The sequence below is a fragment of the Stenotrophomonas sp. AG209 genome, from assembly GCF_003550055.1.
Classification (GTDB): Bacteria; Pseudomonadota; Gammaproteobacteria; order Xanthomonadales; family Xanthomonadaceae; genus Stenotrophomonas.
In genome coordinates this window covers 340291-397120 of the sequence record NZ_QXDB01000002.1, presented here as the reverse complement: position 1 = coordinate 397120, position 56830 = coordinate 340291, and the positions used below count along the sequence as shown (strand labels likewise).

The 56830-nt window shown below is 65.9% G+C and carries 49 protein-coding genes (2 of these 49 running past the window's edge); 30 read left to right on the top strand and 19 right to left on the bottom strand.

Going from position 1 to position 56830, the window contains the following annotated elements; translation table 11 throughout:
* On the top strand, nt 1-355 hold the final stretch of the coding sequence (locus DFO63_RS13390; RefSeq protein ID WP_049443876.1) for a dienelactone hydrolase family protein. 437 nt of this gene lie to the left of the window's left edge; 355 of the gene's 792 nt are visible here — the last part of the coding sequence; its start codon lies beyond the left edge, outside the window; the stop codon is at nt 353-355.
* Between the two features lie 96 nt (nt 356-451).
* Here the strand turns inward: DFO63_RS13390 and DFO63_RS13385 are convergent, their stop codons facing one another.
* The gene (locus tag DFO63_RS13385; RefSeq protein WP_119007181.1) at nt 452-1450 is read right to left on the bottom strand and encodes a polyprenyl synthetase family protein; all 999 of its coding nucleotides are present in this window, start codon (nt 1448-1450) and stop codon (nt 452-454) included.
* Nucleotides 1451-1664: 214 nt separating this feature from the next.
* Here DFO63_RS13385 and DFO63_RS13380 point away from each other — a divergent pair, with 214 nt between their 5' ends.
* The gene (locus DFO63_RS13380) at nt 1665-3278 is read left to right on the top strand and encodes an alpha-glucosidase family protein (RefSeq protein WP_049443872.1); all 1614 of its coding nucleotides are present in this window, start codon (nt 1665-1667) and stop codon (nt 3276-3278) included.
* A 236-nt stretch (nt 3279-3514) separates the two neighbouring features.
* Here DFO63_RS13380 and DFO63_RS13375 read toward each other — a convergent pair whose 3' ends face one another.
* A complete protein-coding gene (locus DFO63_RS13375) occupies nt 3515-6271 on the bottom strand; it encodes a TonB-dependent receptor (protein ID WP_182474424.1) in 2757 nt (918 codons plus the stop codon).
* A 251-nt stretch (nt 6272-6522) separates the two neighbouring features.
* Entirely contained in the window at nt 6523-8574 is a 2052-nt protein-coding gene (locus DFO63_RS13370) for a glycoside hydrolase family 97 protein (RefSeq protein WP_182474430.1), read from the bottom strand.
* A 237-nt stretch (nt 8575-8811) separates the two neighbouring features.
* On the opposite strand from DFO63_RS13370, the gene DFO63_RS13365 reads away from it, so the two are divergent.
* The 7 genes from DFO63_RS13365 to DFO63_RS13335 all read left to right on the top strand — a co-directional run bounded on the left by DFO63_RS13365 (nt 8812) and on the right by DFO63_RS13335 (nt 16785).
* A complete protein-coding gene (locus tag DFO63_RS13365) occupies nt 8812-11004 on the top strand; it encodes a Six-hairpin glycosidase-like protein (RefSeq protein WP_119007179.1) in 2193 nt (730 codons plus the stop codon).
* Complete coding sequence (locus DFO63_RS13360) at nt 11001-12488, top strand: MFS transporter (protein ID WP_119007178.1); 1488 nt, start codon at nt 11001-11003, stop codon at nt 12486-12488. The genes DFO63_RS13365 and DFO63_RS13360 overlap by 4 nt, the downstream gene beginning before the upstream one ends.
* Nucleotides 12488-14203, top strand: a complete 1716-nt coding sequence (locus DFO63_RS13355; RefSeq protein WP_119007177.1) for an alpha-amylase family glycosyl hydrolase — start codon at nt 12488-12490, stop codon at nt 14201-14203. The genes DFO63_RS13360 and DFO63_RS13355 overlap by 1 nt, the downstream gene beginning before the upstream one ends.
* 122 nt (nt 14204-14325) lie before the next feature.
* Complete coding sequence (locus DFO63_RS13350; protein WP_119007176.1) at nt 14326-14712, top strand: SseB family protein; 387 nt, start codon at nt 14326-14328, stop codon at nt 14710-14712.
* Nucleotides 14713-15011: 299 nt separating this feature from the next.
* Complete coding sequence (locus DFO63_RS13345; RefSeq protein ID WP_119007175.1) at nt 15012-15974, top strand: transposase; 963 nt, start codon at nt 15012-15014, stop codon at nt 15972-15974.
* Between the two features lie 53 nt (nt 15975-16027).
* A complete protein-coding gene (locus tag DFO63_RS13340) occupies nt 16028-16492 on the top strand; it encodes a GNAT family N-acetyltransferase (protein ID WP_049443859.1) in 465 nt (154 codons plus the stop codon).
* Entirely contained in the window at nt 16489-16785 is a 297-nt protein-coding gene (locus DFO63_RS13335; RefSeq protein WP_049443857.1) for a hypothetical protein, read from the top strand. The genes DFO63_RS13340 and DFO63_RS13335 overlap by 4 nt, the downstream gene beginning before the upstream one ends.
* Nucleotides 16786-16900: 115 nt before the next feature.
* Here DFO63_RS13335 and DFO63_RS13330 read toward each other — a convergent pair whose 3' ends face one another.
* From DFO63_RS13330 to DFO63_RS13320, 3 genes are all read right to left on the bottom strand, one after another.
* Nucleotides 16901-20485, bottom strand: a complete 3585-nt coding sequence (locus DFO63_RS13330) for a M1 family aminopeptidase (protein ID WP_119007174.1) — start codon at nt 20483-20485, stop codon at nt 16901-16903.
* A gap of 12 nt (nt 20486-20497) precedes the next feature.
* Complete coding sequence (locus DFO63_RS13325) at nt 20498-21400, bottom strand: ABC transporter ATP-binding protein (protein ID WP_119007173.1); 903 nt, start codon at nt 21398-21400, stop codon at nt 20498-20500.
* 130 nt (nt 21401-21530) lie between these two features.
* The gene (locus tag DFO63_RS13320) at nt 21531-22562 is read right to left on the bottom strand and encodes a LacI family DNA-binding transcriptional regulator (RefSeq protein WP_049404959.1); all 1032 of its coding nucleotides are present in this window, start codon (nt 22560-22562) and stop codon (nt 21531-21533) included.
* 293 nt (nt 22563-22855) lie between these two features.
* Between DFO63_RS13320 and DFO63_RS13315 the strand changes: the two genes are divergently transcribed.
* From DFO63_RS13315 to DFO63_RS13300, 4 genes are all read left to right on the top strand, one after another.
* Complete coding sequence (locus DFO63_RS13315; RefSeq protein WP_119007172.1) at nt 22856-23428, top strand: single-stranded DNA-binding protein; 573 nt, start codon at nt 22856-22858, stop codon at nt 23426-23428.
* Between the two features lie 729 nt (nt 23429-24157).
* On the top strand, nt 24158-28465 hold the full coding sequence (locus DFO63_RS13310) for an RHS repeat-associated core domain-containing protein (RefSeq protein ID WP_147416451.1): 4308 nt from the start codon (nt 24158-24160) through the stop codon (nt 28463-28465).
* A gap of 15 nt (nt 28466-28480) precedes the next feature.
* Complete coding sequence (locus DFO63_RS22015; RefSeq protein ID WP_135966044.1) at nt 28481-28735, top strand: hypothetical protein; 255 nt, start codon at nt 28481-28483, stop codon at nt 28733-28735.
* An 834-nt stretch (nt 28736-29569) separates the two neighbouring features.
* Nucleotides 29570-30115 (top strand): Imm57 family immunity protein, encoded by a 546-nt coding sequence (locus DFO63_RS13300; protein ID WP_119007169.1) that lies wholly within the window; start codon nt 29570-29572, stop codon nt 30113-30115.
* A gap of 321 nt (nt 30116-30436) precedes the next feature.
* Here the strand turns inward: DFO63_RS13300 and DFO63_RS22145 are convergent, their stop codons facing one another.
* Nucleotides 30437-30613, bottom strand: a complete 177-nt coding sequence (locus tag DFO63_RS22145) for a hypothetical protein (RefSeq protein WP_180886858.1) — start codon at nt 30611-30613, stop codon at nt 30437-30439.
* On the opposite strand from DFO63_RS22145, the gene DFO63_RS13295 reads away from it, so the two are divergent.
* From DFO63_RS13295 to DFO63_RS13280, 4 genes are read left to right on the top strand one after another with little or no spacing between them, the layout of a single operon-like run.
* On the top strand, nt 30549-31445 hold the full coding sequence (locus DFO63_RS13295) for a TIM barrel protein (protein ID WP_119007168.1): 897 nt from the start codon (nt 30549-30551) through the stop codon (nt 31443-31445). The two genes, DFO63_RS22145 and DFO63_RS13295, sit on opposite strands and share 65 nt — an antisense overlap.
* 27 nt (nt 31446-31472) lie before the next feature.
* Nucleotides 31473-33158, top strand: a complete 1686-nt coding sequence (locus tag DFO63_RS13290; protein ID WP_119007167.1) for a GMC family oxidoreductase — start codon at nt 31473-31475, stop codon at nt 33156-33158.
* Nucleotides 33158-33739 carry a gluconate 2-dehydrogenase subunit 3 family protein gene (locus tag DFO63_RS13285; protein WP_119007166.1) on the top strand — a complete coding sequence of 194 codons (582 nt, stop codon included), beginning with the start codon at nt 33158-33160 and terminating at the stop codon, nt 33737-33739. The genes DFO63_RS13290 and DFO63_RS13285 overlap by 1 nt, the downstream gene beginning before the upstream one ends.
* Complete coding sequence (locus DFO63_RS13280; RefSeq protein ID WP_119007265.1) at nt 33739-34497, top strand: DUF1080 domain-containing protein; 759 nt, start codon at nt 33739-33741, stop codon at nt 34495-34497. The genes DFO63_RS13285 and DFO63_RS13280 overlap by 1 nt, the downstream gene beginning before the upstream one ends.
* 30 nt (nt 34498-34527) lie before the next feature.
* Here DFO63_RS13280 and DFO63_RS13275 read toward each other — a convergent pair whose 3' ends face one another.
* From DFO63_RS13275 to DFO63_RS13255, 5 genes are read right to left on the bottom strand one after another with little or no spacing between them, the layout of a single operon-like run.
* Complete coding sequence (locus tag DFO63_RS13275) at nt 34528-34824, bottom strand: cytochrome c (protein WP_049398853.1); 297 nt, start codon at nt 34822-34824, stop codon at nt 34528-34530.
* 18 nt (nt 34825-34842) lie between these two features.
* The gene (locus DFO63_RS13270; RefSeq protein ID WP_119007165.1) at nt 34843-35706 is read right to left on the bottom strand and encodes a sugar phosphate isomerase/epimerase; all 864 of its coding nucleotides are present in this window, start codon (nt 35704-35706) and stop codon (nt 34843-34845) included.
* Nucleotides 35707-35725: 19 nt separating this feature from the next.
* Nucleotides 35726-36850, bottom strand: coding sequence for a Gfo/Idh/MocA family oxidoreductase (locus DFO63_RS13265; RefSeq protein WP_101765081.1), 1125 nt, complete (start codon nt 36848-36850; stop codon nt 35726-35728).
* A 12-nt stretch (nt 36851-36862) separates the two neighbouring features.
* Entirely contained in the window at nt 36863-38080 is a 1218-nt protein-coding gene (locus tag DFO63_RS13260) for a nucleoside permease (protein ID WP_101765082.1), read from the bottom strand.
* Between the two features lie 27 nt (nt 38081-38107).
* Entirely contained in the window at nt 38108-39160 is a 1053-nt protein-coding gene (locus DFO63_RS13255; RefSeq protein WP_119007164.1) for a sugar phosphate isomerase/epimerase family protein, read from the bottom strand.
* A gap of 95 nt (nt 39161-39255) precedes the next feature.
* On the opposite strand from DFO63_RS13255, the gene DFO63_RS13250 reads away from it, so the two are divergent.
* From DFO63_RS13250 to DFO63_RS13225, 6 genes are all read left to right on the top strand, one after another.
* Nucleotides 39256-40263 carry a LacI family DNA-binding transcriptional regulator gene (locus tag DFO63_RS13250; RefSeq protein WP_049443824.1) on the top strand — a complete coding sequence of 336 codons (1008 nt, stop codon included), beginning with the start codon at nt 39256-39258 and terminating at the stop codon, nt 40261-40263.
* A gap of 116 nt (nt 40264-40379) precedes the next feature.
* Nucleotides 40380-41432, top strand: a complete 1053-nt coding sequence (locus DFO63_RS13245) for a sensor domain-containing diguanylate cyclase (protein ID WP_101765085.1) — start codon at nt 40380-40382, stop codon at nt 41430-41432.
* 116 nt (nt 41433-41548) lie between these two features.
* A complete protein-coding gene (locus DFO63_RS13240; protein WP_101765086.1) occupies nt 41549-42574 on the top strand; it encodes an AI-2E family transporter in 1026 nt (341 codons plus the stop codon).
* Nucleotides 42575-42736: 162 nt separating this feature from the next.
* Nucleotides 42737-44479 (top strand): GGDEF domain-containing protein, encoded by a 1743-nt coding sequence (locus tag DFO63_RS13235; RefSeq protein ID WP_101765087.1) that lies wholly within the window; start codon nt 42737-42739, stop codon nt 44477-44479.
* A gap of 70 nt (nt 44480-44549) precedes the next feature.
* Entirely contained in the window at nt 44550-44987 is a 438-nt protein-coding gene (locus DFO63_RS13230) for a hypothetical protein (RefSeq protein WP_049443817.1), read from the top strand.
* Nucleotides 44988-45000: 13 nt separating this feature from the next.
* The gene (locus DFO63_RS13225; RefSeq protein WP_101765088.1) at nt 45001-45501 is read left to right on the top strand and encodes a GNAT family N-acetyltransferase; all 501 of its coding nucleotides are present in this window, start codon (nt 45001-45003) and stop codon (nt 45499-45501) included.
* 3 nt (nt 45502-45504) lie between these two features.
* Here DFO63_RS13225 and DFO63_RS13220 read toward each other — a convergent pair whose 3' ends face one another.
* Entirely contained in the window at nt 45505-46479 is a 975-nt protein-coding gene (locus DFO63_RS13220; RefSeq protein WP_119007163.1) for a LysR family transcriptional regulator, read from the bottom strand.
* Nucleotides 46480-46652: 173 nt separating this feature from the next.
* Between DFO63_RS13220 and DFO63_RS13215 the strand changes: the two genes are divergently transcribed.
* Nucleotides 46653-47576 (top strand): alpha/beta hydrolase, encoded by a 924-nt coding sequence (locus DFO63_RS13215; RefSeq protein ID WP_032127632.1) that lies wholly within the window; start codon nt 46653-46655, stop codon nt 47574-47576.
* A gap of 36 nt (nt 47577-47612) precedes the next feature.
* Here DFO63_RS13215 and DFO63_RS13210 read toward each other — a convergent pair whose 3' ends face one another.
* Nucleotides 47613-49007, bottom strand: coding sequence for a DUF2867 domain-containing protein (locus tag DFO63_RS13210; protein WP_049443810.1), 1395 nt, complete (start codon nt 49005-49007; stop codon nt 47613-47615).
* A 24-nt stretch (nt 49008-49031) separates the two neighbouring features.
* Entirely contained in the window at nt 49032-49343 is a 312-nt protein-coding gene (locus DFO63_RS13205; RefSeq protein ID WP_006423919.1) for a metalloregulator ArsR/SmtB family transcription factor, read from the bottom strand.
* A 141-nt stretch (nt 49344-49484) separates the two neighbouring features.
* Between DFO63_RS13205 and DFO63_RS13200 the strand changes: the two genes are divergently transcribed.
* From DFO63_RS13200 to DFO63_RS13175, 6 genes are all read left to right on the top strand, one after another.
* Nucleotides 49485-50066, top strand: a complete 582-nt coding sequence (locus DFO63_RS13200) for a hypothetical protein (protein WP_049443807.1) — start codon at nt 49485-49487, stop codon at nt 50064-50066.
* Between the two features lie 207 nt (nt 50067-50273).
* Entirely contained in the window at nt 50274-50741 is a 468-nt protein-coding gene (locus DFO63_RS13195; protein WP_014036329.1) for a DUF2975 domain-containing protein, read from the top strand.
* 13 nt (nt 50742-50754) lie between these two features.
* Nucleotides 50755-50979, top strand: coding sequence for a helix-turn-helix transcriptional regulator (locus tag DFO63_RS13190; protein ID WP_101765090.1), 225 nt, complete (start codon nt 50755-50757; stop codon nt 50977-50979).
* Between the two features lie 43 nt (nt 50980-51022).
* Complete coding sequence (locus DFO63_RS13185; protein ID WP_101765091.1) at nt 51023-52561, top strand: TerC family protein; 1539 nt, start codon at nt 51023-51025, stop codon at nt 52559-52561.
* Nucleotides 52562-52695: 134 nt separating this feature from the next.
* Complete coding sequence (locus DFO63_RS13180; RefSeq protein WP_119007162.1) at nt 52696-53832, top strand: metallophosphoesterase; 1137 nt, start codon at nt 52696-52698, stop codon at nt 53830-53832.
* 73 nt (nt 53833-53905) lie between these two features.
* Nucleotides 53906-54310: a hypothetical protein gene (locus DFO63_RS13175; RefSeq protein ID WP_101765093.1), complete on the top strand. Its 405-nt coding sequence runs from the start codon at nt 53906-53908 to the stop codon at nt 54308-54310.
* Nucleotides 54311-54372: 62 nt separating this feature from the next.
* Here DFO63_RS13175 and DFO63_RS13170 read toward each other — a convergent pair whose 3' ends face one another.
* The 4 genes in view from DFO63_RS13170 to DFO63_RS13155 are tightly spaced (at most 56 nt apart) and all read right to left on the bottom strand, a layout consistent with a single transcriptional unit that may run on beyond the window.
* Nucleotides 54373-55011 (bottom strand): ferric reductase-like transmembrane domain-containing protein, encoded by a 639-nt coding sequence (locus DFO63_RS13170; protein ID WP_119007161.1) that lies wholly within the window; start codon nt 55009-55011, stop codon nt 54373-54375.
* Nucleotides 55012-55013: 2 nt separating this feature from the next.
* On the bottom strand, nt 55014-55799 hold the full coding sequence (locus DFO63_RS13165; RefSeq protein ID WP_049443797.1) for a putative DNA-binding domain-containing protein: 786 nt from the start codon (nt 55797-55799) through the stop codon (nt 55014-55016).
* Nucleotides 55792-56637 (bottom strand): DUF692 domain-containing protein, encoded by an 846-nt coding sequence (locus DFO63_RS13160; protein ID WP_049443794.1) that lies wholly within the window; start codon nt 56635-56637, stop codon nt 55792-55794. The genes DFO63_RS13165 and DFO63_RS13160 overlap by 8 nt, the downstream gene beginning before the upstream one ends.
* Nucleotides 56638-56693: 56 nt before the next feature.
* Nucleotides 56694-56830, bottom strand: partial view of an EF-hand domain-containing protein gene (locus DFO63_RS13155; protein WP_049443792.1) — the end only. It continues 340 nt past the right edge of the window; only the last 137 of its 477 coding nucleotides appear in the window; its start codon lies off the right edge, out of view; its stop codon occupies nt 56694-56696.

The window sequence follows — 56830 nt, the reverse complement described above, 5'->3', positions numbered from 1 at the left end:
CGGCACCACGGTGCTGGAGCTGGCCCGTGCCGGTGCGCCGCTGGCCGGTGTGGTCAGCCTGCACGGCGGGCTGGGTTCGCCGCTGCCGGCGCAGGCCGGTGGCAGCCACCCGTCGGTGCTGGTGCTCAACGGCGCCGACGACAAGAGCGTGACCGCCGAGGACATCGCCGGTTTCCAGAAGGAAATGAACTCCGCCAAGGTCGACTGGGAATTCACCAACTACAGCGGTGCGGTGCACTGCTTCGCCGAGCGCGATGCCAACAGCCCGCCGGGCTGCCAGTACAACGAGCGCGCGGCCAAGCGCGCGTGGAAGGCGCTGGATGAGTTCTTCGAGGAGCGTTTCGAGAAACGCTGATCCGTGCCGCGGTAGTGCCGGCCGCTGGCCGGCAACCTCATGGCGCTGCGGATGTCATCGGAAATGCCGGCCAGCGGCCGGCACTACCGGATGCGGTCAATGCGAGCGCTGCACCGCGTAACGGGCCAGGCCACGCAGGGCGGCAACCGCATCGTTGTCGGCCAGACCGTCCAACGCGCGCTCGGCGGCTTCGGCATATTCCTCGGCACGCGCGCGGCTGTACTCCAGGCCGCCCGTGGCGCGGATCGCGGCCAGTACTTCCGGCATCGCCGAGGCATCGCCGTCCTGCACGATGGTGCGCAGGCGCTCGTGGGTGGCGTCGTCGGAGTGGGCCATCGCGTGGATCAGCGGCAGCGTGGCCTTGCCCTCGGCGAGGTCGTCGCCCAGGTTCTTGCCCAGTTCCTCGGCGTTGGCCGAGTAGTCCAGCACGTCGTCGGCGATCTGGAACGCGTAGCCCAGGTGCATGCCGTAGTCGAACAGGGCCTGCTGGGTGGCTTCATCCACGCCGCTTGCCAGCGCGCCCAGGCGGGTACCGGCAGCGAACAGCACCGCGGTCTTGCGCTCGATCACGCGCAAGTAGGCGGCTTCGTCGGTATCCGGGTTGTGCACGTGCAGCAGCTGCAGCACTTCACCCTCGGCGATGCGGTTGGTGGCATCGGCCAGGATCTGCATCACCGACATGCGCTCCAGCTCGACCATCAGCTGGAAGCTGCGCGAGTACAGGAAGTCGCCGACCAGCACGCTGGGTGCGTTGCCCCACAGCGCGTTGGCGGTGCTGCGGCCGCGGCGCAGGCTGGATTCGTCCACCACGTCATCGTGCAGCAGGGTGGAGGTGTGGATGAATTCGATGATCGCCGCCAGCTGGTGGTGGTCCGGGCCGGCCTGGCCGACCGCGTGGCCGGCAAGCATCACCAGCATCGGGCGCAGGCGTTTGCCGCCAGCGGAAATGATGTGGTCGGCGATCTGGTTGATCAGCACGACGTCCGAGGACAGCCGGCGCCGGATCAGGGCGTCGACGGCGGCCATGTCGGCCGCGGCAAGCGACTGGATCTGGGGCAGGCCCAGGGCGGGACGGGTGTCTTCGGTGATGGTCATGCGATCAGGCTTTCAGGCTCACCGCCGATTATAGGCGCTGGCCGTGAATTCGGGCGCAAACCGGCCCGAGCGGCATTTCCAGCCTGGCCGGCGCGGCCGCCCGCGTGAATACGTATGCAGGTTGCGCCATGCCCGGGAGGCCCCCGCTAAGCTTGCCGGATCAGGATTTCGGCCCGCTGCCGGCGGGTCCCGCATGCCCGGAGGGGGGCTGTCGATGTCGCACTATCCATGGTGGCGCGGAGCCGTCATCTACCAGATCTACCCGCGCAGCTACCTCGACGCCAACGGCGATGGGGTGGGCGACCTGCCGGGCATCATCGAGCGGCTGGACCACATCGCCGCGCTGGGCGTGGATGCGATCTGGATCTCGCCGTTCTTCAAGTCGCCGATGGCCGACTTCGGCTATGACATCGCCGACTACCGCGATGTCGACCCGCTGTTCGGCAGCCTGGACGACTTCGACCGCCTGCTGGCCAAGGCCCACGGCCTGGGCCTGAAGGTGATGATCGACCAGGTGTTGAGCCATACCTCGATCGAGCACGCCTGGTTCCGCGAGAGCCGCCAGGACCGCAGCAACCCGAAGGCGGACTGGTACGTCTGGGCCGACCCGCGTGAGGACGGCACCCCGCCCAACAACTGGCTGTCGCTGTTCGGCGGCTGCGCCTGGCAGTGGGAGCCGCGCCGCGAGCAGTACTACCTGCACAACTTCCTGGTCGACCAGCCGGACCTGAACTTCCATCACCCGGACGTGCAGCAGGCGACCCTGGACAACGTGCGCTTCTGGCTGGACCGCGGCGTGGATGGTTTCCGCCTGGATGCGATCAACTTCTGCTTCCACGACGCGCAGCTGCGTGACAACCCGGCCAAGCCCGCCGACAAGCGGGTGGGGCGCGGCTTCAGCCCGGACAATCCGTACGCCTACCAGTACCACTACTACAACAACACCCAGCCGGAGAACCTGCCGTTCCTGGAGCGCCTGCGCGCGCTGCTGGACGAGTACCCGGGGGCGGTCAGCCTGGGCGAGATCTCTTCGGAGGACTCGCTGGCCACCACGGCCGAGTACACCCGCGATGGCCGCCTGCACATGGGCTACAGCTTCGAGCTGCTGGTGGACGACTACAGCGCGGCCTACATCCGCGATACGGTCTCGCGCCTGGAAGCGGCGATGACCGAAGGCTGGCCGTGCTGGGCAGTTTCGAATCACGACGTGGAGCGGGCGGTCAGCCGCTGGGGCGGCCACCCGGCCGACCCGCGCCTGGCGCGGATGCTGGTGGCGATGCTGTGCTCGCTGCGCGGCTCGGTCTGCCTGTACCAGGGTGAAGAGCTGGGCCTGGCCGAGGCGGAGGTACCGTTCGAGGCCCTGCAGGACCCGTATGGCATCACCTTCTGGCCGAACTTCAAGGGCCGTGACGGCTGCCGTACCCCGTTGCCGTGGACCGATGCGCCGCTGGCCGGCTTCACCACCGGCCAGCCGTGGCTGCCGATCCCGGCCGAGCACCGCGCCGCGGCGGTAGCCGTGCAGGAACGCGACCCAGGCTCGGTCCTGGCCGCGTTCCGGGCGTACCTGGCCTGGCGGCATACCCAGCCGGTGCTCCTGCATGGCAGCATCCGATTCATCGAAAGTGCCGAGCCAGTGCTGCTGTTCGAGCGTATGCTTGCAGATGAAACCCTCCTGCTGGCCTTCAACCTGTCGGCCGAGGCGGTGAGCCATCCGCTGCCGCCGGGCAACTGGCAGCAGGTGGCGGTGCCGGGCCCGGAAGCGGGCACGGTGCAGGGCAATGAACTCCAGCTGCCGCCGCGTGCGGTGTATTGCGCCCGACGCAGCTGACCGTTTTCTCCGGTGGCGGTACTTGCGGGGACGGGGCCGAAGCGCCCCGTCCCTTTTTTGTGGGTGGGCTTCCGGCGAAAGGCATCCACGCATGGCGTGGATCTACGGGTTGGGGCGGCGCTGGGTAGATCCACGCCATGCGTTGATGTGCATTCGTGCAAAAGAAAACCCGCTGCCTGCGCAGCGGGTTTCCGATGAGTTGTTGCCGGCCAGCGGCCGGCACTACCCGGTCATGGTCAGAACTTGTAGTTCACGCCCAGCATGTAGGTGCGGCCCCATTCGATGTACTCCAGCGGGCGGTCCTTGCTGCCGGCGTAGGTGCGGTACGGCTCGTTGGTCAGGTTGCTGCCCTGCAGCAGCAGGGTCAGGCCACGCAGGGTGCTGCTGTCGCTGAAGGTGTAGCTGACCTGCGCATCGGTCACGTTCTCGCCGACGACGTAGCGCAGGCTGCGGTTGCCGTTGAAGTTGCCGATCTCACCGATGAAGTCCGAACGGCGGCGCTGGCTCACGCGTGCCTCGAAGCCACTGCGCTCGTAATAGGCGGTGAAGTTGTACACGCGCTTGGACAGGCCCGGCAGGCTGATCGGGTCACTACCCACGCTTGAGGCACTCTCCGGATCCAGGATGGTGATGTCGCTCTTGTTGAAGGTCGCGCTGGCCTGCACGCCGAAGCCACGCAGGCTGTCGGTCAGCATCTCCAGCGGGAACGATGCGGTCAGTTCCAGGCCCTTCAACGTGCCGCCCTTGCCGTTTTGCGGCGCGGAGAAGGTGCCGGTGGTCAGCACCGGCGCCGTCATGCCCGGCGGCGGCACGTAGCTGCCCAGCAGTGAAGTGAAGTCGTAGTTGTCGACCGACTGGGTGTAGACGTAGCTCTTCAGGTCCTTGTAGAAGATCGCGGCGGCCACGTAGGCCTTCTCGCCGAAGTACTTCTCATAGGACAGGTCCAGCGCGGTGGCACGCCACGGGTCCAGCAGCGGATTGCCGCCACTGCCGCCCGGCCGGCCGGTACCGGTGTCCACGCCGAACTCCAGGCCGGCGCGCATCTGGTCCACGCGCGGGCGCGCGACCTGCTTGGCGGCGGCGAAGCGCAGCGTCTGCTGGTGCGGGAACATGAAGGCCAGGTTCAAGCTCGGCAGCCAGTCGTTGTAGGTACGGCCGTTCGAATACGGCTGCACGTTGTTGCCGGCCGACTGCGAGCTGTCCCAGTAGCGCGAATCCGAACTCTGGTCGGTGTGCTGCATCTGCACGCCGATGTTGCCGCGCACGCCCACTTCACCGATGTCGGTGTTGATGTTCAGGCGCGCCCAGGCGGTGGTGATCTTCTCTTCGACCGTCCACGACTTGGGGATCAGGTAGTCCAGGTTGTCGACCGGATTGAAGGTCATGTAGCGGCCCACTGCGGCCGGTACGTTCCAGGCCGGGATGGTGCCCAGGCCGGCAAAGCCCAGGTCGACCGGGCGGTACTGCAGGTCCGAGGCGATGTTGGCGTCGCCCTGTGCGCCGAGCAGGATGTTGCCTTCGGACTGGGTCTTTACCTTGCGGCGGTCGGCGTAGTTCACACCGATGTCGATATCCGGCGCCCACGAGGCGATGGCATCGGGCAGGGCGATGGTGGCGGCCAGCTTGCCACCCTTCAGGCGATCTTCCACCTTCGGCACCTTGCCGTAGCCGGAACCGTAGATGGTGTTGGTCAGGAACAGGGCGTCGGGGTTGGAATAGTTCAGCCCCGGGCTGATCTGCGAGAACCCATCCTGGCGGATCGTCACGCCGATCGTATCCAGCTGCGGCATCGGGGTCAGCTGCAGGTTGTTTTCCAGGTTCAGCTCATCGCGCGTGGCCTTGGAGTAGTTCAGGTCGGCGACCAGCTTGACGCCGCCGAAGTTGAACTCGTTGTTCCAGCCGAACGCATCGATCTTGTCCTTGCGCTTGTTGTACATGCCGCGCACCAGCGGATACACGCCGCTGGCGGTACCGCCGGTGAACGAGCCGTTGGCGTTGATCTGCGGGTTGCTGACCAGCAGGCCCGGGGTGTAGTTGCCGTTGTAGTTGCTGAGGTTCAGCTCGAACTGGTTGGCGGTGTCGATCTGCTCGGCTTCGGTGTGGAACGCATCGAAGGTGCTGGTCCAGCTGTTGTTCGGGCGGAACTGGATGGTGGCCATCACGCCGTCGCGCTTGTTGTTGCCGGTGCGGCGCAGCGCCTTGATGCCATCGGAGAAGTAGGTGCCGGCGGCAACGCCAGGACGGTTGCCCTTGTCGGTGTGCTCGGTGGTCCACGGCTCGTACAGGCCGACCTGGTTCTCCTGGATCGGCATGTCGCTGTGCGCGTAGCCGATGGCGATGCCCAGGGTCTTGTCCAGGAACTGGTCGATGTAGCTTGCACTGAAGCGGTTGCCATACGGATCGACGTTGGCAGCGCGGCCCAGCGAACTCTTCTGGTAACGGCCGCTGACGGCGATCACGCGCTCGCCGAAGCTGAGCGGGCGTGCGGTCTGCATGTCGATGGTACCGGACAGGCCCTGGCCGACCAGCGCGGCATCCGGGGTCTTGTACACGGTCACGCCGTTGACCAGCTCGGACGGGTACTGGTCGAACTCAACGCCGCGGTTGTCGCCGGTGCTGACCACTTCCCGGCCATTGAGCAGGGTGGTGGCGAAGTCCGGCGACAGGCCGCGCACGCTGATCACCTGCGCACGGCCCGCCACACGCTGGGCTGCCAGGCCGGGCAGGCGCGAGATGGATTCGGCGATGCTGACGTCTGGCAGCTTGCCGATGTCTTCGGCAGAAATCGCTTCGACCACCGAGGTGGCGTCCTGCTTGACCGCGATCGCGCTCTCGATGCCGCGGCGGATGCCGGTGACCTGCACCGTATCCAGGTTGGTGGCGGCGGTGCCGGCCGGCGTGGTGGTGCTCTGCGTGGACTGTGCCGACGCCAGCGTCGGCGCCAGGACAACGGCCAGCGCGATGCTCAGCGCGCTGCGCTTGTGGTTCAACATTTTCCCCTCCCAGGCAATGTTGCAGATCGATTCGTGGACGTCCCGGCGTGACCGTGGACGTGCGACGCGGTGGCCGCTGTCGTCGCCGCTATGGTAGGCAGCGCGTTCTTCGCGGGAATCACCCTGCATACGTATTCAATGGCGTTTGCAGGGTTGTAATCGCTTTCAAGTACCTCGTGCGGTAGTGCCGGCCGCCGGCCGGCAATCACGATCACCGGGTTGCCGGCCAGCGGCCGGCACTACCGGTGCATTCAAAGCGGCGTGAAACGAATGGCCTGCCCACCACCTGGTGCCAGCACCAGCGTCAGTGCATCGGCGCTGGTCACCTCGCGGGTTTCACGCAGGAACGCGAACGGATTGCTGCGGAAATCCGCGCCCTCGCCATCGCGGTAGATCTCGGCGCGATAGCGCACGCCTGGCTCCAGGAAGCCCAGCGACACCGGCAGCACGCGGCCGTGTTCATCCGTGATGCTGCCAAGGAACCAGTCGCGGCTGTTGCGGTCGCGGCGCACGATCGTCACGTAGTCGCCCACTTCGCCATCAAGCACCCGGCTCTGCTCCCAGTCCACCGCGACGTCCTCGATGAAGCGGAACGCCTCGCGATGCTGCAGGTAGTGCTCGGGCAGGTCGGCGGCCATCTGGATCGGGCTGTACAGCACCACGTACAGCGCCAGCTGGCGGGCCAGCGTGCTGGGAATGGCCTGGCCGTGGCGGCCCTTCAGGCTGAGGATGCCGGGGGTGTAATCCATCGGCCCGGCCAGCATGCGGGTGAACACCAGGTTGACCTCGTGCTCCGGTGGGTTGGGCGGCTGGCCCCAGGCGTTGTACTCCATGCCGCGCGCGCCTTCGCGCGAGATCCAGTTGGGGTAGGTGCGGCGCAGGCCGGTGTCCTTGATCGGCTCATGCGGGTTCACCGACAGGTGCCGGCGCGCGGCCTCCTGCACCACCTTCAGGTGGTGGCGGGCCATGAATTGGCCGTCGTGCCACTCGCGCCACAGCGGGCCACCGGCCGGATTGAGGCGGTCGACCTGGCCGTCGTCGCAGACGTAGCCGGTCTTGAACTGGTCCACGCCCAGCCGCGCATACAGGTCCAGTGCGGCACCCAGCTGGTCCTCGTAATGCTCGATGGCACAGCCGGTCTCGTGGTGGCCGATCAGATGCACGCCCTTCTTCAGGCCATACGCTGACAGCGCTTCGATATCGAAGTCCGGCGTGGCGCGCGTGAAGTCGAAGTCGTAGCCGTTGCCGACCCAGTTGCCATCCCAGCCCGGGTTCCAGCCTTCCACCAGTACGCCACGGAAGCCGTGTGCGGCGGCGAAGTCGATCACCTTCTTCGTCCTGGCAGTGGTGGCCGCGTGCTTCGGGCCGGTCGCCCAGCTCTCATTGTCCAGGTGCATCGACCACCACACGCCCAGGTACTTGGCCGGCTTCACCCAGCTCACATCGCCCAGCGCATTGGGCTCGTTGAGGTTGAGGATCAGGTCCGATTCGACCAGGCCTCCGGCGCGGTCGGCGATCTGCAGCGTGCGCCAGGGCGTGGCAAAGGGCAGGGCACGGCGCACCTTCCAGCCTTCGGCGGAGGGCGACAGCTGCGCGCGCAGGCGTTGTCCTTCCGTGCGGCGCAGCCACATCCCGGCATAGTCCACCAGCGCGGCCTCGTGGATCGCCACGTGCAGGCCATCGCGGCTGCGCAGGGTCATCGGCGTATGCACCAGCGGCACCTCGCGCAGTGGCGTGCGCTGGTACAGGTATTCGTAGTGGATCGGTTCGCCGGCGGGAATCCACCAGGCGGTGGAATCCTGCGCGATGGCGAACTCGGTCAGCTCGTCATCGATGATCGCTTCGTGCAGGTTCGGCTGCTCGGGGAACACATAGCGGAAGCCAACGCCATCGTCGTAGACGCGGAACACCACGTCCAGCCGCCGCTTGCTGCCGGTGGTTTCGGCCAGCTGTACGGTCAGCTCGTTGAAGTGGTTGCGGGTGAGCCGGCGCTCGCCCCACGGCTGCTCCCAGCGGTCATCGACGCTGCGCCGCTGCTGGCCAAGCAGGGCGAAATCGCGGTCCAGGCGGCCGTCACGCAGGGCGAAGCCGAGCTTCGAATCCTCCACCACGGGCTCGTCGAAACGCTCGACGCGATAGCGGGCTGTGCCGCCGTCCAGCACGAGACTGACCTTGAGTATCTTGCCCGGTGACTCGACGCTGGCCACCTGTGGCGTGGCCTGTGCCAGCGTGGCCCAGACCAGCAGGGCCAGACCGAGCAGGTGCGCGATTGCCGCGCGTACAGCAGTGGGTGACATCGGCAGTTCCCCTCCCAAGGCGTCGTTGGCAGACCCGGACCATAAGCCAGTGCGGCAGGCGCGCTACCGCGTGGCGCCATGAATACGTATGCAGATGGACGCAGCCGACAGCCCCGCGTCTACCATGGGGCCAAGGCACCTTGAGGGAGGGGCCGCGCCCGTCCACCGGCAATGGTGGTGCGGACCTACAACGCGTGCAGAGAGGGAGGGAGGCCGACGGGCGCAAGCCGGTCCGCCGCTTCGATGCTGAAGATCATTTGCCTGACCGCTGCCCTGGGGGCAGCGCTGGGATCGACCGCGCAGGCGGCCGACCTGCAATTCGACGGCCGCCATGCGCGTGCCGAAGCCGCTGCCAAGGGCAGCTTCGTGCTGCATGCGCCGAAGGGCACAGTGCAGATCGCAGCCGCACCGATGCGCAGCCAGACCGGCAGCGTGATGTTCGATGCGCTGTTCGCGCTGGCCCAGCAGGAGATGGACCAGGACCGCGTGGATGCGATCCGCGATCCTGCGTTCGACGAAGGCCGGCCGGTGCCGTGCGAGTGCTTCCAGACCGGCGCGCGCTGGCCCTACGTGTGGACCCGCGATGTCAGCTTCGCCGCCGACCTGGCGCTGGCGCGGCTGGATCCGCAGCGCACCCGGCAGTCGCTGCAGTTCAAGCTGTCGGCGGCCCGCGATGGCCATACGCCCGGCCTGTTCGTCGCTCAGGACACCGGTTCCGGCGGCAGCTGGCCGATCAGCAGCGACCGCGTGGTGTGGTTCCTCGCCGCACGCCACCTGCTGGACGACCGCGCATTCGCCGACCAGGTCTGGCAGGCACTGCAGGGTACGCTGGCGCAGGACCGCGCGATGGTGTTCGACGCGCAGATGGGCCTGTACCGTGGCGAGACCTCGTTCCTGGACTGGCGCGAGCAGACCTATCCGGACTGGACCCGTGAGGACGTGCGCTTCATCGGTGACTCCTACGCACTGTCCACCAACGTGCTGCACTACCAGGCGCTGCGCCTGGCCGAGCGGCTGGCCGGCCAGCACGGCGACGCCCGCGCGGCCGACTACGAGGCGTGGGCTGATGCGTTGGCGCAGCAGATCGATGCACGTTTCTGGCGCGAGGATATCGGCCAGTACATGAGCTATATCGGCGAAGCCGCGCACCCGGTGCCGTACGCCAAGGTCGATCTGCTCGGCCTATCGCTGGGCATCCTGGCCGAGGTGCTGCCACCCGAGCGCGCGCGCCGCGCACTGGCTGCCTATCCGATGGGGCCGGCCGGCAGCCCGGTGGTGTGGCCGCAGGAGGCGCAGCAGCCGATCTACCACAACCGCGCGATCTGGCCGTTCGTCAGCGCCTATTCGCTGCGTGCCGCGCGCCAGCTGGACGATGCGCCGCGCATCGCCGCCGAGATCCGTTCGCTGATGCAGGGCGCCGCGCTGGCCGGTTCCAACATGGAAAACTACGAGCTGGTCAGCCAGGCCGTGCATGTTGACGAGGGCGCGCTGAGCGGCCCGGTGGTCAACTCCGAACGCCAGCTGTGGTCGGTCGCCGGCTATCTGTCGATGGTGGTCGAGGGCGTGTTCGGCGTGCAGGACGATGGCCGTGTGCAGCCCAAGTTGCCGGCGGTGCTGGTACCGGAGCTGTTCGGCAGCCAGCGCAGCATCCGTCTGGACGCTGCGGGCAGACGCTACGTGCTGGAGCGCCCGAAGCAGCTGGGTGATGGATTGCTGGTAGCGGGCAAGGTGAAGACGCGCGGTGCCACCACCACCGTGCAGCTGGTCCCCGCCGCCGCGGCGCCACGCAGCGAGGTGATGACGGCCGACGCCAATGCACGCGCACCGGCCACGCCGGCCGCACCGCAGGCGCGACGCAAGGGCAGGGGCTGGAGCGTCGCGGTCGCTGCCGACCAGGTGCTGTGGCAGGACGGTCGGGCGCTCACCGCCCGCAATGGCGAGGCACGCATCAGCGACGACGGCCTGCAGCATTGCCTCAGCCTTACCCGGCGCGACGGCGCATTGGAATCGCTGCACAGCCCGACGGTCTGCGTCGGTCCGCAGCAGGCGCTGAAGGGCGCGCAGCGCTGGCAGTTCAGCTCGGCCAGGGCCGGGCAGGTGCGCCTGCGCCTGCAGTACCGCAATCCGAACGGGCCGATCAACACGGGCGTCACCGCCGCGGTGAAGCAGCTGGTGCTGCAGTGCCCGGGCATTCCCCAGCAGCGGCGGACGGTCACGCTGCCGCACAGCGTGGCCGTGCAGGACTCGACCTCGGCGACGTTCACCGTGGCCAAGGGCCGGTGTTCGGTCGTGCTTGAGGAAGGCTTCAACATGAGCGCGCTGCAACACTTCGCGCACTACACCGGGGGCAAGGGCGGCCGCGACGGCGTGCTCAACCAGGCCCAGGTGCAGGCGCTGACGGTGGCGCCGGTGGCTGCGGCAGAGGGCGCACGATGAATCGCACGGCCAAGCCGCAGCTGTCGTTCTGGCAGATCTGGAACATGTGTTTCGGCTTCCTCGGCATCCAGTTCGGCTTCGCCCTGCAGAACGCAAATGCCAGCCGCATCTTCGAGACCCTGGGCGCGGACATCGACGCGGTGCCAGGGTTGTGGATCGCGGCGCCGCTGACGGGCCTGCTGGTGCAGCCGGTGATCGGCTACCTGTCCGACCGCACTTGGACGCGCTGGGGGCGCCGCCGTCCGTTCTTCATGATCGGTGCGGTGCTGACCACGCTGGCGCTGCTGGTGATGCCGAACTCGCCGACGCTGTGGATCGCGGCTGGCACGTTGTGGGTGCTGGATGCCTCGATCAACGTGTCGATGGAACCGTTCCGCGCCTTCGTCGGCGACCAGCTGGCGCCACGCCAGCGTCCAGCCGGCTACGCGATGCAGAGTTTCTTCATCGGCGTGGGCGCCATCGTTGCCAGCTTCCTGCCGTTCATCCTGGCCCACTTCGGGGTCGCCAATACGGCCGCCGCCGGTGAGGTGCCGGACACCGTGCGCTATGCGTTCTACTTCGGCGCGGTGGTGCTGCTGGCGGCGATCACCTGGACGGTGGTCAGCACCCGCGAGTACTCACCGGCAGAGCTGGCCGGGTTCGATGATGCCGAGCCGCCGGCACATCACGCGGCGGCGACGATCAGCGGTCCGGCCCCCTGGGCACAGGTGGCCATATGGCTGGGGCTGGGCGTGCTGCTGGCGCTGCTGATCGCGTGGCGGCAGGGCGACAGGATGCTGTATGTGCTGGCTGGCCTGTGTGCCGGCCATGGCCTGCTGCTGGCGCTCGCGCGCACGTTGCCGGCCACGCACATGCTGGCCGCCATCGTCGGCGACCTGCGCGCGATGCCGGTCACCATGCGGCGGCTGGCGTGGGTGCAGTTCTTCTCGTGGTTCGCGCTGTTTGCGATGTGGATCTACACCACTGCAGCAGTGGCCAGCGCCCACTTCGGTTCGACCGAACCGGAGTCGGCGGCCTACAACGAGGGTGCCAACTGGGTGGGGGTGCTGTTTGGCGCCTATAACGGTTTCGCCGCGTTGGCGGCGGTGCTGATTCCGCTGATGGTGCGCATGATCGGCCTGCGCTGGAGCCACCTGGTCAACCTGTGGCTGGGCGGTGCCGGGCTGGTCTCGCTGATGTTCATCCGCGACCCGCACTGGCTGCTGCTGTCGATGGTCGGCGTCGGCTTCGCCTGGGCGTCCATTCTCTCGCTGCCCTATGCACTGCTGTCCGACAGCGTACCGGCATCGAAGATGGGCGTGTACATGGGCATCTTCAATTTCTTCATCGTGATCCCGCAGCTGGTCGCCGCCAGTGCGCTCGGCTTCGCCCTGCGTACGTTGCTGGGTGGCCAGCCGATGCATGTACTGGTGCTGGGCGGCTGCAGCCTGTTCATCGCCGGCCTGTGCGTGCTGTGGGTTCCGTCCCGTCCGGAGGTGGTGTGATGCGTGGTGCGCTGTCTGTTGCTGTTTCCCTGGTACTGCTGGCCGGCCATGCGGCGGCCGCGCCGCGCCCGGACTATGTGGGCACCACCGAGCCGTTTGCCAGTGATGCGGTGTACTTCGTGGTCACCGACCGCTTCGTCAACGGCGATCCGTCCAACGACCATCGCGACCAGGGCGGCACGCATCGCACCTTCGATATTCCGGTGCCGTGCCCGGACAAGGTGGACGGCAACATCGGCTATCTCGGCGGCGACTTCCGCGGCGTGCTCGACAACGCACAGTACATCCGCAACCTCGGCTTCGGCGCGGTGTGGATTACCCCCATCGTCGACAACCCGGACGAGGCGTTCACCGGCAGCAAGCCGATCAGCTGCACCAGCACGCTGACCGATCGCGGCAAGACCGGCTACCACGGCTACTGGGGCATCAACTTCTACAAACTCGACGAGCACCTGCCCAGCAAGGACCTGGACTTTGCCGGGCTGACCAAGGGCCTGCACGGTGCTGGCCTGAAGGTGGTGCTGGACATCGTCGGCAACCACGGTTCGCCGGCCTGGACCATGCCGATACGGCAGCCGCAGTTCGGCCAGATCTTCGACAAGGACGGAACGCTGATCGCTGACCACCAGAACCTGCCACCGCAGAAGCTGGATCCGAAGCACAACCCGCTGCACGCGTTCTACAACAATATCGGCCCGGTCGACAGCAAGGACGGTTCGATCTTCGACGGCAACCTCGCCGAACTGTCCGACTTCAACCAGGACAATCCGGCGGTGATGGACTATCTGGTCGGCGCTTACCTGCAGTGGACCGCGCAGGGCGTGGACGCGCTGCGCATCGACACCATCGGCTGGCTGCCGCACCCGTGGTGGCATGCCTTCGTCAAACGCATCCGCGCCGAGCACCCGGGCATGTTCATGTTCGGCGAAGCGTTCGATTACGATGCCGCACGCATTGCCGAGCACACCTGGCCGGCCAACGCCAACGTCAGCGTGCTCGATTTCCCGTTGCGCGGCGCACTGGAACAGACCTTCGGCACCGCCGGCAAGGGCTTTGAAACCCTGGCCGAGCCGCTGCACCTGAGCGGTGGCCCGTACGCCAATCCGTACGAGTTGATGAGCTTCTACGACAACCACGACATGCCGCGCCTGCAGGCCAGCGACAACGGCTTCATCGATGCGCACAACTGGTTGTTCACCGCGCGCGGCATTCCGGTGGTCTATTACGGCTCGGAAACCGGCTTCATGCGTGGTCGCGCCGAGCATGCCGGCAATCGTGCCTACTTCGGCCAGCCGCGTGTGGATGCTGCGCCGCAGAGCCCGATCTTCGCGCCGCTGCAGCGCATCGCCAGGCTGCGCGCAGCCACCCCGGCGCTGCAGCGCGGCCTGCAGGTCAACGAGCGCCTGCAGGGTGATGAGGCAGTGTTCTTCCGCGTGCTGCAGCACGGCGAAGTGGCGCAGACCGCGCTGGTGCTGCTGAACAAGGGCGACCAGGCGAGGACCTTCACCGTGGCGCGTTACGTCCAGAACGGCCGCTGGCGCGACGCGCTGGAGGGAGGTTCGTTGCGGGTGGACGGCTCGCTGAAGGCCGAAGTGCCCGCGCACGGAGTGAAGGTCTACGTGCTGGATGCCGCCGTGCAGCAGCCGGCGCTGCAGGCCGAGCTGGACAAGGCGATGGCCGACCAGAAGGCACGGGACCAGCGGCTGGGACGGTAGTGCCGGCCGCTGGCCGGCACCCCTTGAATCCACGGCACCTGCAGATGCCGGCCAGCGGCCGGCACTACCGGGTTCGGCCGCATCCGGCACAATAGGCACCCCTCACGCCCCGCCGTACCGCCATGACCGACCTCGCCCCGCAGACCCCGATCGAAACCCTGCTGAAGGCGGCGATGGATGGGGCCGTGCCGATCCGCGCCTTCATGGAGGCCTTCGTCGCCTCCGAAGTGGTGCTGCTGACCGGCAGCCTGGTGACTCCCGATGGCAGTGGCTTCGACCCGCTGCTGTTCGACAAGCAGGGCACCCTCCATGTGGCCGTGTTCACCGACCCGTCGCGGGTGGGCATCTACAGCCAGCAGGCCGAACACCAGATCCGCTGGCTGATGCTGGATGTACTGCGCCGCGTGCCGGGTGGCTACGGCGTGGTGATCAACCCGGGTACTTCGCTGGGCTTCGAGATCTCGCCCAGCGGCATCGGCGAGATCCTGAAGGACTTCGCCCAGCGCTGAGCGGTCACCGCGCTATATTTGTAGAGTCGAGCCATGCTCAACTGCCTTTCGCGCAGTGCGAGATCAGTCGAGCATGGCTTGTATGTTCCTCCCGGCTCCTACGCGGTATGTAGGAGCCAGGGTGGAGGGACCGTCAACATGTTATCTGCGGGTACCAGCCGACAGACGAGTCGAGCGATCCCCATCCCGCACCTTAACGTCGATAAAGGATCTAGCGGCCTTTGAGGACCGCCGATGTAGGCAAGCCAACGTGGTGCGGTACCACCCCAGCCCTTCAACAATAGCTGGGAGTTGCGCAGATGTCAGATCGTTTCGCCGTCGGTATTGATGCCGATTCACAGACCCTGGTGGTGGCCTACTACGGCACCAAGGGCAGCGCCCGCATCGCCAATTCAGCGTCGGCCATCACTAAGTGGCTGTCCGCTCTGCCGGCCAGGTCTCGCATTGGAGTGGAGGCAACCAATCGCTACCACGAACTTGTGGTTCAAGCTGCCCAGAAGGCCGGCCATGCCGTCTTTGTGCTCAATCCGCGCGACGTCAAACACTACGCCAAGGGCGTGGCTTGCCGCGGTAAGACCGACGCTGGCGACGCCCAGGTCATTGCGCGTTACATCGCCAAGGAGGCCGACAATCTGCACGAGCATGTCGCCCGTTCGCCTGCACAGGAGCGGCTGCACGTGCTTCTGCAGCAGCGCGATAGTCTGGTGCGGAACAAGGCAACGCTCCATCTTTCCCAGGGGACGGACGCGGCTGACTCAGCCATCTTCGGGCGCATTTTCAGTGGCCTGAAGGAGGCGATTGCGATGCTGGACCGGGAAATCCAACGACTCTGCCGCAGCGGCGAACAGAGCGATCTGTATCGACGGATCATGACCATCCCGGGGATCGGGCCGACGGTGGCTGCCTTTGTCACCCATCACATCACCCGCTGGCCGCTGGCCAGCTCAGACGCTTGGGTGGCCTGCACCGGTCTGGATCCGCGACCCAACGAATCCGGCGCACGGATCGGCCGCCGCCGTTTGTCCAAGCGAGGCAACGCCGGCCTGCGTCAAATCCTCTACATGGCGGCCATGGGCCTGACCCGATCCAAAGGCGGCAAGCCCCTCTACCTGGCCATCCGCGAGCGCGGACACAGCAGCACCGCCAGTTTCAACATTCTGGCCAGAAAACTGGCCAGGATCGCTTGGGGCGTCTTCAAGAGCGGTCGGGACTTTGACCCGGCCATGCTGAAAGTGGGTCAAGCCTGCTTCCAGCAGGCTTGACCACGAACATAGGATCTCGACTCTACAGAACGCTTCCCCATCGAGGCATTGCCATGGAATTCAGGGTGCTACCCGCCGATGCATTGGAACGGCAGCAGTTGGCCCGGTGGTACCACGCCGAATGGGGCCGCGACGCTGGCCTGTCGCTGGAACAGGAACTTCAGCGGCTGAACCCGCCACAGGATGCCGAAGGCTTTCCGCATCTGATTGCCGCCTTCGATGACGGTCAGGTGGTCGGTGCGGTGCAGCTCAAGCGCCGGGAGATGCAGGCCTTCCCGCAGTACGAGCACTGGCTCGGCAGCGTGTTCGTGGCCGAAAGTCATCGCGGGCGTGGGCTGGCTGGCGGCCTGGTCGAGCAGGCCGCGGCGCAGGCGGTGCGGATGGGTGTGTCCGATCTGTACCTGCAGACCGAGGCCCTGGATGGTGGACTGTATGCACGGCTCGGCTGGAATCCCCTGCAGGAAATCGACAACCGCCACTATCGTGTGCTGGTGATGGTGCGCAGGTTAGCCGCATGAACGCACCGGCATCCTCGCGCCATTCCCGCTCCGCGCTGATCTTCCTGATCGCGGCCATCGTCGCCGCGCTGGTGTCCATGCCCGTGCTGCGTGCGGTGGGCATGGTGCTGTGGCCGGTGTTCGTCATTGCCTGGCTGATCAACCTGGGCGCGGCCTGGCATCTGGCGCAGTGGGCACGTCAGCAGGGCCGTTCGGCGTGGGCCTACGGATTACCGGCCGCGCTCGGTACCGTCGCCTCGATCGTGGTGTATGTGCTGTTGGCGTTGCTGGGGCCCAAGTCCCCGGTGCGCTGAACCTTCGCGGCTGTCGTGGACAATGTGCCGAGCATGGCTCGGCACTACAGCAAGGCCGAGCCAAGCCCGCACGTGTTGCAAGGAGCGCCGGCGCATCAGCCGGCGCCCCGTTGCCTCACATCGTCACCTTGCGCCGGTTGTCATCGCTCACCCGGTCGATCAGCTTGTTGTACGGGTCGAAGCCTGCTTCATCAGGCTTTTCATCCACCGTCACCGTGATCTTCGGCGTGGCGCTGGTGATGTGATGGCGCTGCAGGTACAGCACCTTCTGGTCGCGCTCCTTGCCCGACGGCCCGTTGGCGAACACGCCGACCTCGACCCAGTCATCCATCTTCGCGTCGCTCTCCTTGCCCTTGCCATCGGCGTACTGCTTGGCGGCGTGCAGGTCCAGGGTCACGTCGTAGCGGCCGTCATCGCGCTTGCGGGCGCTGGCGGCCATCACCCGGTTGTCGTAGAAGCTGATCTTCTCGAACAGGTCGGTGACCAGCTGCTGGCGGTCAGCCGGGGTCTCGGCACGGATGTAGCCCAGCAGCTCGCGTGAGGTGGTGTATGGCGGCTGCTGGTAGCCCTTGTCCTGCAGGAAGCGCTTCAAGGCACGGTTCAGCGCCTGCTCGCCGATTTCCTCGCGCAGCCGGTAGAACACCAGCGAACCCTTCTGGTAGTGGATGTACTGCTGGTTCTCCACGCGTTCCAGCGGCTGTTCCTCGATGGCTTCGCCACCGCGGCCGGAGAGGTAGCCGTCCAGCTCGCGCTTGAGGAACTGGCGCATGTGCTGGCGACCGTACTCCTGCTCCATGACCATCAGTGCCGAGTACTGTGACAGCGACTCGGACAGCATGGTCGCGCCCTGTACGTTGGCGCCGATCACCTGGTGCGCCCACCACTGGTGCGCGATCTCGTGCGCGGTCACGTAGAACACGTAGTCCACCTTGTCCGGGTCACGCAGGTCGGCGATGAAGCCGATGGCCTCGGAGTAGGGAATGGTGTTGGCGAACGACTGCGCGAAGCGGGCATAGCCCGGAAACTCGATGATGCGCACCTGGCGGTGCTGGTACGGGGTGAAGTTCGCCTCGTAGTAGGCCAGCGACTTCTGCACCGCTTCGATCATCCGGTCCACGTTGTAGCCGTGCGCCGGATCGAAGTAGACCTCGATCGGAATGTCCTTGTACGTCGCCCTGCGCACCTCCCAGCGTGCCGAAAGATAGGCGTAGAAGTTCAGCATCGGCCGGTCCATGGCATAGCTGAAGCAGCGTCGGCCATTCACCGTGGTCTTCCGCTGCAGATAGCCCGGCGCCAGCGCTACCTGGTCCGGTGCGGTGCAGACCGTGGTGCGGAAGTCGAGCCAGTCTGCGTCGTTGGAGATGTAGGTGTTGGCGCGCGCGGCTTCGTCTTCCAGCTTGGGCATGCGCCGGGGTTCGCCGAGGCCGCGCTTGCGGCGCTCGTTGCGGTCGCTGATCTCGGCCCCCTCGTTGTAACCGAACGAGGGCAGCACGCGGCTGTTGAAGAAGGTGCCGTTGTCGACGATGTTGCTCGGCGCCAGCCCGGCGGTGATGCCATTGGGCTTCTGCACCACCCGGAAGTGCACGTTGCGGCTTTCACCTGGCTGCAGTGGCGTGGCCAGGCGGTAGATGCGGTAGCCAAGGTCGGCGTCATGCATCGACAGGGTTTGCCCACCCAGGTCAACCGCGACCAGCTGCTTGTCGTCGCCCATCGAGAGATGCACGTCCTGGATCGGCACGGCATGCGTGTTGCGCACCGTCCAGTTCGCGTCGATCACCATCGACTGCGATTCCGGGAACAGGTCCACGCGGTTGTCCACCGCCACGACGCGCGGCTGCGGCAGGGCGCGGTACTTCGATAGTTCGCGTTCGTAGCGGGCCTGCAGGTCCAGCTGCCGGTCGGGCGCGATGAACTCGTTGCGGATGTTGGTGCTCCAGTACAGCCAGCCACCCACGCCGATGAAGGCCAGTGCCGCCAGCCCGGCGAAAGCACCGGTGGGGCCGCGCAGGCGACGGCCGGCCAGTGCCAGGCGCTGGCGCAGCCCCTGGCTGACACCGCGTACCCAGAATGCGGAGGCCAGGCACATCAGCGCCAGCAGGAACAGCGCCCAGTAGCCCTGGAACGCCAGCTGCCCCGGCAGGAAGTGGCCGTAGCCGTTCATGTCCGAATAGGGCGCGTTGGGCCAGCTGCCGAAGTTGTACAGGTGCTGCGTGTAGTCGAGCAGGCCGAGCACGCCCTGGCCGATCATCACCACGATCAGCAGTGCGTAACCGACGAACTTGTTGTTGGTGAGTACCTGCAGCACCAGTGCCAGGCCACCCATCAGGATGTAGACCACCGAATCCAGCGCCAGGCTGCGCAGGTACAGCAGCGGCTCCAGATGCGTGTAGCCCTTGGCCAGCTGTACGCCAATCGCGGCCACTGCACCGGCCGCCTGGAAGCAGACGATCACCGCCAGTAGTGCGGTGAACTTGGCCAGCAGCGGCACCCAGTTCGGCACCGGCATGGCATCGGTCACTTCGTTGATGCGCGCGCTGCGTTCCTTCCAGACCAGCTCGCCGGCGAAGAACAGCACGATGATCACCAGCAGCCAGCTGAAGGCGCCCTGCAATCCCATGATCATCTGCGAGGTGACCGGCCAGATCGGGGTGCCGTACAGCGTCTGCCGGAACAGTGCGCTGGGCAGGAAGTTGGTCAGGCCCAGTACCAGCAGCACGATGAACGGCACGCTGCGCAGGACGCCGCGCGTATCGAAGCGCACCTGGCGCAGGAACTGCCGCCACGCGGTGGTGGCGGTGAACGCCGGTACCACGCGCGGCAGCGTTGCGCGGGTCGGGCGGGCGGCGCTGGCGTCGGCAGCCGGCTGCGACTGCCTGCGGCCCCAGCGACGGCGGCCGCTGCCGCTGCGCTCGGTACGGAACAGCGCGAAGGTGGCGGCGAACAGCGCGGCGGCCACGCCCAGCCACAGGACGCGGTTGGCCAGCAGATAGCCGGTCAGTGCGGGAATACCACTGTTGCGCTCGGCGGTGGACCAGTAGCGGATGGTGCGGCTCAGTGCGCGCATGCCCAGCGGCTCGCTCAGCACGGCGATCCACGTGTTGTCGATGTCGCGCAGCAGGGCTGCACTGACGCCATACAGTACGAGGTAGGCCACCAGGCCGATGTAGACCCACAGGATCGAACGGGTCAGCGCCGCCAGCAGTGACAGCAATGCCGTGGTGAACAACAGGTTGGGAATGATGATGACCGCGAACGTCCAGGCATAGCCCCGCCAGCTGATCGGCCCCATGCGTTGGGGGTCGACCCACGGCATGAACGGCGCCAGCCACAGGCCGAACGCAATCACAACGTAGACCAGCAGGCCGGCGGCAAGGGCGGCGGCGATACGCCCGGCCAGGTAGTCGCGGCGCTTCACCGGGCTGGCGAAGATCAGTTCGGCGGTGCCGAGTTCGAAGTCACGCAGCAGCGCATTGCTGACGAACAGCGCAGTGACCAGCATGCCGAGCAGGGTGAAGATGCCCAGCATCTGCGCGATCACGGTGGGCGCGTTGCCGTGTACGTTGCCGCTGCCGCCACCGATCTGTACGGCGTCGCTGGAAGCGGCGGCGAAGGCGAGCAGGGCGAACAGCCCGGCCAGCAGCCACAGCAGCGGAGAACGCAACTGCTCGCGCAGTTCGAAACGGAAGAAGTTGAGGATCATGGCGTGCTCCGCTCAGGCTGCCGCGCGGGCACGGGCCTGCAGGCGCAGGCGCTGGAAATACACGTCCTCAAGGTCGGGTGCCACGGCCGCAAAGCCGTCACCGGGGTCGTTGGCGCTGTGCACATGGATCACCGGACGGCCACCGAGCAGGCGGGTCGACAGCACCACGTAGCGTGCTTCATGGTCGGCCAGCTCCGAAGGATCGACCTGCTTGCGCCAGACCTGGTGCTGCAGGGCGTCGATGGCCTCGGCAGGACGGCCGGTGAGCAGTACCTGGCCCTTGTTCATGATCGCCATCGTCGGGCACAGGTCGGTCACGTCCTCGACGATGTGGGTCGACAGGATCACCGCCACGTTCTCGCCGATCGCCGCCAGCAGGTTGAGGAAGCGGTTGCGTTCCTCCGGGTCGAGGCCGGCGGTGGGTTCATCGACGATCACCAGCCGCGGGTCACCCAGCAGTGCCTGGGCAATGCCGAAGCGCTGGCGCATGCCGCCGGAGTAGGTGCCGAGCTTGCGCTTGCGCGCGTCCCACAGGTTCACCTGCTGCAGCAGCCCATCGACCACCTCGCGGCGCTGCGCACGCTGGGTCAGGCCCTTCAGCACCGCGAAATGCTCCAGCAGGTCCAGCGCGCTGACCTTCGGGTAGACGCCGAAGTCCTGCGGCAGGTAGCCCAGCCGACGGCGCACCGCGTCCTTGTCGCGCAGCACGTCGATCGACGCCTCACCCGGAATGCTGAGGGTGGCCGTGCCACTGTCGGCCTCCTGCAGGGTCGACAGCGTGCGCATCAGCGAGGACTTGCCGGCGCCGTTCGGGCCGAGCAGGCCGAACATGCCGCGCGGGATGTCCAGGGTGACGTTGTTGAGGGCATGCACGCCGTTGGCGTACGTCTTGGACAGCGAATCGATCTTCAGCATGCGACGTACACCTTTCCCTGGGCGATGTCTGCGCGTTATCCGCGCATCGGCGTCCGTGCGCATCCGCCGTTGGTCATGGGGGGAGAATCCGGCCGTCGTGCGTTGGCCGGCGCACCGGCCCTGCGGGTGCCTACCCGCGCAGCGACGATTCCCGTACCACCAGCTTCACCGGGATGCTCTGGCTGTCCACCGGCTGCCGCCCGATCAGTGCCAGCAGGCGCTCCACCAGCAGCTGGCCGGCCTGCTTGGTGTCCTGCTGCACGGTGGTCAGCGCCGGGGACACCGAAGCCGCCAGCGGGATGTCGTCGAAGCCGGTTACTGCCACGTCCTGCGGCACTCGTCGGCCGGCCTCGCGCAGGGCGCGCATCGCGCCGATGGCAATCAGGTCGCTGGCCGCGCAGATCGCATCGATCGGTTCGCCGCGCGCCAGCAGCGCCTGGCAGGCCTCCTGGCCGGAGGCTTCAGTGGTGATCGCATCGTGCTGCAGCGCCGGCTCCGCCGCCAGGCCGTGTTCCTGCAGGGCCGCCACATGGCCGCGGTAGCGTTCCTGGAATTCGGGGTAGTGGCTGGACGCATGGCCGAGGAAGGCGATGCGGCGGCAGCCCTGCTGCAGCAGGTGGGTGGTGATGTCGTGCCCGCCCTGGAAGTTGTCGCTGCCGATCGACACGCCGGGCTGGCCGGGCAGGGCGGCGCCCCAGCGCACGAAATGTGTGCCCTGTTCGACCAGCCGCTGCAGGCGGTCGCGCGATTCGTGGTAGTCACCGTAGCCGAGCAGGATGATGCCGTCGGCCTTGTTGCTGTCCTCATAATCGGCCTGCCAGTCGGTGGACAGCTGCTGGAACGAGACCAGCAGGTCCTGCCCGTGCAGGGCGCAGGCGCGGGTGATCGAGCCCAGCATCGAATGGAAGAACGGGTTGATCAGCGAGTCGTCGTTGGTCGGGTCCTCGAAGAACAGCAGGGCCAGCGTGCCGGCATTGCGCAGGCGCAGGCTGGAGGCGTTCTTGTCGACCTTGTAGTTCAGCTCGCGGGCGATGCGCAGGATGCGCTCGCGGGTCTCGGCGTTGACCATCGGGCTGCCACGCAGGGCGCGCGACACGGTCGGCTGGGAAACCCCGGCCAGGTGGGCGATGTCCAGGGAGGTGGCTTTGCCTTTGATGGTCATGGGCACGCGGAAGGGGCAGGGTGGAAGGTGCCCGGGCATGATGCCATGGGTCGACGCGGATGCCCTTCCCGATGTCCGCCGAGGCGAGGGTAAGTCATTGCCGGACAAGGAAATCAGCCCAAACCTCCGGTGCCGCCGGGGTCTTCCGGCCGGGCGGATGGCGGCGGCAATGCTAAGATGCATCGTTCTCGCACTCCCCCAAATTTCAACAGGGGCGGCCCAGCGTACTGCACCCCCGGCCGGGGCTGTGCTATCACTGGCGGTCTGCCCCTGGACAACGGACGAAGGTATCTATGGCGCGCGGCATCAACAAAGTCATCCTGGTCGGCAATCTCGGCAACGACCCGGACGTGAAGTACACCCAGGGCGGCATGGCGATCACCCGCATCAGCCTGGCTACCACCAGCGTCCGCAAGGACAAGGATGGCAACCAGCAGGAGCGCACCGAATGGCACCGCGTGGTGTTCTTCGGCAAGCTCGGCGAGATCGCCGGCGAGTACCTGCGCAAGGGCAGCTCGGTCTACGTCGAAGGCAGCCTGCGCTACGACAAGTACACCGGCCAGGACGGCGTGGAGAAGTACTCCACCGACATCATCGCCGATGAAATGCAGATGCTGGGCGGCCGCGGTGAAGGCGGCGGCGGTGGCGGCGGTGGTGGCAACTACGGCGGCGATCGTCCGCAGCGCCAGCAGGCGCCGCGCCAGGAGTACGGTGGCGGTGGCCAGCGTGGCGGCCAGGGCGGTGGCTATGGCAACCAGGGCGGTAACCAGGGTGGCGGTTACGGCAACCAGGGTGGCAATCAGCGCCCGCAGCCGCAGCAGGCGCCGCCGATGGACGACTTCGCTGACGACGATATCCCGTTCTGATTCCTACTTGACGGTTTTGGTGTTGATAGAGGCCCTCATCTTTATGGATGGGGGCCTTTTTTTCGTTAGGCAGAATCCAGCCGTGATCTAACCTTCTACTTGCGGCAGGGTGTTGATGGATGACTGGCGACACACCATAGCGAATCAGAATGGAGAGCGGCACCGGAAAGCCGTCTGCTCGAGCCCATCGCTGGTGCATGGCTTCGGCGGGTCTTGATACGGCGTGCGAAGGACAGGCATAAACCTAACGAGCTGGCGCGGGGCTGTCGCACACCCTGTGGACACGGTTACCGCGGGCCTATGCTCAATTGCGGTGTGCTTCTCCAAAGCTTGTCTTGTCGCACAAAATCTGTCATTAGCTTGCTCTAGGATTTGCCCATCCCCAGCAAGGTTGGGGGGAAAACATGTTCGTTCCGTGCATTAAGGACTGATGTCGGATGGAATCCTTTGGCCGGACTTGCCAGTTGTCTTTCACATGGAGTGTGTACCAATGGCATTTGCAATGCCCTGCGCAGCCACAAGGCTGCCGCCATTCTCTCCTTCTGCCTAGCATTAGGCAGTACATCGACTGCAAGGGCAGCCACCTACTACGGCCCTCCCTACACGGTTCAGTCGTTTCGCGGCGTTGGCTCGTTTGAGAGCATAGGTGCGGCGGTCAACTTCTTGGTTGGGAAGATCCAAGCCCCTTGCCAACAGGACCCCAAGTGCACCAAGCCGCCCGTTGTCACGGTGCGATACGGCACCGACGGTTGGGCTGCGACGATCTATGTCAATGGGAGTGTTAGTGACAACGTCTTTGCTTCCGAGATACTGATTGGACAGCCCCAGAAGAATTTCGGCGGGTGCCAGAAGCGTTGTTCGGCTGGGCTTGGCTCCGCTACCGATGGAACTGGGGCTCGAGGTGCTGCTGACAGTGCTTCAAAGGCCAATGCCCGTGATCCAGGAAGCCCGTTTGAGGGTGATCCGATCAATACCTCCACTGGCAACTTCTATCGGCAGGAAACGGACTTCGAGTCTCCGTCAGGCCTGATGTTCCGGCGGTTCTACAACAGTTCTGCTCGTGCCCCGGGTTCTTCTTTGGGTCGTCAGTGGCGCCATCTTTTTGATCGGCGACTCGAGGTGCTTGCACCCACCACGGGAGCGGCCGGGGACCGCACGTTCATTCGTGCCATTCGGCCGGATGGCAGTTCAGAGCTGTTCACACGAACCCCAAGCGGCTGGACTGTCGACGCCGATGTGGCAGACGTGCTCGTTGATCGAGAGGCGGGCACCGGCTATGCATTGCAGTTGGCGGCGAACCGCCAAACCGAAGTCTACGATGCAACAGGCTTGCTGAAGGAGGTCTATGACTCTGCAGGCAGGAAGCTTCTGTCCTTGCAGTATTCAGACGCAACCACGCCGGCAGATGTGGCGCCAGTCGCTGGGCTCCTGTTGACCGTTGGCGACGTCAGCGGGCGCACCTTGAGCTTTAAGTATGATGCTTCATCGCGATTGACCACGATGATGTTGCCAGATGGTTCATCGCAAGCGTTTGGCTACAACCCCGCAGGACAGCTTGCCTCGGTGACCTATCCGGACGCCACAAGCAAGGGCTACATCTACAACGAAACAGCCAACAGCCCCACTGTCTCAGGTACGTCCTTCCTCACAGGGATTGTGGATGAGAAAGGCATCCGTTACGAGACCATTAAATTCGACTACAACCATCGCGCTTATCACGCTGAGTTCGCTGGCGGAGTTGATATCACAACCCTGGACTACGCCGCTTCCACCTGGAAGGGAACGCTGCCAGTCACCGTCAAGGGGCCACTCGGAGCCACTTCCAAATTGGGCTTCGTGGATACAGGAAAGGGGCGTTTGATGCCCGCGGGCGGTTCGGCCGCCTGTGGTGACCAATGCAACCAACCCTACAAGGCCATGACCTATGACGTGAACGGCTACCCGGCGTCGGTCACGGACTTCAAGGGAATCACTACAAGGACCACTTACACGGCAGACGGGTTGCTGGCCGAACAGGTTGACGCCGCCGACACCCCCCAGCAGCGCACCACGACGACCACGTGGGATAGCGCACTGCGTTTGCCCCTGAGTCGGGTGGTAAAGAACTCTGCGGGCGTGGCCGTTTCCAGCAGTTCATGGAAGTACAACGCGTTGGGCCTGGAGGTCGCGCGGTGCGAGGTGGATCCTGCCAATTCGGCTGCGGTCGGGTATGCGTGCGGAACTGCAACCAATGCACCCGCTGGGGTTCGTCAATGGACCACCGCCTACTGCTCGGCGGTGGATGCCACCCAATGCCCGCAAGTCGGTCTTGTCCTTTCCGAAGACGGGCCGCGGTCCGATGTTCAGGACGTTACCAGGTACAGCTACTACCTGACCGAGGATGAGTCGAGTTGCGGCGTTTTCGGGGGCTCCTGCCACCGCGCTGGTGACCTTCAGTCCGAGACCAATGCTCTCGGTCAAGTGACGACACGGCTGGCCTACGACCGAAATGGACGTGTCAGGCGTCTTCGGGACGCGACGGGCACGATCCATGATTTCGGCTATTCCACTCGAGGCAAGCTCACTGCGATAACCGAGCGGAACAGCGTGGACGGAGCTGCGTCTACCAACGATCGCGTGACCTCCCTTTCCTATGATGCGACAGGTAATGTCGCCTCGATTGTTGACCCCGATGGAGTATCCCTCAGTTACACCTACGATGATGCGCACCGTCTCGTCCAGATCAATGACGGGGCCGGGAACAACATTCGCTACACCCTCGATGTGGCAGGCAATCGCACCAAAGAGGAGGTGTTCGACGCAGGTGGTGGACTGAAGCGTTCGCTCTCTCGCGTTTACAACAAGCTGGGGCAACTGGTCTCCCAGAAGACGGCAGCGGGGAATTCAACCGACTTTACTTATGACCTGGCGAACAACGTCCAGCTCATCACCGATGCCCTGAAGCGCAAGACGCAGTTTGACTACGATCCCTATGGAAGGCCCAGCAGGGTGCTTCAGGACGTTTCCGGAATGGCGGTCGAGACGCGATACGAGTATGACGTCGAAGGCCGGACCACCAAGGTGGTCGATCCCAAAGGCCTGGCGACCATTTACGGCTATTCAGGGCTGGGCGACCTGTTGAACCGCCAGAGTCCTGACACGGGCGCAACCACTGCCAGTTACAACAGTGCAGGGCAGCCGGCGAAGCAGGTTGACGCCAATGGCACGGCTAGCAGCTACACATACGATGCCCTGGGGCGCGTGGTGCGCAAGGTTTATGGGAACGAAGCGATTGTTGCGTCATACGTGTATGACCAAGTCGAGACCATCTGCTCACCTGATGAGTCGTTTGCAACCGGGCGGCTCTCATCCATGCAGGATGACGGCGCTAAAACCCAGTATTGCTACGATCGCTCCGGCAATGTGACGCGCAAGGTGCAGACGTCATCGGGGCAGAGCGTGGGCGTCAGCTATGCCTACACCAATGCTGGCCGACTTCGTTCTGTCACCTATCCTGACGGAACGGTGGCGGACTACAAGCGAGATGCGGCCGGCACGGTCACCGAGATCGGTGTGACTCGACCGGGTGCTGCTCGTGTCGTGTTGCTTTCCAGTGCAAAGCGCCATCCCTTCGGCCCCTCTGCGGGCTGGGCCTACGGCAACGGGCGTACGTTGGCGCGAGACGTCGACCAGGATTACCGTCCGTCGGCGTTGATCGGCAGTGGCTCGGGAGCACTGAATGCAGCCTTCTCGTTCAGTGCCGTGGGCGAGTTGACCGGCCTCACCTCCGGAGGGACTGGGGCAACGTCCGTATCGCTGACCTACGACGCCTTGAGCCGATTGACTGCCTTCAAGGATGCGGCCACTGGCTCGATCATCGACAGTTACTCCTACGACGTCACGGGCAATCGCACGTCTGCGAAGGTCAATGGAGCTGAGCAGGCCTATGCCTATCCGTCCGACAGTCATCGCCTGCAAAGCGTTGCGGGCGTGTCGCGTGCCTACGATGCGGCCGGCAACACGCTTTCGATCCAGGGCGTGGATCGCGAGTTTGCTTACAACGCAATGGGGCGCTTGAGTGCGGTGAAGCGAAACGGCACGGTTGCTGCGGAATACCATTACAACGATCTTGGCCAGCAGATAGCCCGTAAGGCCGGAGGTGCCTCAGCACTGAGTCTCTACGATGAGCGCGGGCAATGGCTGGGGGAATACGACCAGGCGGGTATTGCGCGTCAGCAGGTGATCTGGTTGGACAACCTGCCTGTCGGATTGCTGAAGGGTAGCGCGCTCTACTACGTTCAGCCGGATCATCTGGGCACCCCTCGCGTTGTCGTTGACCCAGCCCGTGACGTCGCAGTTTGGACTTGGGATCTGAAGGGGGAAGCGTTCGGTGCGACGGCACCAAACGAGGATCCGGACCAGGACGGCACGCTTTTTGAGTTCGCGATGCGCTTCCCTGGGCAGAGATACGACGCTGAGAGCGGCCTTCACTACAACGTTCAGCGTGACTACGATCCCGCCAGTGGCCGCTTCGTGACGTCAGACCCGCTCGGATTGCAGGGGGGAATCAGCACCTACGGCTACGTGAAGGGCAACCCACTCGCATCAGTTGACCCCGATGGGATGCTGGCAATTCCTTTACTGCCCCCGCCCCCGGTGGTCACGGGCGCCCCGGGTGCCGTTGGGGCGTACAATGGGGCCGACCTCAGCAATCCGAACGGCAATTGGGATTTTGGACCGAAAATCAACTTGGACTCCATCAAGAAGGTCTTGATGCTCCAAGAAATGATGGGGCTCGGTCCCAACGGTTGGCTTAACCCCAATAGCGCTACGTCGCAGATGTCATTGGCTGTGCTTAAGCAAGCTTGCTCTACGGAGGAGAGCGACGAAGATGACCACTGCGACAAGAGGTATGCAGAAGAGACGGCAGTGTGTAGAGCGATAAAGAAGCGCCGAAGTTCAAAAGCAGCCGCAAGGTGCTACGCTTCCGCCGCACAGCGATATGCGGCTTGCTTGCGAGGAGAGCACGTTCCCGTATTTGATGTGTGGAACAATTAATTTAGGTGGAAGTCCATGAATTCTGAAGTTTATTCCCACCTTGTTGAGATAGATGAAGATACTAGGGTTCTATCGATTTACAGGATTTTCCCCCGGCGTCGAGAGTTATATACCTCGGTGGAATTGCCCTCCGGGCCGTGTGTGGCTGGCAACGCTGTCTTCGATGATTTCTTCAAGCTTTTAGGCGAGAACATTGTTTTTGATTCTCCTCAGGGCAGGCGTTGCCTTGGTTTGGATGATGAGGATGGCGAAGTTCTTGGGCCTGGATGAAGTAAAGGAATGGCATGAACGCGGGGATAACCTTGGCGCGTGCGCCTGCCGGGCCGTGTCGATGCTCTTGACTGACGGGGGCACCTGACGAGTGCAGATGTTTACGTTCGAACAAGCTCAATCGAACAGAACGCCTTCCTTGCCTGACCAGCGAGGATTTGTTTACACATTTGGTAGTCACAACCGTTCTGATTCCTACTCGACGGTTTTGGTGTTGATAGAGGCCCTCATCTTTATGGATGGGGGCCTTTTTCGTTAGCAACATCAGTTTCTGGCAGAATCCCGCCGTGATCCATCCTTCTCCTACAGCGAGATGTTGATAGATGACTGGCGACACACCTGAGCGAATCAGATTTGAGAACGGAGAACGACACGGGAAGACGTCTGCTCGAGTCCATCGCTGGCCGCGGAAGCAATCATCAGCATCGGCCCGTTTCGACTATCGATCTGTGCATGGTCTCGGCGGGTCTTGATGACGGCGTGCGAAGGACGGGTATAGGCCTAGCGAGCTGGCGTGGGGCTGTCGCAGATCCTGCGGACACGGTCTCTGCGGGCCTATGCCCAATTGCGCCGTTCTTCACCAAAGCAAGCCCAATGGCCGAGCCTTGGAGCCCGCTCCAGGAACCAATACATTTGGCAGATCCCTGATAAGGTCACACAGCTGTGCAAACGCCTTTGGTCCGTCCCTTGGGCCGCACTTCTGTTCCGAGGGGTGCGTGACTGGCACCGCTGCCGATCTGAAAAGGCTCAATGAGCTAATCGACGATGAGCCAGGGAGTACTCTGCAGGTAATGGATCAGTTTACACGTCTTCCCCCACGTTTCTGGTGAGCCGATGAATACCACTGCGCAAATTTCGTGCCTCGTCCTTTGCGTCCTGCTTGGGTCTTCCGTGTCCGCCCGTCCGCTGTCAGAAAGACTCGCGGCGGACATCGAGATGGCCGAACACTCTATTCTTGCCTCGCTGGTGGTGCACAAAAGTTCCGAGAGCAAGTCGCTGTGCTCTCAGACGCCATATGCTTGTGCAGGAGCAGACGGTGCTGAGCTTGGTCTCGCCTTGATAGGGGGCAGCAGGAGTGCTGCCGCTCCTCGGCACTTGGTTGAGCTGTCGCGATTCCGTATGGATGGAGCGCTTTCCGAGGACTACAAGTGCTACCTCGCCGCGCATGGAAATTCAGTGGCTCAGGCTGCGCCGAAGCTGGATGCCAAGAAGCTGGCAGGGCAATGCATGTCCGAATTTGCTGCTTTCAAACGTCGGGCCGGCGCCGCGAAGTTCGACGTGGCGCCCGAGAATATCTGCAACTCAGTGGCGGACATCCAGCGATCCCTGCGTGAAGCTGTCCGACTAGCCAATGCAGGCGGTGAATGTGACGGCTTCTGAGTCGGTCGTCGGAAAGAGCTGATGCGTAGGTGATTCGCGAAGCCTTGGCTTGGTTGACTACTGTCGCTCGACGTCACGAGCTATACAGCTCTTCAATCCGCCGGCTCCGAGGCGGTGCTGGGCCCTGGCGGCAGGGTGCGCCCGGATGCATAGGGCCAATGCCTTGGCTCGGGGCATCGAAGTTCTACTGACTTTGCTCGCTCGCTTGAGGAAAAAGCCAGTAGATTTCATCTCAGGCGACGGATTTGGTTAGAAAAGAAAGCCCCGCCAATGCGGGGCTTTTCTTTCTGTGCGATGTCGTTGGCATTGTGCTTCGCAGCATCAATTTTCGTGCACCGCAACTTGCAAGCATCCAATTTCCTCGCCTATGGTGCAATCGATTGCATTGCTGTCAATCGTTGCGTTTGATACCGGTTGGGAGGCCGGCAGGTGGATGTCCATCCATTCGATCAGACCGGCTCCGGCGACGGGCCTCACGCGGCGCGATGCGTTGCGCATGGCGGTTGCTGGAGGCGTAGCGCTGGGTACTGCGGGAGCGTTGCCTGCATTCGCCGCCACCGCAGCGCTCAAGGGCAACCTGAAGCACTCCGTGGCGCGTTGGACCTTCCCGCAGCTGTCGGTCGCCCAGCTCTGCACGACGGTGAAGAACATCGGCTTCGCCGCCATCGACCTGGTCGGCCCGGAAGACTGGCCCACGCTGAAGGCGAATGGCGTCTACAGCTCGATGTGCGACGGCGCAGAGCTGGGCCTGACCAAGGGCTTTGCCGGCCGCGAATTCCACGACCAGCTGGTGGAGCGCTACACGCGGCACATCGACCTGGTGGCTGACGCCGGCTACCGCAACCTGATCTGCTTCTCCGGCAACCGCAACGGCATGGATCCCCATGACGGCATGGCCAATGCCGAGGCCGGCCTCAAGCGCATCCTCGGGCATGCCGAGAAGCGCGGTGTCGTGCTGGTGATGGAGCTGCTCAACTCCAGGGTCGACCATCGCGACTACCTGTGCGACCACTCGGCCTGGGGCGTAGAGCTGTGCCAGCGGCTCGGCTCGGACAACTTCGGCCTGCTCTACGACATCTACCACATGCAGATCATGGAGGGCGACATCATCGCCACCATCGGCAAGCATCACGCCTGCTTCAAGCATTACCACACCGCGGGCGTGCCCGGCCGGAACGAGATCGGAGACCAGCAGGAGCTCCACTATCCGGCCATCTGTCGCGCGATCCGCGACACCGGTTTCAAGGGGTATCTGGCGCAGGAGTTCACGCCTGCAGCGCCCGATCCCGTTGCCTCATTGCGCGAGGCGATCCGCCTCTGCGACGTCTGAAACGATATCCACCCAGGTGAGAAACCCATGGCAGATAATCACTACGACGCCATTGTTGTTGGCTCGGGAATCAGTGGCGGTTGGGCGGCGAAGGAGCTGACCGAAAAGGGCCTGAAGGTCCTGATGCTGGAACGCGGGCGCAACATCGAGCACGTCAAGGACTACGTCAATGCGATGAAGGAAGCGTGGGACTTCCCGCACCGCAACCGGCCAACGCAGGCGATGAAGGCCGACTTTCCGGTGCTGATGCGTGACTACGGCCTGGCCGAGAACCTGGAAGGAATGTGGGCCAACGAACAGGACTCGCCCTACATCGAGACCAAGCGCTTCGACTGGTTCCGCGGCTACCACGTCGGTGGTCGCTCATTGTTGTGGGGCCGGCAGAGCTATCGCTTCTCCGACCTGGACTTCGAGGCCAACCTCAAGGATGGCATCGCCACCGACTGGCCGATTCGCTACGCCGACATCGCGCCGTGGTACGACCATGTGGAAAGGTTCGCCGGCATCGCCGGCACGCGTGAAGGGCTGGACGTGTTGCCGGATGGCGAGTTCCTGCCGCCGATCCCGTTGAACATCGTCGAGAAGGATGTGGCCGCGCGTATCAAGAAGGCCTTTGGCGGCACCCGGCACATGATCCACTCGCGCACCGCCAACATCACCAAGCCGATGCCCGAGCAGGGCCGCGTCAACTGCCAGTACCGCAACAAGTGCATCCTGGGCTGTCCTTTTGGTGCCTACTTCTCGACCCAGGCGGCGACGCTGCCAGCGGCGATGAAGACCGGCAACCTGACCTTGCGGCCGTTCTCGATCGTCAAGGAAGTGCTCTACGACAAGGACCGCAAGCGTGCGCACGGGGTGGAGGTCATCGACGCGGAGACCGGGCAGACCTACCAGTACACCGCCAAGGTCATCTTCCTCAACGCATCGTCCTTCAACTCGACCTGGCTGCTGATGAACTCGGCCACCGACGTGTGGGAGGGCGGGCTGGGCTCTTCGTCCGGCGAGTTGGGGCACAACGTGATGGACCATCATTTCGGTGCAGGTGCCTCGGGCCGGGTCGAAGGCTACGAAGACAAGTACTACTTCGGCCGTCGACCCTGCGGTTTCTACATTCCGCGCTTCCGCAACGTCGCGGCCGACAAGCGCGGCTACCTGCGCGGGTTCGGCTACCAGGGCGGTGCCAGCCGCACCGGCTGGTCGCGCGAGATCGCCGAGCTGAACATCGGTGCCGATCTGAAGGAGGCGCTGACCGTGCCCGGTGACTGGCGCATCGGCATGACCGGGTTCGGTGAAATGCTGCCGCACCACGACAATACGATCCGCCTGGACCGCGAGCGCAAGGACAAGTGGGGACTGCCGGTGCTGGCGATGGACGTTGCCATGCGTGCCAACGAACTGGCGATGCGCAAGGATATGGCCGCCGATGCCGCCGAGATGCTGGAGGCGGCCGGCGTCAAGGACGTGAAGATGCATGACAACGATTACGCCCCGGGCAAGGGCATCCACGAAATGGGGACCGCGCGCATGGGACGTGATCGGAAGAGCTCGGTGCTGAACCAGCACAACCAGGTCTGGGATGCCCCCAATGTCTATGTGACCGACGGTGCCTGCATGACCTCCAGCGCCTGCGTGAATCCCTCGCTGACCTACATGGCGCTGACCGCGCGCGCGGCCGACCACGCGGTACGCGAACTGAAAGCGGGGAACCTCTGATGGATCGCCGCGAACTGCTGAAGATGATCGTCGCCGCTACCGGCGTGGCCATGGTCGGCCTGCCTGCGCTCGCGCAGGGAAACGCCGCTGCGGCACCGGTGAAGACCCTGTTTTCCGATGCCGATATCGGCACGCTGGACGAGATCGCCGAGACCATCCTGCCGCGGACCCGGACGCCAGGGGCGAAGGATGCCGGCGCCGGCCTGTTCATGGCGACCTTCGTCAGCGACTGCTATACCGCACGGCAGCAGTCGACGTTCCGCGCAGGGCTGGCCGACATCGACAGACGCGCCGGCGGCCGCTTCGTGTCGCTCACGCCGGAAGCCCGAACCGAATTGCTGCGCACGCTGGATGCGGAAGCAAAAGCAAAATCACACACGGCCGAGGTCACCGAGACCGGTACGCCTGAAGAGGGCGAGGCGATGCCGCACTACTTCACGATGCTCAAGCAGTTGGCCATCTTTGGCTTCTTCACCTCGAAGGTCGGCGCGACCGGGGTGCTGCAGTACGTCGCCGTGCCGGGGCGCTACGACGGCGACCTCGCCTATGTTCCCGGCACGCCGGCGTGGGGGACCAGCTGATGGAGCGCAACAGAATGATCAAGCCGGTGCTGATCGCGGCCACCGTGCTGGCCGCTGCACCCGTGTTCGCGCAGAACGGTGCCGACGCCGCGCGCGATCCGAAGAAGACCGAGGTGTGGACGCCGGTGCCCGCGACCGTGGCTACGCCGCAGGGCAAGGCCCCGTCCGATGCAATCGTGCTGTTCGATGGCAAGGATGTCTCCGCGTGGGAGTCGGAGCAGGGCGGACGCGTGCCCTGGAAGGTTGCCGATGGCGCCATGACCGTCGTGCCCGGCAGCAAGGGCATTCGCACCAGGCAACGCTTCTGCGACGTCCAGCTGCATGTCGAGTGGCGCACGCCCACCGGCACGAAGGGCTTCGACGGACAGAACCGCGGCAACAGCGGCATCTTCCTGCAGGAGCTGTACGAGCTGCAGGTGCTCGACAGCTACAACAACCCGACCTATGCCAATGGCCAGGCGGGCTCGATCTACAAGCAGGCCATGCCGTTGGTGAACGCCTCGCGCGCACCGGGACAGTGGCAGGCCTACGACATCCTCTGGAAGGCGCCACGTTTCTCGCAGGGCGGCGGGCTTGTGTCGCCCGCGCGCATCACGGTGCTGCACAACGGCGTGCTGGTGCAGGACGACACGGTGCTGGCGGGCAAGACCGAGTACATCGGCGCGCCGTCGTACTCGCCGCATGGGTGCGCGCCGCTCTATCTGCAGGAACATGACGCCAGGGTCAGCTACCGCAACATCTGGATGCGCGAACTGTAGGGGCATGCGGCCGGCGTGATCGCCGGCCGCTTACTTCGCCAGGTAGCTGGCGATGTCATCGATCTCCTGCTGTGACAGTTGGGAGAAGGGCGGCATCAATCCGCCGCCCTTGCTGATCTTTTCCTTGATCTGCGCGGGTGCCATGCGTTTGCCGATATCGGTGAGCGCCGGGAATGCGCCCGGCATGCCCGCACGATCGGCGCCGTGGCAGGCCACGCAGTTCGCGGTGTAGAGCTTCGCACCTGCAGCCGGGTCGTCCTTGCACCAGGCGGCTGTCGCAACGCTCATGCCGCCCAGCGCCACCGCCATTGCCAGGATCATTTTCATGTGGGGCTCCTTGATGCGTCAGCGCCGCGCACGGGCGGGCACGTTGGTGGTCAGGTGTTCACGCAGATAGTCCGCACCGGTCTGGATGACCTTGGCCGGATCGCGTGGCTGGTCGTGTTCGATGATGTACCAGTGCACGCCGGCGGCTGCCGCAGCCGGCAGGATCGCGTTCCAGTCGAGTACGCCCCGGCCCACGGCAGCGAATCCTCCTTCGTCTTCGGCCTGCCCCTTGGGCGCATTGTCCTTGGCGTGTACCGCGAATACGTGGCCGCGGAATTTTCCCAGCATCACCGCCGGGTCCAGGCCTGCGCGCGCGACCCAGGCCAGGTCCAGCTCGGTCTGCAGGTCGGGACCGGCGGCGGCGAACAGCAGTTCCAGTCCGGTCCTGCCGTCGACGTCGGCCAGTTCGAAGTCGTGGTTGTGGTAGGCCAGGCGCATGCCCTTGCCGCGCACCTGTTTCGCGATGCGGCCCAGTTCCTGGCCCAGGGCGGTCCAGCCGGCGGCATCGCTCGGGCGATCCTTCTTGTCCAGGTACGGCACCACCAGCGTCGTGTTGCCGATCGACCGGTTGAAGGTCACCACGCCATCCAGGTTGCTGCGCAGCTCGGCCAGCGGCACGTGCGATGAAATCGCCTTGATCGAATACCGGTCCAGCAGCTGCTTGAGTTCGGCCGCGCTGGTGTTCTGCGTGCCGACCGTCTCCACCGCATGGACGCCTGCGTCGTGGACGATCTTCAACTGCTGCTCGAGCGAGCCGGCATCGCGCAGGCTGTACATCTGCACCGCGATCGGCTTCTGCGTGCTGGCGGCTTCGACTGCGAAAGCGGGCAGGGCAGCGAGCAGCAGGACGAGGCTTGCAGTTCCATGGACAAGGGCTTTCATCAACAGATCCTCCCGGGTTTCAACCGATGGCAGTCCAGGCGCGCGACCTGGCCGATGCAATGACACGATCGACGATCCGCGCCGAGCGCACGCCGTCCTCGAAGGTGGGCAGGCCCTGCGGCCGCTCGCCCTCGATGGCGCGATAGGTGTCGGCGACGAATGCTTCGAAGCACTGGGCGTAGCCCTGCGCGTGGCCGGCTGGCAGCGCCGACAGCCGGCGTTGTTCGGCACTGCCGGCGCCCGGCCCGCGCACGAAGATCTCCTCGCGCTGGTCGGGCAGGCCGATCCACAGGCGCTCGGCGTCCTCCTGGTTGAAGGCCACGCTGGCCTTGGCACCATCGATCTCGAACCAGAGGCGGTTGTGGCGTCCGGCCGAGACCTGGCTGACCGTCAACGACGCCAATGTGCCGGCGCCGGTCCTGAACATCGCCGCCGCCACGTCCTCGCTCGTTACCGCCTGCGTTGCGCCGCCTGCCGCCGGCGTGCTGAAGCTCTGCCCGCTGACGGCGCTGCGCTCAGCGATCACGGTAGAGAAGGCCGCACTGACCTCGGTGAAGCGCTCGCCGCTGACCCATTCCACCAGGTCGCACCAGTGCGAGCCGATGTCGGCGAACACGCGCGATGTGCCGCCCAGCGCCGGGTCCACGCGCCAGTTGTTGCTGGCCGGGTCCAGCAGCCAATCCTGCAGGTAGCTGCCGTGGATCAGGTGCAGCGGCCCGAGATCGCCCTGGGCGATGCGTGCGCGCGCCTCGCGCACCACCGGGTGGTAGCGATAGACGAAGGGGACCGTGGCAACCAAGCCGGTCGAGGCGGCCAACGCCGCCAGCGCCTGCGCATCGTCCAGCGTGGTCGCCAGCGGTTTCTCGCAGATGACGTGCTTGCCGGCTTCCAGTGCGGCCTGTGCCATCGCGCGGTGCAGATGGTTGGGCGTGCACACGTGCACCACCTGCACCTGCGGATCGGCGATCACCTCTTCGATGTCCCGGTAGGCGCGCGGAACATTCCACAACTGCGCCATCTCACGCGCGCGCTGCGCTGACGAAGCGGCCACGCCGCGTACCTCGGCACCGGCGAGCAAGGCCGCGCGGCGGTGCACGGCGCCGATCATGCCGGTGCCGACGATGGCGATTCCAAGCGTTGGCATCGGCTCGAATCCTCAGGGTGTGGAAGATGCGGCGGCCACGGCGGGCCGGTCGCGGAACAGCAGCAGGAAGGCGATCAGCACGACCAGCGCGACAGCGGCCGGGAACAGCCAGATCTGCTGCCAGTCGCGTCCGGCGGCCGTGGTGAAGTGCTCCACCACCGCGCCGGACAGGAAGGTGCCGATCAGCATGCCCACGCCGTACGTGGCCAGGGTGATGAAGCCCTGCGCGCTGCTGCGCACGGCGGGGCCGGCATGGGCATCGGTGTAGATCTGGCCGGTGACGAAGAAGAAGTCGTAGCAGATGCCGTGCAGCACGATGCCGATCACCAGCAGCGAGAAGCCGCCGCCCGCATCGCCGAAGGCGAACAGGACGTAGCGCACGACCCAGGCCGCCATGCCCACCGCCAGCATCGTCTTCACCCCCAGCCGCACGAACAGGAACGGCATGGCCAGCATCAGCAGTACTTCGGAGACCTGGCCCAGCGACTGCAGGCCCGCGGCGCCGCGCACGCCCAGGTCGTTGAGATACGGATTGGTGAAGTTGTAGTAGAACGACAGCGGGATGCAGATGGCGATGGAGGCCAGGAAGAACACCAGGTAGGCGCGCGACTTCAGCAGCCGCAACGAATCCAGCCCGAGGATCTGCCCCAGCCCGGCATCGCGCTGCTGTGCCAGTGGCGGCGTGTGCGGCAGGGTGAACGCATACAGGCCCAGCACCAGCGATGCCAGCGCGGCCATGCGGAAGGTCAGTTCAAGCCGATGCGCCTGCTCCCAGCCCAGCCAGCCGATCAGCACACCTGCAACGATCCAGCCGATGCTGCCGGCCACGCGTACCAGCGGGAACTGTTTCTCGGGCGACTGCATGTGGCGCATGGCTACGCTGTTGGCCAGCGCCAGCGTCGGCATGAACAGCAGCATGTAGCCCATCACGCAGGCCGAGAACACGCTGAAGCTGGTGGCGGTGGACGCCAGCCACATCAGCACCGCGCCGGCCAGGTGCAGCACCGCGAGGATTCGTTGCGCGGCGAAGTAGCGATCGGCGATCAGGCCGACCAGGAACGGCGCCACGATGGCGCCGATGGACTGGCTGAGGAACGCCGTCGCCACCTGGCTCGCGCTGGCCTGCAGCGGGCCCTGCACCAGGTAGGTTCCGAGGGTCACGAACCATGCCCCCCAGATGAAGAACTGCAGAAACATCATCGCGCCCAGGCGCGACATGGCGTGCGTCATGGCTTGCCCTCCCGGGGCGGTCGTGGCTCAGATTCCCAGCATGCGGTGCAGTGATGCGGCGTCCGTGCCGCTGTCGGCGAAGTCATCGAAGGCGCGTTCGGTCACGCGGATGAGGTGGTCGCGGATGAAGGCAGCACCTTCGCGCGCACCGTCCTCGGGGTGCTTCAGGCAGCACTCCCATTCCAGCACCGCCCAGCCGGGGAAGTCGTACTGCGCGAACTTCGAGAAGATCGCCTTGAAGTCGATCTGGCCATCACCGAGCGAACGGAACCGGCCCGGACGATCAATCCAGTCCTGGTAGCCGCCATACACGCCGCTGCTCGCGCTGGAGCGATACTCCGCGTCCTTGACGTGGAAGATGCCGATGCGCGCGTGGTAGCGGTCGATGAAACCCAGGTAGTCCATCTGCTGCAGCAGCAGGTGGCTGGGGTCGTACAGGATCTTGGCGCGGGGGTGATGATCCACCACATCGAGGAAGCGCTCGAAGGTCGCACCATCGTGCAGGTCCTCGCCGGGGTGGATCTCGAAGCACAGGTCGACGCCGCAGGCGTCGAAGGCATCGAGGATCGGACGCCAGCGACGGCCGAGTTCGGCGAAGGCTTCCTCCACCAGTCCCGGTGGGCGCTGCGGCCAGGGATAGAAGTAGGGCCAGGCCAATGCGCCGGAGAACGTGGCATGCGCGGTCAGCCCCAGGCGCTGGCTGGCTTTGGCGGCCAACCGCAGCTGCTCCACCGCCCAGGCCTGGCGGGCAGCCGGATCGCCGCGCTTGTCCGGCGGCGCGAACCCGTCGAACAGGCTGTCGTAGGCAGGATGGACGGCAACCAGTTGCCCCTGCAGGTGGGTCGACAGTTCGGTGATCTGCAGGCCGTGCCCGGCCAGCATGCCGGCGACGTCGTCGCAGTACGCCTGGCTGCGCGCCGCCTCGGCCAGATCGAACAGGTGGGGCGCGCTGGTGGGGACTTGTACGCCAGAATAGCCCAGACCCGCGGCCCATCCGGCCAGCGTGTCCAGCCGATCAAAAGGAGCTGTGTCGCCGATGAACTGCGCCAGGAACAGCGCTGGACCCTTGAGCGTCTTCAACGTGATTCGCCCTCGATGCAATCGATTGCATTATCCTAGCAGGGGCGCACGCAGGACCTGTTGTGCACTGCACAGCGGACAGGAGAACTAACGCCATGGCCACCATCTACGACATCGCAAAGCACGTCGGCGTCTCCGCGGGCACGGTGTCGCGTGCGCTTTCCCGGCCGGACAAGGTCCTGCCCGCCACCCGCGCACGCATCGAGCAGGCCGCCGCCGCCCTCGGCTACGTGCCCAACACGGTGGCCCGCACGCTCAAGACCCAGCGCAGCGGCAAGATCCTGGTCACCGTCCCGGACATCGCCAATCCGTTCTTCGCGCAGATCCTGCAGGGCGCGGAGGAGGCCGCGCAGGCGGTCGGCTACGCGGTCCTGCTGGGCGATACCCAGCATCAACCCGACCGCGAGGAGCGCTACGCGCAGATGCTCCGGCGCAACGAGGCCGACGGCATGATCGTGCTCGGCCATCGCCTGCCACCCACGGCGCGCGAGATCGTCGAGCAGCGCGGCGCCGCCGCGCCGGTGGTCAACGGGTGCGAGTTCGACCCTGCACTGGGCATTCCCAGCGTCCACATCGACAACGCGGCCGCCGCACGCGCGGTGATGGAGCATCTGTACGGGCTGGGACACGAACGGATCGCCGTGGTCGGCGGGCCGCCTGACAACCCCCTGCACCAGCAACGGCTGGAAGGGGTGCGGGCGGCCGGCAAGGCGCGTGGCCGCCTGCGCCAGCTGAGCATCGTGCCGGGGGATTTTTCCGTGGAATCCGGCCATGCGGCTGCCCTGGCGCTGCTGGATGGCACGCCGGCACCGACCGCGGTGTTCTGCTTCAGTGACCAGATGGCGTTGGGTACCCTGGCCGCCTGCCGGGACCGGGGCATCCGCGTGCCGGACGAACTGTCCATCGTCGGCTTTGATGACCTGGCGTCTTCCCGCTACCTCACGCCGCCATTGACGACCATCCGGCAGCCCATGCGGGAGATTGGCGAGCGTGCGGTCAACCTGCTGCTCGCCATCATCGAACACGTCGACGTGCCGCTGCAGCAGACGCTGGAGTTCAGTTTCATGCTGCGGGGGTCGACGGCTGCGCCACGGCGTGGGTGAGAGCAGCGCCTTCACCGTGAGTCCTTGATCCCGAATTGACGCCGAGCTGTCAGACTCGGCATGGACAGCCCGGCAGGGGCCGGGGTGGAACGTGTGATCGCGCAAGGGGGTCGGCAATGCCGTTCTTGACTGACTCGACGGAAGTCGCGGTCGAAGGCATCGGCGCGGCACGGCGCATCGGCTGGATGCGCTTCGTGGGCAATGGCCTGGGCGCGATTCCCATCGCCTCGATCATTCTTGAACGCCAGGATGGCGGGTTGGCGTGGAGCCTGTTGCTGCTCAACGCGCTGGCGTGGCCGGCACTCGCGCTGGTGCTGACCCAGCGCGCCCGCCAGCCTGCACAGGTGCAGTTCCGCTGCATGGTCGCCGATTCCTTCTTCGGCGGCGGCTGGATCGCCTTCATGGCGCTGAGCGCGGTCCCCAGCGCGTTGTTCGCCGCGCTGCTGGTCGCCGACAAGATCGCCGCCGGTGGCGTGCGCCTGGCGATGCGGGCCACGCTGGCGCTGGTGCTGGGTTTCGCGATCACCTGGTGGGCGCTCGGCTTCCCTTACCAACCCGTTTCCTCGCAGCGCACGATCGTGCTCAGCGTGCCGTTCCTGTTCGTGTATGGCATCGGTCTCAGCATTCTCAGCTGGCAGCTGGCGCGCCGGGTCAAATCGCAGAACCGTCAGCTGCAACGGCTGAGCCGGATGGACCCGCTGGTCGAGCTGGCCAACCGCGGCTTCCTGATCCTGCGTGCGCAGCAGGCACTGGACCGGGCGCAGGGGCAGGGCGGTTTTGCCTGCCTGCTGATGCTCGACGTGGATGACTTCAAACGCATCAATGATTCGCTTGGCCACCGCGCGGGCGACGAGGTACTGCGGCATATCGCTGCAACATTGCGTACGTTTGCGCGGCCCGGTGATACCCCGGCGCGGCTGGGTGGCGATGAGTTCGTGGTGCTGCTGCAGGACTGTGCGCCCGTTGATGCGATGCACGTGGCCGAGCGGGTGCGCCTGCATCTGCTCGAGGCCGCGCGCCAGATCACGCCAGCCGTGGAGTTCAGCGTCAGCATCGGCATTGCCGCGACGCCGCGGGGCGGCAGTGTCGAGGACTGGCTGGCACTGGCCGACCGCGCGCTGTACCACGCCAAGCGGCAGGGCAAGAACACGGCCAGCTACGGAGAGTGAGTCGATGGGGCGGCGGCAGGGCCGCCACGGCATGAGAGCGTAACGCCCGTTCAGCCTGCACGCCGAATCGGCGGGTCAATCCTCTACCATGGGCCACCCCGCCCGGACGCGCTCCCATGCAAGACGCCCTTGTTGCCCAGCCCAAGCCCCCCATCCCAAGGATCGCGGCGTGGCTGATGATGTTGCTGGGCATGTGGCTGACGCTGAAGCTGGGCCTGGTGGTGACCCTGCTGTCCGGCCTGCTGGTGTTCCAGCTGACGCACGTGCTGGCCGCCACCGTGGAGGGCAGGCTGCCGCCGGGACGGGCGCGGGCGATCGCGGTGATTGTGCTGTCGGCGATCATCATCAGCGGGCTGGTACTGGCCGGCATCGGCGTGGCCTCGTTCTTCCGCAACGAGACCGGCGGCCCGGATGCACTGCTGGCGCGCCTGATGGAGATCCTCAACACCTCGCGCCACCAGGTGCCGGCGCTGCTGCAACCCTATATTCCCGAAGACATGCCGGCGCTGCGCACGGCGCTGAACGACTGGGCCGCCGAGCATCAGCGCCAGCTGGGCGTGGCCGGTACCTCGGTGGTGCAGGTCGGTGTGCGCGTACTGATCGGTATGGTGCTGGGCGCGATGATCGCGCTGTATGACGAACTGCCGCTGCCGAAGATGGGGCCGCTGGCGCAGGAGCTGATCGGGCGCACCAGCCGCCTGGCCACCGCGTTCCGCCAGGTGGTGTTCGCGCAGGTGAAGATCTCGCTGCTCAACACGGTGTTCACCGCGATTTTCCTGCTGGGCGTGCTGCCGCTGTTCGGCGTGCACCTGCCGCTGTCCAAGACCCTGGTGCTGATCACCTTCCTTGCCGGCCTGCTGCCGGTGGTGGGCAACATCATCTCCAACACGATCATCACCATCGTTGCGCTGTCGGTCTCGTTCTACGTGGCGGTGGCGGCGCTGCTGTACCTGATCGTGATCCACAAGCTGGAGTACTTCCTCAACGCGCGCATCGTCGGTGGCGAGATCCAGGCGCGTGCCTGGGAGCTGCTGCTGGCCATGCTGGTGATGGAGGCAGCCTTCGGCCTGCCGGGCCTGGTCGCCGCGCCGGTGTTCTATGCCTACGTGAAGCGCGAACTGGTCGACCAGCGCTGGATCTGACGCGGCAGGGCGTGACGCATTTGCCCCATTTGCACGGTCCGCGCGGCTTTGTCGGTGCGTTCGCGGCGGGCGCGGTATACCCACGGCAACGGTTGGTCCGGTAGCGGCTTGGCGCCTGTGTAGGCGGCCGCTACAGTGTTCTGCACTACAGGGGAAATGTGCATGGCCCGCAAGGCGTCGCCCATCGGATTGCGGACCTGGGTCTGGATCCTGGCCGGGCTGTTCGTAGTCTGTACGCTGCCGTTGATGGCCATCGCGCTGGTGCAGGGCACGCTGCGCTTCACTGCCGCCGAGGACAACCTGGTCAGCCTGCGCCAGCTGCGGCAGACCTTTGACCTGGCCAATCTGGTGTCGGCCGAGCGCGGCCCCGCCAACAGCCTGCTGGGGTCCAACACCGCCGATGCGGCCGAACAGGCCCGGCTGGCGGCGCAGCTGGCGGTCGCGCGCCAGCGGGTCGATACCGCCCTGCAACGCCTGGACACCGTGTTCAACGCCGACCCGGGCGTGGTCGACGAGCATGCGCTGCTGGCCGACGCGCAACGTCGCCTGCAGTCGGCGCGGGCCGCGGTGGACCGGGTGGCGGCGCAGCCGCACGATGCGCGCCGGGTGGAGGACGTGGAGCGCGCGATCAGCAGCATGTTCGCCGTGGTCGATCGCCTGTACGTGCTGACCTCGGCACAGATCAACGTGCTGGTCAGCGCCGACCGCGAAGCGGCGATTCCGGCGATGCAGGGCCAGGTGCTGATCGACCTGCGCGAGCATGGCGGCCGCCTGGCCTCGAACGTGATGGCACCGGTGGCGGTACCGGGGGCATGGCGCGACGAACAGGTGCGGGCGGCATTGCAGACCGAAGGCCGCCTGCTGGAGCTGTGGCGGCTGGCGGGCAGCCATGAAGCGGTGTTCCGCAGTGATCCGGCGCTGTCCTGGCATTGGGACATGGCACGCCGGCAGTTCTTCGGCGAATCGCTGCCGATGATCGAACAGTTGATCGAAGATGGCCGGCGCGGCGTGCCACCGCCGTGGACCGCCGCCGAGTTCACCACGCGCTACGTGCCGACCCTGCAGTCGCTGGAAGCGCTGCGCGATGGCTACCTGAGCGTGTCCATCGCCCGTTTCGAGCGCACCCGCAACCGCGAAGCGACGCGCCTGGTGGTGCTGGTGGCGACGGTGCTGGGCACGCTGGTGGTGCTGGGCGTGGCGCTGCGCATCGCACATCTTCAGATCCTGCGGCCGCTGCTGCAGGCGCAGAAGCAGGTCATCCAGATCGCCTCGGAAGCGCCGGGCCCGGAGCAGCATGTGACCCATCCGCTGGCCGAGATGCAGCGCCTGTTCGATGCCATCGAAGTGCTGCGCGAGAAGTCGCGCGAGCGCTCGGCGTTGACCAGCGAGCTGCGCCAGCTGGCCGGCACCGATGAGCTGACCGGGCTGTTGAACCGGCGCGCACTGGACGAGATGGTGCAGCAACGTCATGCCGACGGCGGCAACAGCGCGGTGGTGATCCTGCTGGACGTGGACCGCTTCAAGGCGATCAACGATGGCCACGGGCATGATGCCGGCGACGAGGTGCTGGTGCAGGTGGCGCAGCTGCTGCAGCGCCACCTGCGCCGCAGCGACAGCATTGCCCGCTATGGTGGCGAGGAGTTTCTCGTGTTGCTGGCCGACGGTGATCTGGCCGGTGGCCGCCAGCTGGCCGAGTCGCTGCGGGTGGCGCTGCAGCGGCTGGACATCGCCCTGGTCGGTGGCAAGGTGCTGCGGGTCACCGCCAGCTTCGGTGTGGCCGAGGGCGGCACCGACGCGCTGGGCTGGCGCACGTTGCTGCGCGCTGCGGATGCGGCCATGTACCAGGCCAAGGCGCAGGGCCGCGATCGCGTGCGCGTGGCCGGCGGTGGTCGCATCGCGCGCTGACGCACGACGTTCATCACCGGCGCACGTGGGGGCCCCTAGACTGGACGCCCGCCCGCTGCTGGAGCCCATCATGACCATGCGACCCATTGCCGTCGCCGTGCTGCTCACTGGCCTGCTGGCCGGCTGTGCGACTCCTGCACCGAAGACCGTTGCCGATGAACCGCGTCATCCCTCCATCGCTGCCGGCGTGAGCCCGGTGCCTGCCTTCACCGGTGGCGGCGCCGGGTGGCGCATCGAGATCACGTCCACTGGACAGGGCAACCACGATGCCAGCCTCAGTGCCGAAGGTCGTACCCACAAGGGCACGCTGCGCTATCCCGGCCAACCGGCCGACGCACCCAGCTCGCTGATCGTGCTCAACGGCGAGCTTGGCAGGCAGCCGGCCATCGTCGAGATCAAGCGCGAGTCGTGCCGCAATGCCGAAGGTGTGGACACCCTGGCCAGCGTGCAGGTGACGATGGAAGGGCAGCCGCAGCGTCGTGGCTGCGGTCACCTGGCCGTGTACTGAGTCGCTGCCCGGCATGCTCGAGATTCCCACCCTGCATACCGCGCGCCTGCGGCTGCGCCCGCAGCAGCTGGACGACTTCAACGTCTATGCCGCGTTCCTGGCGTCGCCGCGCGCGCGTGGCATGGGGGGGCCGTTCGGTGAGGTGGCGGCGTGGGGCCAGTTCTGCCACGACCTGGCCAGCTGGCATCTGTTCGGTCATGGTGCATTGATGATCGAGCGTGCCGATACCGGTGCCTGCATCGGCCAGGTCGGGATCAACCACGGCCCGCTGTTCCCGGAAAAGGAACTGGGCTGGCTGCTGTATGACGGCCATGAAGGGAAGGGCTTCGCTACCGAAGCGGCCGGCGCGCTGCGCGACTGGGCCTTCGTGGTGGCGCAGCTGCCGACCCTGGTCAGCTACATGGCACCGGACAACCAGGCGTCGCAGGCCGTTGCACAGCGGCTGGGCGGCGTGCTGGACGATCACGCCGTGCGCAGTGATGCCGATGATCTGGTGTATCGCTACCCGCGCTGACGCCTAGCTGCCCGTGGCCGGGGCCTGTACCGTGCGGCCGAGCGCCTTGGCGACGCCTTCGCGCTTCTCGATCAGGAATTCCATCAGGGCGCGCACGCGCTGTGGCATCTGCTCGCGCGAAGGCACGTACAGGTAGAAGCCGGGGAACGGTGCCGACCACGCCGGCATCAGGCGGACCAGGCGCCCATCGGCCAGCATCGGCTGCAGTGACAGATCGATATGCTGCATCACGCCCAATCCCTGCAGCGCAGCGCGGATCATGCCCTCATCGTCGTTGGTGACATAGCGTCCGCGCGGTTCCACTTCAAAGTCGTGACCGGGCTGGCCCGGCGTGCTGAATTCCCAGGCATAGACCCCGCCGCTGCCGGTCTGCCGGTAGCCCAGGCACTCGTGGGCGGCCAGTTCGGCGGGCGTGGTGGGCGTGCCATGGCGGGCCAGGTAGGCCGGCGAGGCGACCACCACCATTTCCAGCATCGGCGTGACCGGCACGGCGATCATGCCTTCGGCCAACCGCTCGCCAAGGCGGATGCCGGCGTCACAGCCGTCGGCAACGATGCTGGACAGGCCGTCGTCCATCACCAGCTCGATGCGCAGCTCGGGGTAGCGCGCGAAGAACTCCGGTAGATGCGGTTCGATCAGCGTCTTGGCAGTCAGGCGCGCGGTGTTGATGCGCAGCAGGCCGGACGGAGCGTCATGGCTGGCGCGCAGGTCGCGTACTGCGGTTTCGATGGTGCTCAGCGATGGCCGCAGTGCGTCGAACAGGCGCTGGCCTTCCTCGGTGAGCGACATGTCACGGGTGGTCCGGTGCAGCAGGCGTACCCCCAGCTGTTTCTCCAGGGTCTTCAGGCTCTGCGACAACGCCGGGCGCGAGACCCCCATCTCAACGGCCGCTTTGGTGAAGCTGCGGTGGTGGGCGATGTGGGCAAACCAGGCCAGCTGGGGCAGCAGGGCCGGGTTGATCGGGCTGGGGGCGCTCATGGGGCTCGGTCGGCAGGAGGGCGGGAGAAGATCGCGGCACAAGCTGCCGCTATTTGGTAATTGCAGCTTACTACTATGGTTGTGATTGGCCGCTTTTTCGGTCCCAATCCCGGGTCTATCGTGCTTGCAACGGCGACATCCGTCGCCTCCCGCCGCTACCGAGGAGCCGCAGCATGGAAACCATCAACATCCAGAATCCGGACATGGCCTGGCCGATCGCCGCCGACCTGCATTTCCCGCCGGACTTCGACCGCAACCGGGTCTATCCCGCGATCATCAGCATGCATCCGATCGGCAGCTGCAAGGAGCAGACCGCCGGCAACATCTACGGTGAGGCCCTGGCTCGCGAGGGCTATGTGGTGATCGCCTATGACGCCAGCTTCCAGGGCGCCAGCGGCGGCGAGCCGCGGCGGGTCGAAGACCCGACCCAGCGCGTGGAGGATGTACGCCGCGTGGTCGACCATCTGGTCACCCTGCCGTACGTGGACGCCGAACGCATCGGCGTACTGGGCATCTGTGGCGGTGGTGGCTACGCGATCAACGCCACCATGACCGAGCGACGCATCAAGGCGGTCACCAGCATCACCGGTGTCAACTTCGGCCGGCTCAGTCGTGAGGGCTTTGGCGGTTTCGATCCGATCGGCACGCTGGAGGCCATCGCTGCCCAGCGCACCGCCGAGATGCGCGGCGGCGAGGCCCGAGTGGACCTGTTCCTGCCGCCTTCGGTGGAACAGGGGCGCGCCGCCGGCATCACCGATATCGACGTGCTGGAGGCCACGGACTATTACCGCACGCGCGAGCCGCAGCCCAACGGCGTGGTCAGTGCGTTGTTCTCGCATCGCGGTGCAGCGGTGGGCTGGGATGCCTTCCACCTGGCTGAAGTCCTGCTGACCCAACCGTTGCTGGTGGTGATCGGTGACAAGCCGGGTGGCTTTGGCGCCTACCGCGATGGCCTGGAGATCCATGGTCGTGCGGCGTCGAAGCACAAGCAGTTGAAGGTGGTGGAAGGCTGGTCGCATTACGACCTGTACGACAAGCCGGAGCCGGTGCGCGAGGCCCTGTCAGCGGTCGTTCCCTTCTTCAAGCAGCACCTGTGAGCTGACCTGGCAGGTGGTGCCGGCCACGGGCCGGCATCATCTGTACGCGGAGTATTCCGCCCAGTCATCGAGATCGCCCAGTTCCGGCGCCAGCGCATGTTCGACCGCGCGGCGCAGCAGTGCCGGCGCGACGTAGTGCCGGTGCGCGGCATCGATCAGCGCCATGTACAGGCGGCCGAACGCATTGCGGGTCTGCACGCGTGTGCCGAGGCTGATCTCGATGTGGCCATCGGCACAGCGTTGCACGCGCACGCTGCTGCGGAAGCGCAGGTGGCGATCATCGGCGCCGAGCAGCACTTCGGCGCAGGTGTCCCCGTCATCGATGTGCGCGTCCAGCACCGGGTAGCGGCCGGCGAACAAGCGGCTGCGGTCGGTCGACAGCAGCGACGATACCGGGCAGCCGAGTGGCGACGTGCGCAACCGCAACGGCGCCACCAGGCGGTTGCGCAGCGCCATCAGGTGGCCCACGCCGGCAGGTGGATTGCGCAGGAAGCCTTCCAGCACATCGGCCAGCAGCGCCGACGCGGCGTGATGGGTGACCTGCGTGCTGTCCAGGCGCAGGGTGGTCTGGTCCTGGTAGTGGCTGTGTGGCAGTGCAGCGGGCAGCAGCCCATCGCTGGCGGCGGCCTGCGAGTGGACGGGATAGGCCGGCGTGGCGCGTTCGACGAAGCCGCGCAAGCGCCGCAATGAAATCCTCCGCAGCGGGCCCAACAGAGCGCGGGTATGCGCGCACAGGTGGGCGCACAGGCTGGGAGGTGCGGCCTGCAGCGACAACTGCAGCAGGGGGGAGGCGGCGAGGCTTGCGGCCGAAGGCCAGTGCGCTTCCGGCAATACCTCGGTCAGGCTGGGGATATCGGCGGCATTGCGTTGAACCTGTGCACGGGCCTGCTCATCCATCGCCCCGGCCAGCTCATTGCTGTGGCAGGACAACGCGAACAGCGCAGGATGTGCGCGATGGTTCGATGCGAACTGGTGCCAGGTGCCGCCGCCGAAGCGCACGGTGAACAGGCAGTCTGGTGGAATGCGGATGCGCCGCAGCGTGCGTGCGAAGGCAGCGGGATCGCGCGCCAGCTGCGCGTCGGACGCGGTGGCAAAGCGCAGTTCGGCGCCGGCGCTGCCGGCGATGGCGGTGAACATGCGCGGCCCGGCATGCCGATGGAAGGGATGGCCGCCGGCGCCGACGGTGAAGCTGTACAGCGAGGAGGCGTCGCCCTGCTGCAGGTGCATGCCGCCAAGGCGCGCGGAAGGCTCGTCCAGTGCATCGATGAAGGCCGGGTGGTGGCGCTGGCGCTGGCTGGCGTCGGTCACCAGCGCATCACCGGCACCGATGCCGAGCTGCGCGATCAAGGTGACTTCGGTGGGGCTGCCGCCCTCCAGCGCTGGAAGCTGCACCCCTGGAAACGAACGGCGGTCGCGGGTCGAACCAGGCATGGTCATGCTCCTTGGCGGGGTGGTTCAGCGGGCAGGGGACTTGCGGCGGGCGCGTGCTTCGCGCTTCAGCGGGCCGCCGACCGGACAGACTTCGGCCGCCCAGGAAAACAACGTGTTGGCCAGGCGGTCGGGCACCTGCCGGAAGTACACGAACTGGCCGCGCTTCTCGCGTTCGATCAGGCCGGCTTCCTCAAGGATGCGCAGGTGGCTGGACAGCGCCGGCTTGCTGAAATCGAAGCGCCCGGCCAGCTCTCCCGCGCTGAGCTCGCCGGCGCTGAGATAGGCCAGGATCTGCCGGCGGGCGGTGGAGGCGAGGGCTTCGAAGATACGGTCCATGGCTAGCTAATTAACTAATTCGTTAATTGATACTCCTCCGCCCCGCGCCAGCTGTCAAGCCATGGCCCGTTGCGCCGCCCGTTGCGCGCCGCGCCCGGGCTTTGCCATCCTCCCTGCTGTTTTCCGTACCGTGGAGTTCCAATGCGCCCTGCCTTCTGGCTGATCCTGGCCCTGCTGCCCACCCTGGCGGTGGCGCAACCCGCGCGTACTCCCAAGGCCAAGGCCCCGGCGCAGGATCCCTTCAGCGAGCTGTTCGATACCGCCTGCATGCAGCACATCGGTGCGCCGGCGCGCCTGCAGTCGTTGATGGAAACCAACGGGCTGGCACCGCTGCAGCCGGCCGAGGCGGCAACGTTGCTGCAGGGGCAGGCAGGCGTGGCCTGGATGGTGCCGTTGGCCAGCGGCCGCTATGCGGTCAGCTGGGCCGACGATGGAACCTGCACGGTGTATGCGGAGAAGGCCGATGCAGCGGTGGTGCAGAAGGGCTTCGCACGGCTGGTGCAGGCGGCGCCGAAGCCGTTGCAGGCGCGCTCGCTGCCGGGCCGTGGGCCGTTGTCGGCCGACCAGGTGGCGATCCAGTACGGCTGGGCCACGCCCGGCCAGGCCAGGCTGCAGGCGCGCTTCCGGCTGGTCACGCGGCAGGCGGCCGAGGCCGGCGTACAGGCGATGGCTTCGGTGACGCCGGGTGAAGCGATGCTGGAACCTGCGGCACCCACCCGGTAACGCCTGTGGGCCCGGAGCCCAGCCGGTGACCCATGCCCGCGATTCAGCCTTTCACGCAGGATGTGGTATATCGTTTATCGATAAATCCACCCGGGGCGGCGAGGCCACCCCAATGCCGGAGGCCGCTTGACCGCTCGTCCCGCCCGCGCCAGACCCGCGCGAGGCTTGTTCACCCTGGCCCAGGCCGCCGTACAGGCCGTCCGGGCGATGTGCTGGCTGGGCATCCTGGCCGCACTGCTGGCCGTGCCACTGGTCGCTCACGACCGCCGCTGGCTGCTCGACAGCGTCCACGACGCCGATGCCGCCGCCGCGCACGGCAACGACCTGTTCCTGCACTTCTGCCTGGGCCTGGGCGCGATCGTCGCGCTGCTGGTGCTGTGCCTGCTGTTCCTGCGCCATCTGCTGCGGCTGCTGAAGTCGGCGGCGCGCGAGCGGCCGTTCACCCATGCCAATGCGCAGCGCCTGCAACGCATGGCATGGCTGATGCTGGCGATGGAGCTGCTGTCGATCCTGATCGGCGCCTATGCGGCCTGGATGGGCCCGGACTTCACCTGGATGGAGGTCGGCGGCGGCATGTCGATCACCGGGCTGGTGGCAGTGCTGATGCTGTTCGTGCTGGCACGCGTGTTCGCCGTGGGCGCAGCGATGCGCGATGACCTGGATGGTCTGATCTGATGGGCACGCGCTGATGGCGATCGTCATCACCCTCGACCGCATGCTGCAGGAACGGGGCATGACCCTGTCCGAGCTGGCCGGGCGCATCGACATCACCCTGGCGAACCTGTCGATCCTGAAGACCGGCAAGGCGCGCGCCATCCGCTTTTCCACGCTGGATGCGATCTGCCGCGAGCTGCAGTGCACGCCCGGCGACCTGCTCGGGCATGACCCGGCGCAGCTGCAGGACGCAGACTGAATGATTGCTCTTTTCCCTTACCTACTGACGAAACGGACCTGAAATGGAATGGTTGGCTGACCCCTCGATATGGATGGGCCTTGCAACCCTGGTCGTGCTGGAGATCGTTCTCGGCATCGACAACCTGGTGTTCATCGCGATCCTTGCCGACAAGCTGCCGCCGCACCAGCGCGACCGCGCTCGGGTGATCGGCCTGGCGCTGGCGCTGCTGATGCGGCTGGTGCTGCTGGCGGCGCTGGCCTGGATCATGAAACTGACCGAGCCGCTGGTCACCTTGTTCGGCCACAGCTTCTCCGGGCGTGACCTGATCCTGCTGGGCGGCGGCCTGTTCCTGCTGTTCAAGGGCACCATGGAGCTGCACGAACGGCTGGAAGGCCGCGAGCATCACGAGGATGGCAAGAAGGTCTATGCCAGCTTCGCGATGGTGGTGGCACAGATCGTGGTGCTCGACGCGGTGTTCTCGCTTGACTCGGTGATCACCGCGGTCGGCATGGTCGACAACCTGGGCGTGATGTACGCCGCGGTGACCATCGCGATGGCGCTGATGCTGGTGGCCAGCAAGCCGCTGACCCGCTTCGTCAACAAGCATCCCACGGTGGTGGTGCTGTGCCTGGGCTTCCTGCTGATGATCGGATTCAGCCTGGTGGCCGAAGGCCTGGGCTACAAGATCCCGAAGGGCTACCTGTACGCGGCGATCGCCTTCTCGATCCTGGTCGAGGCGTTCAACCAGTGGGTGCGCTTCAATCGCGAGCGCAACGAGCGCCGCCAGCCATTCCGCCAGCGTACCGCCGATGCCGTGCTGCGCATGCTGGGCGCGCGCCCGGCCAACGGCCACGCCGACGAAGGCGTGGACGAGCCGGTGGACGCCGAAGAACGCCTGCAGCCGGCCGAGCACGAGATGATCCGCAGCGTGCTGGGCCTGGCCGATCGGCCGGTGTCGAGCGTGATGACCGTGCGTGCCGATGTGCAGTGGATCGACCTGGCGCGGGGCCAGGAGGATGTGGTGGCCCGCCTGGTGGCGTCGCCGCACACCCGCCTGCTGGTGGGCGACGGTGACCTGGACAGCCTGCGTGGCGTGGTGCAGAGCCGCGACCTGCTGGCCGAGCTGCTGCAGGGCAAGCCACTACAGCTGGAAGGCAACCTGCGTGAGCCGCAGTACGTGCTGTCCAGTGCCAGTGCGCTGCAGGCGCTGGAGCTGATCCGCCAGCATCCGGTGCCGCTGGCGGTGGCCGTGGACGAGTACGGCAGCGTGGAAGGCCTGGTGACCGCCAACGACCTGCTGGCGGCGATTGCCGGCGACCTGGTCGATACCCAGGACGAGCGCTATGGCGTGGTCGCGCAGGGTGAGGAGCAGTGGGAGGCCGACGGTGCGCTGACCCTGGACGACCTGCAGCGGCTGGCCGGCATATCGCTGCCGCGCAGTGCCGACTACATGACCATCTCCGGCCTGGTGCTGGAGCAGCTGGGTCGGCTGCCGGACATTGGCGATGCGGTGGAGGTGGCCGGCGTGCGCATCACCGTATTGGCGATGGAGAAGCGCCGCATTGCCCGCCTGCGGGTGGAACGCCTGGGCCATCTGTAGAGTCGAGCCCCGCGCGATTGGGGTTCTGTAGAGTCGAGCCATGCTCGACTGCTTCCTGAGCAGCCGGGCACGTGCCCGGCTCTACACAACACGGCCGGCAACCGTCACCATGGCCGGCCCGTTTTCTTTCCAGGATGGTTGCAGTGCTGAGTACGATCGGTTTGTTGATGGGCCAGTATGTGGCCTGGCGCCTGTTCTGGCCGCTGCGCATGCCCGCCGCATTGAAGGTCGTGCTGTCGCTGCTGCTGGTGGCCGTTGCCGTGCAGTTGCGCATCGTCGCCACCTTCTGGGGTACGACGGCGTCGCCCGAGATCCCCAAGCTGGCCATCGCCACGCTGGCCACCGGCTCCACCGCGGTGTTGCTGCTGGCGCTGGTGATGCTGGTGCTGGACGCCGGCCTGCTGCTGTCGCGCCTGTTGCGCTGGCCACGCGCGGTAGCCGCAATGCGCACGCGCCGTCTGCGACCGGTGGCCGGCGTGCTGGCACTGCTGGTCAGTGGCTATGGTGTCAGCCAGGGCATGGCGGTGCCCAAGCCCCGGCAGATCGAGGTGAGCATCGCCGGATTGCCGGCCGCGTTCGACGGCTATCGCGTGCTGCAGCTGACCGACATCCATGCCAGTCGCCTGCTCACCGGCGACTGGGTGCGCAAGGTGGTGGATGAGAGCAACGCACTGACGCCGGACCTGATCGTGATCACCGGCGACCTGATCGACGGCAGTGTCGAGGCCCGCCGTGACGACGCGCGTCCACTCGCGGACCTGCGGGCGCCGGACGGCGTCGTCGCCATCACCGGCAACCACGAGTACTACGCGCAGTACCAGGCGTGGATGCAGGCGTTCCGCGCGCTGCACATGCAGGTGCTGGAGAACAGCCACATGCAGGTGCGGCGCGGCGATGCGGCGCTGACCATCGCCGGTGTCACCGATCCGGTGGCCGCACGCTACGGCCTGCCGCTGCCGGATCTGGATGCTGCACTGGCCGGTACCGATCCGTCCGCGCCGGTGATCCTGCTCGATCATCGCCCGCGCAATGCACGGGAGGCGGCGGCGCGTGGGGTGAAGCTGCAGCTGTCCGGGCATACCCACGGCGGGCAGATCATCGGCATGGACCAGCTGGTGAAGCGAGCCAATGGCGGTTTTGTGTCCGGGCGCTACGACGTGGATGGGATGACGCTGTACGTGGGCAACGGTGCGGGCCTCTGGGCCGGTTTCCCGGCGCGCATCGGCGTGCCGTCGGAGATCACCTTGGTAACATTGCGCCGCGCGCCGTGACCTTAGGCGGGGTCAGATCCCTTTCCCCTGGGGGAAAGGGATCTGGCACCCGACAAACCACATGGAAGGAACCATGGCCCATCCCCGCGCCCCGATGGAGCGCCTGATCCGTGCCAATGCTGACGAGATCAACCGGCTGCAGCAGGCCATCCACGAGAGTGCCAGTGCGCGCTGGCGTGGGCCGGAGGAGCGGGAACGGCACGCTGCGGCCTGTGCCGAGTTCCACCAGCACTACGAGCGGCTGGCGTTTCCGGGAGGCTATGCCAACGCGTTGAAACGGCTGGCCGAACACGATCCAGATACGCTGGATGTCGCGCTGACCTTTCTCGAAGTGCGGCCGTATTTCTTCCGATCCGGATACATGTGGAAGACGCTGCTGAAGCGCGTGCAACGGGTCCCCATGGGGATCAAACAGCGCGCGCGGCTGCAGAAGATCCTCGACGCCTACGCTGCCTATCGCGCCACACGTGACGGCTGATGGGGACGGCATGATGAGGTCAGATCCCTTCGCCTTTGGCAAAGGGATCTGACCCCGGCCCGTCAGGCCGCCCGCAGCGGAGGCCGCGCATGCGCACCTCGACGCAGCGCTTGCGCCTGCTTGGCGATCCAGCGCACCACGAAGGCGGTGAACAGCAGCGCCGACGGCACCGCATACCAGAAGTTGCCTGGCACACGCTTGAAGTACGAGTAGGTGAACACCGCTGCGATGATCCACATGCCGGTCACGTGCAGGTGACGCCAGGCGGTGGGTCCCATGCGCCGGGCTAGCCCCCGGTGCGAGGTGATGGACAGCGCCAGGATGGCGAGGTAGCCCACCGTGCCCGGGAGGTTGGCCAGCGCTGAGCGTGCTGGCCAGAACGCCGGGTTGAGGATGCCGAAACTGGTGATGGCGACTGCGTGCAGCAGGTGCGAGAACGCGAAGGACAGGCCGATGATGCGCCGTTCGCGCAGGAGGAAACGAGTGAACGGACCGGGCAGCAGGGTGGCGAAGGAGGATGCCGTGAATGCCGCCAGGAACAGCAGGAACGATGTGCGTGCAGTGACCCGGATCGCAGCTCGGCTGCCCTCGGCCACATCGGCATGCAGGGCGAACGCGCCCAGCGCGAACGCGATCAGGACCACGCCGATGGCTACGAACAGGCGCCAGCCGCTCAGGAAGGACGTGTTGGAAACAGTCATGGTCAGGCCTCGAAGAATGGAGAAGGGGTAGTGCCGGCCGCTGGCCGGCATTCCCCGGGATCGGTCGACGCAACCAGAACGCCGGCCGTGCAGAGTTCGCGCAGCACGGGAATGCAGGCCGCACGCAATGCGTCCGGTGCCACGTCATGTGTTTCGGACAGCGCCTGCAGTGCCTCATCCACAGGCGCGCCGTCGTCACCGAAGACCGAAAGCAGCGCGTAGGCCAGCGGTGACAGTTCCTCGACCTGCAGGCTGAATTCAGGCATGCGGCGCATCATCAGCAGCACAGGAGCTGCATCCAGCACCGGCTCCAGCACCTCGTCCACATGGACCGGCCACTGGTAGCCAAGCACCCGCACCAGCGGCGAGACCGCCAGCACATCACTGTCCACCGGAACGCGGTGCAGCGAACGCCCGGCGGCGCGCGCTTCAATGTGCAGCGACTGCTGCGTGCTCTCGTAGTGCGCCAGTTCCGCTGCCCAGGCCGGCAGTGCCAGCGCGTCCTGCATCGCCAGCCAGGCCGCGAATTCGCCAGCGATCTGTGGGAACAACGGGGTGCGGCAGGTATGGCTGGCGTAGTAGTGCTCCACGGTGTCGCGCCAGCGCGGCGTGCCCAACTGGTGTTGCAGGCGTGGCAGGGTGCCAGCCAGCAAGGTGTCCAGGCTGTCGATGCACAGGCGGCGGTACACCGCCAGTCGGCGCGCCTCGACGCCATCGGGCGCGGCCATTGATGGGTCGCGCACATGGTCGGCCCAACGCCGTTGCAGGGTGGCCAGCGACTCAGCCATGGGCCACCTCGGGCCAATGTGCCTCGGCCTGTGCCTGGCGGATCTGCGCGACCTCGGCCAGCAACTCGGCCAGTGGCGGGAAGTTGAAGTCGCGTTCGAGCAGGGTGGGATGCACGCCCACCCGCGCATAGGCTTCGCGCAACAGTGCCCAGACCACGCCTTTCACCGGCGCACCGTGGGTGTCGATCTTGAAGCCATCGTCTTCATCGAAGTGGCCCGCCACATGCAGCGAGGCGACCCGCTGGGCCGGCACGCGGGCCAGGAATTCGAACGCGTCGTAGCCGTTGTTGCAGGCATTGACGAAGACGTTGTTGACATCCAGCAGCAGGTCGCAGTCCGCCTCGGCGAGCACGGCATTGATGAAATCGATCTCGCTCATTTCGGCACCGGCAACGGCGTAGTAGGAAATGTTCTCCACGGCGATGCGTCGGCCCAGCATGTCCTGCACCTGGGCGATGCGGCCGGCGACGTGATGCACGGCCTCGGCGGTGAACGGCAGCGGCAGCAGGTCGTAGACGTGGCCACCGGCAGCGCAGTAGCTCAGGTGTTCGCTGTACAGCTGCACCTGGTGCAGGTCGAGGAAGGTGCGCGTCTGGGCCAGCAGGGTGCGGTCCAGTGGATCAGGACCGCCCAGCGACAGGGACAGGCCATGGCAGGTCAGGGGGTGGCGTTCGCTCAACCTGCGCAGCGCTGCACCGTGTGCACCGCCGACGCCGATCCAGTTGTCGGGCGAAACTTCGAGGAAGTCGATGGCACCGGCCGGCATGGCCAGCAGTTCGTCGATCAGGCCACGGCGCAGGCCAAGACCGGCGGCATTGGAAGGCAGGGGCAGGGTCATGACGGATGCTCCAGGGAGAGGGCGCCGCCTCGGAGGCGGCGCCGCTTGAACGTCGATCAATCGGCGACGCGGGAGAACAGGCCCTTCGGCATCGGCTTGCCGTTGGCGGTGTAGACGCTGCGCAGGTAGTCGTGTGCTTCCTGCTCGCTGATGTAGCCGTCGTGGTCGGTGTCGATGCGGTCGAACTCGGCGG

Bases quoted from the DNA above. Each gene is read 5' to 3' on its own strand.
- DFO63_RS13385 (WP_119007181.1), bottom strand. From the start codon at position 1,450: ATGACCATCACCGAAGACACCCGTCCCGCCCTGGGCCTGCCCCAGATC.
- DFO63_RS13380 (WP_049443872.1), top strand. From the start codon at position 1,665: ATGTCGCACTATCCATGGTGGCGCGGAGCCGTCATCTACCAGATCTAC.
- DFO63_RS13375 (WP_182474424.1), bottom strand. From the start codon at position 6,271: ATGTTGAACCACAAGCGCAGCGCGCTGAGCATCGCGCTGGCCGTTGTC.
- DFO63_RS13365 (WP_119007179.1), top strand. From the start codon at position 8,812: ATGCTGAAGATCATTTGCCTGACCGCTGCCCTGGGGGCAGCGCTGGGA.
- DFO63_RS13360 (WP_119007178.1), top strand. From the start codon at position 11,001: ATGAATCGCACGGCCAAGCCGCAGCTGTCGTTCTGGCAGATCTGGAAC.
- DFO63_RS13355 (WP_119007177.1), top strand. From the start codon at position 12,488: ATGCGTGGTGCGCTGTCTGTTGCTGTTTCCCTGGTACTGCTGGCCGGC.
- DFO63_RS13350 (WP_119007176.1), top strand. From the start codon at position 14,326: ATGACCGACCTCGCCCCGCAGACCCCGATCGAAACCCTGCTGAAGGCG.
- DFO63_RS13345 (WP_119007175.1), top strand. From the start codon at position 15,012: ATGTCAGATCGTTTCGCCGTCGGTATTGATGCCGATTCACAGACCCTG.
- DFO63_RS13340 (WP_049443859.1), top strand. From the start codon at position 16,028: ATGGAATTCAGGGTGCTACCCGCCGATGCATTGGAACGGCAGCAGTTG.
- DFO63_RS13335 (WP_049443857.1), top strand. From the start codon at position 16,489: ATGAACGCACCGGCATCCTCGCGCCATTCCCGCTCCGCGCTGATCTTC.
- DFO63_RS13330 (WP_119007174.1), bottom strand. From the start codon at position 20,485: ATGATCCTCAACTTCTTCCGTTTCGAACTGCGCGAGCAGTTGCGTTCT.
- DFO63_RS13325 (WP_119007173.1), bottom strand. From the start codon at position 21,400: ATGCTGAAGATCGATTCGCTGTCCAAGACGTACGCCAACGGCGTGCAT.
- DFO63_RS13320 (WP_049404959.1), bottom strand. From the start codon at position 22,562: ATGACCATCAAAGGCAAAGCCACCTCCCTGGACATCGCCCACCTGGCC.
- DFO63_RS13315 (WP_119007172.1), top strand. From the start codon at position 22,856: ATGGCGCGCGGCATCAACAAAGTCATCCTGGTCGGCAATCTCGGCAAC.
- DFO63_RS22015 (WP_135966044.1), top strand. From the start codon at position 28,481: ATGAATTCTGAAGTTTATTCCCACCTTGTTGAGATAGATGAAGATACT.
- DFO63_RS13300 (WP_119007169.1), top strand. From the start codon at position 29,570: ATGAATACCACTGCGCAAATTTCGTGCCTCGTCCTTTGCGTCCTGCTT.
- DFO63_RS13295 (WP_119007168.1), top strand. From the start codon at position 30,549: ATGTCCATCCATTCGATCAGACCGGCTCCGGCGACGGGCCTCACGCGG.
- DFO63_RS22145 (WP_180886858.1), bottom strand. From the start codon at position 30,613: ATGCGCAACGCATCGCGCCGCGTGAGGCCCGTCGCCGGAGCCGGTCTG.
- DFO63_RS13290 (WP_119007167.1), top strand. From the start codon at position 31,473: ATGGCAGATAATCACTACGACGCCATTGTTGTTGGCTCGGGAATCAGT.
- DFO63_RS13285 (WP_119007166.1), top strand. From the start codon at position 33,158: ATGGATCGCCGCGAACTGCTGAAGATGATCGTCGCCGCTACCGGCGTG.
- DFO63_RS13280 (WP_119007265.1), top strand. From the start codon at position 33,739: ATGGAGCGCAACAGAATGATCAAGCCGGTGCTGATCGCGGCCACCGTG.
- DFO63_RS13275 (WP_049398853.1), bottom strand. From the start codon at position 34,824: ATGAAAATGATCCTGGCAATGGCGGTGGCGCTGGGCGGCATGAGCGTT.
- DFO63_RS13270 (WP_119007165.1), bottom strand. From the start codon at position 35,706: ATGAAAGCCCTTGTCCATGGAACTGCAAGCCTCGTCCTGCTGCTCGCT.
- DFO63_RS13265 (WP_101765081.1), bottom strand. From the start codon at position 36,850: ATGCCAACGCTTGGAATCGCCATCGTCGGCACCGGCATGATCGGCGCC.
- DFO63_RS13260 (WP_101765082.1), bottom strand. From the start codon at position 38,080: ATGACGCACGCCATGTCGCGCCTGGGCGCGATGATGTTTCTGCAGTTC.
- DFO63_RS13250 (WP_049443824.1), top strand. From the start codon at position 39,256: ATGGCCACCATCTACGACATCGCAAAGCACGTCGGCGTCTCCGCGGGC.
- DFO63_RS13245 (WP_101765085.1), top strand. From the start codon at position 40,380: ATGCCGTTCTTGACTGACTCGACGGAAGTCGCGGTCGAAGGCATCGGC.
- DFO63_RS13240 (WP_101765086.1), top strand. From the start codon at position 41,549: ATGCAAGACGCCCTTGTTGCCCAGCCCAAGCCCCCCATCCCAAGGATC.
- DFO63_RS13235 (WP_101765087.1), top strand. From the start codon at position 42,737: ATGGCCCGCAAGGCGTCGCCCATCGGATTGCGGACCTGGGTCTGGATC.
- DFO63_RS13230 (WP_049443817.1), top strand. From the start codon at position 44,550: ATGACCATGCGACCCATTGCCGTCGCCGTGCTGCTCACTGGCCTGCTG.
- DFO63_RS13225 (WP_101765088.1), top strand. From the start codon at position 45,001: ATGCTCGAGATTCCCACCCTGCATACCGCGCGCCTGCGGCTGCGCCCG.
- DFO63_RS13220 (WP_119007163.1), bottom strand. From the start codon at position 46,479: ATGAGCGCCCCCAGCCCGATCAACCCGGCCCTGCTGCCCCAGCTGGCC.
- DFO63_RS13215 (WP_032127632.1), top strand. From the start codon at position 46,653: ATGGAAACCATCAACATCCAGAATCCGGACATGGCCTGGCCGATCGCC.
- DFO63_RS13210 (WP_049443810.1), bottom strand. From the start codon at position 49,007: ATGCCTGGTTCGACCCGCGACCGCCGTTCGTTTCCAGGGGTGCAGCTT.
- DFO63_RS13205 (WP_006423919.1), bottom strand. From the start codon at position 49,343: ATGGACCGTATCTTCGAAGCCCTCGCCTCCACCGCCCGCCGGCAGATC.
- DFO63_RS13200 (WP_049443807.1), top strand. From the start codon at position 49,485: ATGCGCCCTGCCTTCTGGCTGATCCTGGCCCTGCTGCCCACCCTGGCG.
- DFO63_RS13195 (WP_014036329.1), top strand. From the start codon at position 50,274: ATGTGCTGGCTGGGCATCCTGGCCGCACTGCTGGCCGTGCCACTGGTC.
- DFO63_RS13190 (WP_101765090.1), top strand. From the start codon at position 50,755: ATGGCGATCGTCATCACCCTCGACCGCATGCTGCAGGAACGGGGCATG.
- DFO63_RS13185 (WP_101765091.1), top strand. From the start codon at position 51,023: ATGGAATGGTTGGCTGACCCCTCGATATGGATGGGCCTTGCAACCCTG.
- DFO63_RS13180 (WP_119007162.1), top strand. From the start codon at position 52,696: ATGGTTGCAGTGCTGAGTACGATCGGTTTGTTGATGGGCCAGTATGTG.
- DFO63_RS13175 (WP_101765093.1), top strand. From the start codon at position 53,906: ATGGCCCATCCCCGCGCCCCGATGGAGCGCCTGATCCGTGCCAATGCT.
- DFO63_RS13170 (WP_119007161.1), bottom strand. From the start codon at position 55,011: ATGACTGTTTCCAACACGTCCTTCCTGAGCGGCTGGCGCCTGTTCGTA.
- DFO63_RS13165 (WP_049443797.1), bottom strand. From the start codon at position 55,799: ATGGCTGAGTCGCTGGCCACCCTGCAACGGCGTTGGGCCGACCATGTG.
- DFO63_RS13160 (WP_049443794.1), bottom strand. From the start codon at position 56,637: ATGACCCTGCCCCTGCCTTCCAATGCCGCCGGTCTTGGCCTGCGCCGT.